Source organism: Herbinix hemicellulosilytica, assembly GCF_002904165.1.
Lineage (GTDB): Bacteria > Bacillota > Clostridia > Lachnospirales > Lachnospiraceae > Mobilitalea > Mobilitalea hemicellulosilytica.
Genome location: NZ_CVTD020000008.1, coordinates 346,029 through 403,699 on the forward strand (window position 1 = coordinate 346,029; position 57,671 = coordinate 403,699).

General features: G+C 35.3%; 47 protein-coding genes (1 of these 47 only partly in view). 42 read left to right on the forward strand and 5 right to left on the reverse strand.

Features of this window, described 5'->3' with window-relative positions; translation table 11 throughout:
* The first annotated feature begins 230 nt into the window (after nt 1-230).
* The 19 genes from HHT355_RS02585 to HHT355_RS02675 all read left to right on the forward strand — a co-directional run bounded on the left by HHT355_RS02585 (nt 231) and on the right by HHT355_RS02675 (nt 26,621).
* Nucleotides 231-1,373, forward strand: a complete 1,143-nt coding sequence (locus HHT355_RS02585) for an SAF domain-containing protein (protein WP_103201885.1) — start codon at nt 231-233, stop codon at nt 1,371-1,373.
* Between the two features lie 2 nt (nt 1,374-1,375).
* Nucleotides 1,376-2,050, forward strand: a complete 675-nt coding sequence (locus HHT355_RS02590; protein ID WP_103201886.1) for a hypothetical protein — start codon at nt 1,376-1,378, stop codon at nt 2,048-2,050.
* A complete protein-coding gene (locus tag HHT355_RS02595; protein WP_103201887.1) occupies nt 2,047-2,958 on the forward strand; it encodes a hypothetical protein in 912 nt (303 codons plus the stop codon). The genes HHT355_RS02590 and HHT355_RS02595 overlap by 4 nt, the downstream gene beginning before the upstream one ends.
* A complete protein-coding gene (locus HHT355_RS02600; RefSeq protein ID WP_103201888.1) occupies nt 2,955-4,796 on the forward strand; it encodes a P-loop NTPase family protein in 1,842 nt (613 codons plus the stop codon). The genes HHT355_RS02595 and HHT355_RS02600 overlap by 4 nt, the downstream gene beginning before the upstream one ends.
* Nucleotides 4,793-6,829: a hypothetical protein gene (locus HHT355_RS02605; RefSeq protein WP_103201889.1), complete on the forward strand. Its 2,037-nt coding sequence runs from the start codon at nt 4,793-4,795 to the stop codon at nt 6,827-6,829. Before HHT355_RS02600 ends, HHT355_RS02605 begins: the two co-directional genes overlap by 4 nt.
* A complete protein-coding gene (locus HHT355_RS02610; RefSeq protein WP_103201890.1) occupies nt 6,823-7,326 on the forward strand; it encodes a hypothetical protein in 504 nt (167 codons plus the stop codon). Before HHT355_RS02605 ends, HHT355_RS02610 begins: the two co-directional genes overlap by 7 nt.
* 14 nt (nt 7,327-7,340) lie before the next feature.
* Nucleotides 7,341-7,802: a hypothetical protein gene (locus HHT355_RS02615; RefSeq protein WP_103201891.1), complete on the forward strand. Its 462-nt coding sequence runs from the start codon at nt 7,341-7,343 to the stop codon at nt 7,800-7,802.
* Nucleotides 7,803-7,821: 19 nt separating this feature from the next.
* Complete coding sequence (locus tag HHT355_RS02620; protein ID WP_103201892.1) at nt 7,822-8,202, forward strand: hypothetical protein; 381 nt, start codon at nt 7,822-7,824, stop codon at nt 8,200-8,202.
* A gap of 10 nt (nt 8,203-8,212) precedes the next feature.
* Entirely contained in the window at nt 8,213-10,957 is a 2,745-nt protein-coding gene (locus tag HHT355_RS02625; RefSeq protein ID WP_103201893.1) for a bacterial Ig-like domain-containing protein, read from the forward strand.
* A 3-nt stretch (nt 10,958-10,960) separates the two neighbouring features.
* Nucleotides 10,961-13,294 carry a hypothetical protein gene (locus HHT355_RS02630; protein WP_103201894.1) on the forward strand — a complete coding sequence of 778 codons (2,334 nt, stop codon included), beginning with the start codon at nt 10,961-10,963 and terminating at the stop codon, nt 13,292-13,294.
* Nucleotides 13,295-13,338: 44 nt separating this feature from the next.
* Complete coding sequence (locus HHT355_RS02635) at nt 13,339-14,373, forward strand: hypothetical protein (protein ID WP_103201895.1); 1,035 nt, start codon at nt 13,339-13,341, stop codon at nt 14,371-14,373.
* Between the two features lie 27 nt (nt 14,374-14,400).
* Nucleotides 14,401-15,402: a hypothetical protein gene (locus HHT355_RS02640; protein WP_103201896.1), complete on the forward strand. Its 1,002-nt coding sequence runs from the start codon at nt 14,401-14,403 to the stop codon at nt 15,400-15,402.
* Between the two features lie 168 nt (nt 15,403-15,570).
* Entirely contained in the window at nt 15,571-17,172 is a 1,602-nt protein-coding gene (locus tag HHT355_RS02645; RefSeq protein ID WP_158245866.1) for an S-layer homology domain-containing protein, read from the forward strand.
* 10 nt (nt 17,173-17,182) lie between these two features.
* On the forward strand, nt 17,183-21,523 hold the full coding sequence (locus tag HHT355_RS02650; protein ID WP_103201898.1) for a DUF5704 domain-containing protein: 4,341 nt from the start codon (nt 17,183-17,185) through the stop codon (nt 21,521-21,523).
* A 528-nt stretch (nt 21,524-22,051) separates the two neighbouring features.
* Nucleotides 22,052-22,249: a DUF4177 domain-containing protein gene (locus tag HHT355_RS02655; protein ID WP_103201899.1), complete on the forward strand. Its 198-nt coding sequence runs from the start codon at nt 22,052-22,054 to the stop codon at nt 22,247-22,249.
* A gap of 481 nt (nt 22,250-22,730) precedes the next feature.
* Nucleotides 22,731-23,207 carry a chemotaxis protein CheW gene (locus HHT355_RS02660; protein ID WP_103201900.1) on the forward strand — a complete coding sequence of 159 codons (477 nt, stop codon included), beginning with the start codon at nt 22,731-22,733 and terminating at the stop codon, nt 23,205-23,207.
* Between the two features lie 42 nt (nt 23,208-23,249).
* A complete protein-coding gene (locus tag HHT355_RS13570) occupies nt 23,250-25,142 on the forward strand; it encodes a hypothetical protein (protein ID WP_158245867.1) in 1,893 nt (630 codons plus the stop codon).
* Between the two features lie 36 nt (nt 25,143-25,178).
* On the forward strand, nt 25,179-25,940 hold the full coding sequence (gene hisF, locus HHT355_RS02670; protein ID WP_103201901.1) for an imidazole glycerol phosphate synthase subunit HisF: 762 nt from the start codon (nt 25,179-25,181) through the stop codon (nt 25,938-25,940).
* Nucleotides 25,941-25,946: 6 nt separating this feature from the next.
* Complete coding sequence (locus tag HHT355_RS02675) at nt 25,947-26,621, forward strand: uracil-DNA glycosylase (protein ID WP_103201902.1); 675 nt, start codon at nt 25,947-25,949, stop codon at nt 26,619-26,621.
* Nucleotides 26,622-26,764: 143 nt separating this feature from the next.
* On the opposite strand, the gene HHT355_RS02680 is transcribed toward HHT355_RS02675, so the two are convergent.
* Nucleotides 26,765-30,997: a 2-hydroxyacyl-CoA dehydratase gene (locus HHT355_RS02680; RefSeq protein WP_103201903.1), complete on the reverse strand. Its 4,233-nt coding sequence runs from the start codon at nt 30,995-30,997 to the stop codon at nt 26,765-26,767.
* Nucleotides 30,998-31,405: 408 nt separating this feature from the next.
* Between HHT355_RS02680 and HHT355_RS02685 the strand changes: the two genes are divergently transcribed.
* The 11 genes from HHT355_RS02685 to HHT355_RS02735 all read left to right on the forward strand — a co-directional run bounded on the left by HHT355_RS02685 (nt 31,406) and on the right by HHT355_RS02735 (nt 40,169).
* On the forward strand, nt 31,406-31,672 hold the full coding sequence (locus HHT355_RS02685; RefSeq protein WP_242967497.1) for a LysM peptidoglycan-binding domain-containing protein: 267 nt from the start codon (nt 31,406-31,408) through the stop codon (nt 31,670-31,672).
* A 219-nt stretch (nt 31,673-31,891) separates the two neighbouring features.
* Complete coding sequence (locus HHT355_RS02690; protein WP_103201905.1) at nt 31,892-32,770, forward strand: hypothetical protein; 879 nt, start codon at nt 31,892-31,894, stop codon at nt 32,768-32,770.
* Nucleotides 32,771-32,833: 63 nt separating this feature from the next.
* Nucleotides 32,834-34,255, forward strand: coding sequence for a hypothetical protein (locus HHT355_RS02695; protein WP_103201906.1), 1,422 nt, complete (start codon nt 32,834-32,836; stop codon nt 34,253-34,255).
* 60 nt (nt 34,256-34,315) lie between these two features.
* Nucleotides 34,316-34,624, forward strand: a complete 309-nt coding sequence (locus HHT355_RS02700) for a hypothetical protein (protein ID WP_103201907.1) — start codon at nt 34,316-34,318, stop codon at nt 34,622-34,624.
* A 115-nt stretch (nt 34,625-34,739) separates the two neighbouring features.
* Nucleotides 34,740-35,843 carry a DUF2953 domain-containing protein gene (locus HHT355_RS02705; RefSeq protein ID WP_103201908.1) on the forward strand — a complete coding sequence of 368 codons (1,104 nt, stop codon included), beginning with the start codon at nt 34,740-34,742 and terminating at the stop codon, nt 35,841-35,843.
* The gene (locus tag HHT355_RS02710) at nt 35,843-36,253 is read left to right on the forward strand and encodes a GerW family sporulation protein (protein WP_103201909.1); all 411 of its coding nucleotides are present in this window, start codon (nt 35,843-35,845) and stop codon (nt 36,251-36,253) included. The genes HHT355_RS02705 and HHT355_RS02710 overlap by 1 nt, the downstream gene beginning before the upstream one ends.
* Nucleotides 36,246-36,695 (forward strand): DUF523 domain-containing protein, encoded by a 450-nt coding sequence (locus HHT355_RS02715; RefSeq protein ID WP_103201910.1) that lies wholly within the window; start codon nt 36,246-36,248, stop codon nt 36,693-36,695. The genes HHT355_RS02710 and HHT355_RS02715 overlap by 8 nt, the downstream gene beginning before the upstream one ends.
* A 133-nt stretch (nt 36,696-36,828) precedes the next feature.
* A complete protein-coding gene (rpmB, locus tag HHT355_RS02720) occupies nt 36,829-37,014 on the forward strand; it encodes a 50S ribosomal protein L28 (RefSeq protein ID WP_103201911.1) in 186 nt (61 codons plus the stop codon).
* A 379-nt stretch (nt 37,015-37,393) separates the two neighbouring features.
* Nucleotides 37,394-37,750, forward strand: coding sequence for an Asp23/Gls24 family envelope stress response protein (locus HHT355_RS02725; protein WP_103201912.1), 357 nt, complete (start codon nt 37,394-37,396; stop codon nt 37,748-37,750).
* 35 nt (nt 37,751-37,785) lie between these two features.
* On the forward strand, nt 37,786-39,459 hold the full coding sequence (locus HHT355_RS02730) for a DAK2 domain-containing protein (protein WP_103201913.1): 1,674 nt from the start codon (nt 37,786-37,788) through the stop codon (nt 39,457-39,459).
* A 149-nt stretch (nt 39,460-39,608) separates the two neighbouring features.
* Nucleotides 39,609-40,169 (forward strand): DUF1653 domain-containing protein, encoded by a 561-nt coding sequence (locus HHT355_RS02735; protein ID WP_103201914.1) that lies wholly within the window; start codon nt 39,609-39,611, stop codon nt 40,167-40,169.
* 98 nt (nt 40,170-40,267) lie between these two features.
* Here the strand turns inward: HHT355_RS02735 and HHT355_RS02740 are convergent, their stop codons facing one another.
* From HHT355_RS02740 to HHT355_RS02750, 3 genes are read right to left on the reverse strand one after another with little or no spacing between them, the layout of a single operon-like run.
* A complete protein-coding gene (locus HHT355_RS02740; protein WP_103201915.1) occupies nt 40,268-41,053 on the reverse strand; it encodes an ABC-2 transporter permease in 786 nt (261 codons plus the stop codon).
* A complete protein-coding gene (locus HHT355_RS02745; protein ID WP_103201916.1) occupies nt 41,047-41,745 on the reverse strand; it encodes an ABC transporter ATP-binding protein in 699 nt (232 codons plus the stop codon). Before HHT355_RS02745 ends, HHT355_RS02740 begins: the two co-directional genes overlap by 7 nt.
* 17 nt (nt 41,746-41,762) lie before the next feature.
* A complete protein-coding gene (locus HHT355_RS02750; protein ID WP_103201917.1) occupies nt 41,763-42,140 on the reverse strand; it encodes a GntR family transcriptional regulator in 378 nt (125 codons plus the stop codon).
* A 335-nt stretch (nt 42,141-42,475) separates the two neighbouring features.
* Between HHT355_RS02750 and recG the strand changes: the two genes are divergently transcribed.
* The 11 genes from recG to HHT355_RS02805 all read left to right on the forward strand — a co-directional run bounded on the left by recG (nt 42,476) and on the right by HHT355_RS02805 (nt 56,403).
* Nucleotides 42,476-44,515: an ATP-dependent DNA helicase RecG gene (recG, locus tag HHT355_RS02755; protein WP_103201918.1), complete on the forward strand. Its 2,040-nt coding sequence runs from the start codon at nt 42,476-42,478 to the stop codon at nt 44,513-44,515.
* A 180-nt stretch (nt 44,516-44,695) separates the two neighbouring features.
* Entirely contained in the window at nt 44,696-45,673 is a 978-nt protein-coding gene (locus HHT355_RS02760; protein ID WP_242967504.1) for a glycosyltransferase family 2 protein, read from the forward strand.
* Nucleotides 45,667-47,700, forward strand: coding sequence for a hypothetical protein (locus tag HHT355_RS02765; protein WP_103201919.1), 2,034 nt, complete (start codon nt 45,667-45,669; stop codon nt 47,698-47,700). Before HHT355_RS02760 ends, HHT355_RS02765 begins: the two co-directional genes overlap by 7 nt.
* A 283-nt stretch (nt 47,701-47,983) precedes the next feature.
* A complete protein-coding gene (gene glf, locus HHT355_RS02770) occupies nt 47,984-49,072 on the forward strand; it encodes a UDP-galactopyranose mutase (protein WP_103201920.1) in 1,089 nt (362 codons plus the stop codon).
* Between the two features lie 72 nt (nt 49,073-49,144).
* Nucleotides 49,145-49,864, forward strand: a complete 720-nt coding sequence (locus HHT355_RS02775; RefSeq protein ID WP_103201921.1) for a glycosyltransferase family 2 protein — start codon at nt 49,145-49,147, stop codon at nt 49,862-49,864.
* Nucleotides 49,865-50,087: 223 nt separating this feature from the next.
* Nucleotides 50,088-52,382 (forward strand): DUF2298 domain-containing protein, encoded by a 2,295-nt coding sequence (locus HHT355_RS02780; RefSeq protein WP_103201922.1) that lies wholly within the window; start codon nt 50,088-50,090, stop codon nt 52,380-52,382.
* A gap of 233 nt (nt 52,383-52,615) precedes the next feature.
* The gene (locus tag HHT355_RS02785; RefSeq protein WP_103201923.1) at nt 52,616-54,007 is read left to right on the forward strand and encodes a citrate/2-methylcitrate synthase; all 1,392 of its coding nucleotides are present in this window, start codon (nt 52,616-52,618) and stop codon (nt 54,005-54,007) included.
* A gap of 280 nt (nt 54,008-54,287) precedes the next feature.
* On the forward strand, nt 54,288-54,491 hold the full coding sequence (locus HHT355_RS02790) for an alpha/beta-type small acid-soluble spore protein (RefSeq protein ID WP_103201924.1): 204 nt from the start codon (nt 54,288-54,290) through the stop codon (nt 54,489-54,491).
* Nucleotides 54,492-54,677: 186 nt separating this feature from the next.
* Entirely contained in the window at nt 54,678-55,235 is a 558-nt protein-coding gene (gene rsmD / locus HHT355_RS02795; protein ID WP_103201925.1) for a 16S rRNA (guanine(966)-N(2))-methyltransferase RsmD, read from the forward strand.
* 20 nt (nt 55,236-55,255) lie between these two features.
* Nucleotides 55,256-55,756, forward strand: a complete 501-nt coding sequence (gene coaD, locus HHT355_RS02800; RefSeq protein WP_103201926.1) for a pantetheine-phosphate adenylyltransferase — start codon at nt 55,256-55,258, stop codon at nt 55,754-55,756.
* Nucleotides 55,757-55,758: 2 nt separating this feature from the next.
* Nucleotides 55,759-56,403 carry an ATP synthase subunit B family protein gene (locus tag HHT355_RS02805; RefSeq protein ID WP_103201927.1) on the forward strand — a complete coding sequence of 215 codons (645 nt, stop codon included), beginning with the start codon at nt 55,759-55,761 and terminating at the stop codon, nt 56,401-56,403.
* On the opposite strand, the gene HHT355_RS02810 is transcribed toward HHT355_RS02805, so the two are convergent.
* Nucleotides 56,400-57,383, reverse strand: coding sequence for a transporter (locus HHT355_RS02810; RefSeq protein ID WP_103201928.1), 984 nt, complete (start codon nt 57,381-57,383; stop codon nt 56,400-56,402). The genes HHT355_RS02805 and HHT355_RS02810 overlap by 4 nt on opposite strands.
* A gap of 100 nt (nt 57,384-57,483) precedes the next feature.
* Between HHT355_RS02810 and pepF the strand changes: the two genes are divergently transcribed.
* Nucleotides 57,484-57,671: the beginning of an oligoendopeptidase F gene (gene pepF / locus HHT355_RS02815; RefSeq protein ID WP_103201929.1), read on the forward strand. 1,621 nt of this gene lie beyond the right edge of the window; 188 of the gene's 1,809 nt are visible here — the first part of the coding sequence; it begins with the start codon at nt 57,484-57,486; its stop codon lies off the right edge, out of view.

Genomic DNA, 57,671 nt, shown 5'->3' on the forward strand with positions numbered 1-57,671 from the left:
TTAACTGTCATAAGATATATGATTATTGCGCTTGTAGGAATTATATCTTATGGGATTTTGCTATGGAGTATCGGGCGTAAAATACCGGGCCGGTTAAGAAAGCATAAAGTTACAGCTAATTATAAAACAGAGAGAAATAAAAGTTTGGTGGTTTTAATTTATAATTTTCTTTTGGCTTTACTCATAATAATTGTTTTCTTATTAATAAAAAGCTTCATACGGGGTGAGCTATGAGATTCATAAAGAGATTAAGACGAACTACAAGACAATATATTACTGTAGCTTTTATATGTATTGCAGTAATAGGAACTTCCGCTATTGTAACTTCTGTCACTATGATAGGACAAATCAGGCAGGAATATGAGCAAATGCTTAACGAAACAAGGCAGGAACTGGAGAAAAGTAAAAAAACCGTATTGGTAGCTTTAACGGATATAGAAACAGGGGAAATCATAACCGAAGAGATGATTGAAGAAAAGTTAGTATATTCATCGCAGCCTGCCGAAAGTTATATATCAAAGAATGATCTTGGTAAAGCTGCAATAATAGATATTCCGGAAGGCACCCATATAATAAAGAGTATGGTGGCACAAAATGAAGTTTCGTCAATTCAAAGAGAAGTGGAATATGACGTTATCCATATCAGCTCAAATATACAGGCGAACGATTTTGTGGATGTGAGGATTCTTTATCCCAACGGAGAAACATATGTGGTACTTACCAAAAAACAGTTGAAAGGGTATCAACCTGATATGCCCATATGCTACTTATGGGTAGATGAGGAAGAATTACTGCGGATGTCTGCAGCCATAGTGGATGCCGGATTATATAGCGGTTCAAAATTATACATGACCAAATACATAGAACCTAATATACAGGACGCGTCCATAATTACATATACGCCCAGCATATCGGTACTTAACCTGATAGAAAACGATCCGAATATCGTTGACAGATGTTCTCAGCTTTTGAACATAGAAGTAAGAAAAGCTCTGGAAAACAGGCTGGCAAAAAGTCTGGATATGGATGTAAAAGATATCAACTGGGAGCTAAAAGGTACAATAAGGTATATGCCCGAATCAGGTAATGGACAGTTAAGTGCAAATACAAAAGAAGATACTGATACAAATATTGAAGATATAAATGAAAATATAAAAGATGATAATGTTATATCGTTAGGCAATAATAAAGAAGATATTTATCCTGAAGAAAATTTTAATTCAACCGACTTTCATAAACAGGATTACATGAATGATAACAATGAATCCACTGAAAAAGAGGATACTGATAATAATACCCGGTCTGATATATTTTATTTTCCCGAATTGGGACAAATATATGATGAAGAATATTTTATACCCGTGGAGGGATAAGAATGGTATGTGTCGGTTTTTTAGGAACGGAAGCATTTGACATAATACTTTATATAGGACATACTTTGGCCAAACTAAAGTATCCTGTGCTTATTGTGGATTTGTCAGATTCGGGGGCATTGAAAAATGTAATATATCACGGGATGGATTTAGACAGCATGAATGAAATTGTCCATTACCGTAACTTAAACTACATAAGGAAAGTACCGGGTTGTTACGAACTAAATGAATATAAAGACGGTGCTGTACTTATATCATTTGGATATTCTTATAGGGATATCAGGCCTTTGAAACTTGATTATATGAATATTGTTGTAAATCCATTTACACATGTTATGAATAAGGTTGCCGGAATAATGAATGACACTCTTCCTAATGATATAAAACTAAAGCTGATAGTAAGAGATATATTAAGTCCCGACGACCTAGAAACTGTTAAGAACAGTATAAATATGGAATCAGACCCGGACAGTATAAGTTATCTGTACCTTGATTTTAAAGATTATGAAAATGCATTAAGATGCCAACAACTTCAGACTGTTAACATAAGAAAAGTTTCAAAAAGAATGAAAAAGTTAGTAACCGGCGAAGTCAAATATATTGTATCAAAATTAAACGGCAACGGTAATAAAGTACATATGGCATCAGATGCTTTGGAAGGAGAAGGGGTAGGATGAGTAAAATAGTTTTTTGGTCTCCTTTACACGGCCAGGGGCAGACCAGCAATATGCATATTTTGGCTCTAATTTTGAGCTTGTTATATAAAAAGAAAATACTTTTGATGCAGACCCATATTTCCATGAACAATCTGGAAGGCCCCCTGGTAGGCAAAAATGTTGGTATAGACGGTTCAATTGATGACAATATATTTCAGGACATAGGCCTTGATGCGGCAGTAATGTACAGCAGAATAAATATGTTAAATAAAAACACGCTGGAAAGTTGCTGTATAACATTTCCCGAAACATCTTTACTTTTGCTTCCGGGTACCGAGATAAAAAACGGGGAAATTTTTGAACAGGATATAGGAAGAAATGTATTTAAGGTAATTGAAGATATCGAAAAGTATGTTGATATTGTAATGATTGATGCAAATAGCGGAAATAATGACCTGTCTTTTAAGATGATTTCATCGGCTGATTTAACCGTTATTAATCTTACCCAGCGCAGATATGTACTGGATACATTTTTTCAGGAGTATGCAGGCAGATTCGATTTTGGCAAGGTGTTCTTTTTGATCGGGAATTATGATAAAAACTCCGGTTATAATATAAGCAACTTTCAAAAAAAATACCGAAAATATTTAGGGAAAAATAATTCCGGTGTTATACCTTACTCCACCAGATATTTGGATGCCTTAAATGAATGTGAGTTATTGAAAATGGTAAGAAACGTCCTTAATATCAAAAGATTTGCAGAAATAAGTAGTTTTGGCAGGATGTTTATAAAAAAAATAAAACCGGGAAGATTTCAAAATGATGAAACAGAATACTTTTTCTATCAGGCTTGCCAAAGTGCCGAAAAAATTGTAACAAAGCTTAATTTAGCTGAGAACAAATCCTTTATGAAAAGGAGAGGGGCATGAAACCGATAGATATAATTCTGTCAGTTCTTATATTAACCGTAACGTCAGTAACTATTTATTACATTTTTAAAAGCAAGGTTGAGCCTGACAATGATGAAAATATATATTCACTTAGTAATTTATGTGACCGATTTAGAGAAATTATAAGTGAAATAATAAATACTGACCTGAATACCTTAAATCTGAACCGAAGGGACCTCGAGAACAGGAGAGCCATAAAAAGAACATTAAGTAAGGCTATCCGTAAATGTTCCCAGGGAGATATAAATGCAAAATTGATTGTTTTAAACAGGGTAAAGCATTCAATCTTAAATATATTTAAGATAACGGAAGATATCATTGACAACATAATACCTTTTGACAATAAAGACCTTTTAACCGCAAAGGAAAAGTTTGATATATTATTGTATCTGCAAAAAAGAAGCGGAAATTACAGAATGTTTCAAGGAATTTGCGAAATGGCTAATCTGGACAGGCTTTGGCATGACGGTGAAGGATATTATTATTGTATAACCGAAGAAGATATTAATTATGCATATGACAGTATGCATATTAAGTTGACCTTTGATGATAAAGTAAATATTCTTGCACAGAGGATTTATGAGGAAACGTATGGCCTATCTGTTGTTGACCAGTTGATTATGGAGGATATATCGTTAGACAGCATATCCGGCGGTGTATCGGGAGTTACATCATATGATTTCAGGTTTATGGAAGATGATATTTTGACCGGAAGTTACAGTAAGCCAAGGACCTGCGACAGTATATGGGTGGTATACCAGGGAAAACCCATACATCTGAAATTCTTATCTTTTAAATCCGATGAACAAATAAGGCGGATATGCAAGAACCTGGCGGAACACGGAAAAGCAGGCCACTTAACCAAATCAGAAGGAGGGGCCAAAACCCATCTTGCAGATGGCAGCAGGGTTACCGTATTTAGGCCGGACAATTCTATGCAGTGGGCATTTTTTGTCCGTAAATTTGCCAATACATCTTCACTGGAACTTAAAGATTTAATAACAGATAAGGGATGTCAATATCCTATAGAAGTAATAAAATGGGCAATTTACGGATGTGTAAATATCTTTTTTTCCGGAGATCAAAATTCCGGTAAAACTACATATACAAGGGCAGCAATAAAGGAAATAGACAGAAGGCAGGCCGTAAGGACTTTGGAAGCCGATTTTGAACTGAATTTAAACAATGCATATGCGGATAAAAATATATTGGGGACAAAGCCAAGCGAAAGGCTTCCGTTTCCTAAATTAATAGAACTGCTTAAAAGCTCGGATGCCCATACGATTCTGTTTGGGGAAACAGCCAGCCTGGAACATGCAAAGCATTTAATAGACCTTTTGCTTGCCGGAACGAAACGTGTTATAACCACCGGTCATTGGCCGACTACAGACGAATTGGTATCATATTTTGTACATGCCTTGGGTGGTTACGGTACATCAAACACAGACGATATACAGGCCATGGTAGCAAACCTTATTCATCTTGATGTGCATTGTGTCAAGGATAATGACGGTCACAGGTATATAGACCGGATTACGGAAGTAATTCCATATGAACATGATGAATATTTATCTTTAAATAATAACGGCATTGAAGGACGGCTTGAAGAAATATCCCATTATCTAAAATTGCTGACCCGAAGAAAAACATATTATACCAGAGATATTGTTGTATATGAAGACGGTATGTATAAGATGATTAATCCCATAAGTGAGAGATTGTCTGAAATTATTCTTAAGAATCTACCGCCGGATATGCGGCATGCTTTTAAGGATTTTAACAAGGTACAAAACGGAGGTGTGGCAGCAGCGGTTTGAATGAAAAAGTTGTCTTGTATTTAATATATATTCTTTCACTGATATTTTTAATTACCCTCATATATCTGATATACCGAAACAGGAAAGATAAAAAGTTATGGGGTATGCCAAAAAAGTCACATTTCGGAATTCAAAATTCAAGTCAATTTATTACGGACATTTATAAGTTTCTTAGCAATTTTCCCATTACCAGAAACTATATCAGAAAACTGTCATATCGCTATCGCCTTATTAGCCCATGCGACAGAAAAACCATAGCAGAAAAGACTGTATGTTCTGTTCTTCTTTCCTGGGTAATCAGTATACTTGCATTTTTTCTTATATTTCTGTCAAACAGGTCTTTAATAAATATAATCACTGCGGGTATTGCCATATTTATTATAAATTCCGAAGTAGTAAGCCGTATGGCAAAAAAGCACGAAATTAAAGTTCTTACTGAGATGCAGAAAATGCTGGCTGAAGTACTCCACTATTACTATGTTGAGTATCGGATTGACGATGCAATTTACATGGCAAGAGAAAACTTAAGCAAGGACATGAAAGTGGCTGCTGATCAGATTTACCAATTACTTTTGTCAGCCGACAGGGAAGAAAGTTTAAGGCAGTACTGTGACAATATACCCAATAAATTCTTACGGGCATTTGCAAGTCTTTGTATAGGGCTGATGGAACAGGGTGACAGGGTTATTGACGGAAAAATGCTTTTTGTAAGAAACCTGGAAAATCTTCAGCGTGAAATTGATATTGAAATAGAAAAACAGCAAAGGCTAAGTATGGAATTTATGGGAGTAATTTTGTGTGTAGTATCACCAATATTCTGCATTGAAATAGTAAAGCAATTTGCCATCAGTTTAAAGGAAAATATGGCTGAGTTTTACTACGGCAAACAGGGATTTTTGCTGGATATAGGCCTTATGGCCGTAATAACGGGTATATATGTTATTATGCGTAAAAGTGCGGAATATCCGGAATTTCATCAAAGCAGCCATAGGTGGTTATTTATTATTGACAGGATAAAGTTAATAAGGAAAGCCTTAGACAATTATTGTGACAAGTATGCCTCAAAGCAGGAGAAATTGCAGCGGGAACTTAGAAATAACGGCAGCAATATTCGGGCAAGACATTTTGTATTGCGAAGTTTCCTGATAGCATTGTCTGTGTTCATAGCATCTACGGGATTAGCCTTTTATCTTCATAAAAGCAGCAGAAAAAAATTGCTTGAGGTAAATTCGTATGAGATGCAATTTCTGACCCCTGCAGCCAAGGAAATTCAATACGAATCCATGGCAAGGACCATAGAAGCATATACAAGAAAATATATAGAAAAAACAACTATAATGCCGCAAAATACCGAAGAACTTACAGAAATATTTATAAAAGACGGTTTGGTCTTTCAGCCACCGATAGCGGAAGCTATAGCCGGGGATGTTTTAAACAGGGTTAAAAAATATCAAAATGAACACATTTCTTTTATAGATCTGTTTATCTGCCTGTGCTTAAGCATCATAGCATATTATCTTCCTTATATTTTCCTTAAATACATTAGCACCGTATCCAAAGATGCGATGGAAGATGAGGTTAATCAGTTTAATGCCCTTATTGGTATGCTCATGTTTAACGAAAATATTACGGTTAAGCAAATTCTGGAAGAGATGGAATCGTTTTCTGTTGTATTCCGACAGTCACTTCGGATGTGTATAGATGATTACGGTTCCGGTGATATTGAGGCTTTAAATAAATTAAAGGAAAGAGAGCCTTATGAACCCTTTAGACGAATTGTGGATAATCTGATCCGTTGTGATGATATGCCCATAAGTCAGGCTTTTGCAGAGTTGCAAGCCGATTACGAAGGATACATTTCAAAAAGAAAGCTTGCCAATGAAAAGTCAATAAAAAAACGGGTTTTTCGGGCCTATGTTCTGGCTGTAGTTCCCTTTATGCTGTTGTTTTCTTATGGCTTAATGCCGGCTTTGGTTTCTTCTGTTAAGGAAATAAATGAACTTCTTGCAGATCTGGAGAATATGACATGGTAATAATAAAGGACAATCAGATTTCAGAATATCAAAGGAGGATGGATATAATGAAGACAAAAAACAGTGATATTGCCGTAAAAATCTTTCTGGTTGTAGTTGGTGTAATCTTAACCGGACTTATAATTGCATGGTCCACAGGGGTATTTAAAGATAAGAAGAATGATTTAAGCAGGAGTACGGAAAAAATTAATAATGCAATAGGCTCCCTTGCAGAATTTGATCTACTTGTTTATGAGGGTGAGAGCATAAGAGGGGATACGATTATTGATTTAATTAATGAAGTTTATGAAAAAGATTTAGGAATTTCTATAACAGTAAAAACCAATAAGAATTCACAAAAGGGAAAAACATATAGTGGTGAAAAATATAAAGAGCCGGCAAGTAAAAATGATGAAGATTATATAAATCCTAACGGAATATTCAAAGGTGAAGTAATAAAAGATGAAAATGGTATGGTAATTGAAATAGTTTTTGATCAAAAGTACAGATATAAATAACAGGTGAGTTAAAAATGAAACATAAAAACAATGATTTTGTCCCGCAAATTTTCTTAACCGTTGTCGGAGTAATCCTGGTCGGAATAATTGTATATTATATCATGCATTCGGTAAAAAGTACCGCAAAAATAGCCGACAGTGTCATAGCTGGAACTGAAAAAACAGCAGTTGACTTTGAAGAATATGATATCGTTAAGTATGACGGGGAAGAAATCAGGGGCTCTGAAGTAATTAATTTTATAAAAAAATATTTAGGAGATTACTCGGAAACAGAAGAAGCCCCTATTTATGCCGAAGTAATAACAAAAATATCCGGATCAACATATCAAAACAAATACATAAACAAAAAGCACATATATGATATAAAAAATTTCTCAGACCAGGAACATTATATTAAGCCTACTGCTATTTTTATCGGGGAAGTCATAAGAAATGAAAATGAAGTAATTATCGGGATAAAATTTACTCAAAAATAATTTAAACCGGAGGAATAACATGCGCGAAGCGGTATCAAATATTGTTGAAATGATAACAGGATCGGTAATAATAAGTCTTGGCTTAATATATCTGATATTTCAATATAATACCATATCAAGCTTAACCGAGAATATTATAAAAAATGTTACGGAAGACAAGAAATTTTTTCAGCAATATAACACTGTTGATATCAATACAGTATCCGAAGAGGAAATATATGCAGCCATAATGGGATATAGGGAATATCCCATTATGGTTAACGGCAGTTTAATTCCGCCAGACGGTCAGGATTATAACGTGTATTTCTCTAATATTAAAAAGGGTTTATACAACAAAGAATACAGGTATGATGATAACAGAAATATTACAATGATTATATATTCGTTGAAAGGTTCATAAGGAGCAGGATATGGATTTTCCGGGAAGATTAATATCTGGTATATTAGCTGTACTTTTAATTTTAATATTTCCTTTGCAATATATTGCTCATTCTCACAGTGAAAATATAGATTCTCTTGTTGATGAAAAAACTCACAGGCTTACAGATGATATAAGAAGTAAGGGTTATCTTGATATACAAATGTATGAAGATTATATAAATTTTCTTGATACTACAGGAGAAAGATACGACCTAAATATTCAAGATATAAGGCCGGTTAAAGGCGAGGAAATTACAAATATAAACAAAAATAATCTGTCATTAGTACCTGTATCATATATAAAGCCGTTTTCTGCTGGTAAAGAAACAGAAATACTAATAAACGTGAAAGCGCGGTACCGAAAATCATATGATGAATTTGAATATTATAACTATTTATATATATCAAAAGATAATGGAGAAACCTGGAGCAAAATAATGAATTTAAGTGGAGAGTATTTTACCGACCAAAGATTTACATTTGGTCCTGATGGCCACTATTATTTTTTAAAAGTATATTCATGGAATTATGTAGATTATTATACACATGTAGTACGATATGATTCCCAAAATAATACTCAAAATACATTGTGTACATTATATTACAACATATCAAAATATAAAGAAATAATATTTGTAAATGATAAATTTTTCATAACACCAAATAGTGGCTCTTATATTATGTACAGTAATAACGCACAATCATTTAGTAACGGAACATATTTAGGAAGTAACATAACAATAAATAACATAGTTTATGGCAATAATGTATATGTAGCAGCCGGAAGCGAATGGAAATCATCTTCAGGATCAAATACAGCAGTCATATATTATTCGAGTAATGGAATAGACTGGACAAAAAGCCAATTAAGCATAAGTGCAAATGCAAATGTTATTTTTACTGGAGACATGTTTATTGCAGGTTTAAGTAATGGATATTTATATTACAGCTATAACGGGATAAATTGGACAAGTATGGGGCAACCAACAGTTGCTTCAAATAAATGTACTAACGCCACAAAACTTGCATACGGCAAAAACACTCTAATAATTAGTGATGGTAATAAAATATACATAACTAAAAATAACGGAAAATCATATGAATTAACAAACTTAAATGTAAAAAATGTGTATTTTTATAATGGTTATTTTTACGGAGCAGGATCACAAACCAATTATAATCCAATGAATGGATTTAAAAAATCTAGAGATGGAATTACCTGGGAAGAGATAACTCTTCCACTATCATTTGACAAAGAATACTTAATTGAAATAACTAACATATCATTCAATAATATAGAAAATTCCGCCAAACAGCTCGTATCAATAACAGTATCACCGACATTTCAGACAATACAGAAATATAGTAATCCATTATTTACTGTCAAAGTAATTTACAGTGACGAAACAAGCAGAATACTTAGCTCCGATGAATATTCAATTGAAGGTTTTGATGCATCAAAAATCGGCACACAAAATATAAACATAACTTATTCGGAAAACGGTATTACTAGAAATACCTCGGTAAGTGTAACAGTAACACCGTTACAAAGAGAATGTCCGATCTGTCATAACACATATGAGTTAAATCCTGACGATACAGATCCGGGATGCCCTTATTGCAAAGAACTAATTACCGGAATAGAAGTTACTCCAGATTATATTGAGGTGACTCAAGGGGATGCTTTACCTGTTATAGTAACTGCCAAATATAAAGACGGCTCAAGGGAAATTATAACCGATTGGATCAGCAATTATAATCCTGAAAAAGTCGGCCTTCAAATTGTAACTATTGAATATGGCGGTTACGCAAAAGAAGTAACCGTTTGGGTTTATCCAGGACTTATCCGGTGTCCGGTTTGTGATACAGAATATCCGGCTACAGAAGATAATTGCCCTGTATGTGCCGCAAAAGTAGTAAGTATAAGTGTGGAACCTAAGGAGCTTACGGTAATGCAGTATGATCCCATATCCTTAGAAGTTACTGCTTATTTTGCAAACGGCGATAGCCGGATAGTAGATGATTGGAGTATTGATGTAAATACCGACAGAGCCGGTACATATATTGCAACAGTAAGCTATAAAGGGGTATCTGCAAACATTAAGTTAAATGTACTATCAATTTTTTCAATAGAATGTCCTATATGCGGACTAAGATATAATATTTCGGATAGTCCCAAAGGCTGTCCGGTATGTTCGGAAGAATTGGTAGGAATAGAAGCATATCTTACAAGCGGATCAAATATAGTTCAACTTGGGGCAATACCATCGATTGCAGTTATTCTTATCTATCGTGATAATCACAGAGAGTTTGCTTATGAGGGTTTTACACTGGAAAATTTTAATCCAAATATACTTGGAGTACAGACAGCAACAGTTAGATATAAAGAATTTTCAACCACAATCATAATAAATGTAGTTAATACATTAGATACAATAACTTGTCCAAACGGTCATGTTTATTACAAAAATGCAGACGGAACTGATCCGGGTTGCCCTTACTGTAAAACAGCAGAAGATATAAGCACAGTAGTATATTTTGATATAACTTATACATCAGAGATATTAAAAGAGATTTATGCAAACGGAAAATACTATTTTAAAAAAGGGAATTATTTAACGCTTATATTAATTAAAAAAGATAAATCTTTATTTTATAAAATTCAAAATACATTTTTTAAAACCTCTTTAATAGGACGAAAGAAAAAATTCGTTTACGGAGGGAATATATACTAAACAATGAATAAAATATGGGAAATAGTTACTGATATTTTTATCGGCATAATAATTATATTTATCTCTGTAATGTTGTATTTCGGTTTAAAGACAGAAACAGTTTTGAGATCATTTTACAATAAAAATGTAGATGAATTCTTGGACAATGTCAAAAGAAACGGTGTTATTACTATAAGTGATTATGAGAAATTTTTAAGTAAAATGGATATTGGGGGAAATATATTCGATATCAATTTAGAACACAGATTTAAGATATTGGAACCGGAGTACCGTTTTAGGACGCTGGAAGAAATAATAGATGAGCAAAAAAGAAATTATACCGGCCCTAATGAATACCATTACAGAGAAGTGATAACAGAAAGGCCTCATGTAGATGATCCGATAAATGATGGAAATTTAAATACTGAAACCAACGAGAGTGTACTTGAAAAAGCCATAAACGGACCGGCAGACCCAAACCATGTTCATGATGAAAATTGCTATAGCGGACATAAACATAAAGGAAATCTTGTTTTTATCCATGAGCATGCTCATACCGGGGCGTGCAAAGAATTTATATCCTACATAATGATACCTTCCACATGTAATACTTGTAAAAGAGAATATATAGGAGGATACGTTGACTATTACTGGGATAGCAATTTAAACACAAGAGTATTTAATTTTTCAGATACTACCGGTACAGGAAGATGTCCATACTGTAAAAGTACATCTATTAAAAATGGAGAGCTTGAAAATTATTATCAATGGTCATGCGGATATGATCTTGAACCGGGTGTGGTAGGTTCAAAAGAAAGAGTTCCCCTAAATGTAGTATATTATTATGAAAAAACATATCCTCAAAGCAAGGAAAGAATGACATATAATACCGGATGTTATATATATCATAAAGAAAAACGTATGGAATTTAGTTTATATGACGACACCAGCATATCAAGAGCATTTAGTGAGTTATTATATAATAATTTTCAAGGATATTGTGTAATACCGGAATATATAAGTTTAGGGATATCAACAGATAGATACCTGGATGAAGCAAAAATAAGTGATAGTCAAAATTTATGCCGCGTTACATATAGAGCATATGTAAACAGTAGCGGTACTATTAGATTTAAGTATGCCGGTTATTGGTATTATGATTTACCGGCAGCAAGAAGTTATAGCGGTACTGATAATCCTGGTTTCCCTTCTGATATATCAGTATCGCAACTTAGATCATATATGAATAAGCCAACAGTTAATAACTGGTTTTATGAATTTTTTAGACGTAATTATAATAACGTAAATAACGGAGATGTATCTTTTCATCTGCACTGGTTTACCAGAAGATGGAATTCAAACGGTTATTCAAGTTGGTATGAAGATACAACAACATACCTGAATGTGTGTGACTTTGATCATACTCTTGGCGTAAATAGATGGATAAATACATGTGGTTTTGAGGAAGATAAAACAGTGGATTGTAACCATATTATAGTTTCGTTAACTCCTACCCATGAAAATCAAACTGTTTATGTAAATGATCCCTTAATAACTACAGCAGTTGCCACATACAAAGACGGATCAACAAAGACAGTAGTATGTACAACGGATTTTTCAACATCAAGTTTAGTAAAAGACCAGGATGTTACCTTAATCTATAACTATACAATAGACGGTAAATATTACAGTATATCTTGCAAAATAAAAGTAAGCGTTATCCCACGCAACAAAACTTGTTCAAAAGGGCATACATATAATTTAAATAGTGACGGAACAGATCCGGGATGTCCTTATTGCAAAGCCTGGATAGAAAGCCTGCGGGTTATAAGGCCGGAAACATCACCTATAGTCATTACCATTGGGACAACCTTGCAGGATAATGGTGTTGTTCTACTTGCTACTTACATGGACGGCCATACTGAAGAAGTAACAAGCGGATATACAGATAATCTGGATAAAAATTATCTTGGTACTATGCAGGTAACAATAGGATATAAAGGAGCGTCTATAACTGTTCTTGTAACTACCGTATGTAAAAAGATTGTATGTGATATATGCGGATACGAATATGACTTATATCCAGACGGGACAAATCCCGGTTGCCCAAACTGCATTCGTAAGATTCCCGTTTTTACAGGAAACATAATGGAATATGAACATATTAACCATAGTGAAGAGATTTTGGAAACTTTGTATGACAGAGGGGATTATATTTTAAATATTGATGATATCTTTACCGTAACAGTTAAAAATAAAACTTCAATTATCGCTCGTATGCTTTTAAGAAAAATATATCCATCATTATCAGAACGGTGGTGCTTAATAAATAAAAGCGAATACATTCTGAAAAGATAGTTTTTACTTCAATCATAAAAACCAATTAGATAAAAGGGATAAATATGAAGATATATCATTTTGCGTTAATTTTCTTAATATTTTTTCTGAGTGCAATAATAAAAACCGATATGCAAACAGGAAAACTAATAGAAATCAAAAACGAAAAAGAAGAACTGGAAAACAGTCTTGTTACTGCCGTATCCGATGCAGTAGCTTATCTTGCGGAAACCGGGTCCTATGGCTCGGGAACTATCAATAAAGATGAAATACTTGCAGCATTCTTCGCATCCTTATATTCATCTATGGGAATTATTTCAGATAAATCCGCCCAATCGGAAGTTGAAATATATATACCCGTAATACTTTTTTGTGATACTGACGGATTCTATGTTTATTATTATGATGAATATGTAACTTATGATGGACTGACATACATAGACCGTGTTTGGTCGGAAAAAATGCCGTATAGTTATGAAGATGAATATTTTATATATCGTTTTACCCTGACAGATTTGGTTTATATATATGATAAACATGACATGCTGAAACTGGAAGATAAATTTTTATACGTTGATTACAAAGAATTTGTAAATGAATCTTCATATGAAGACCTGAGGTTAAAATATAAAGATTGCATTCTTTTTAATGAAAGTGATTTCAATACAGTAAAAAAAGCATCAATTATAAATAAGCTGGAAGATGTGTTGGCATATTATACAAGCAGACATAATCATATAGCAAGCAAGAATGGAATTACATATTCATTTTCATTCCCTTACGGAAGAAGAGATGAATGGGCTGATTTTATTAATGATGTTAGCCTTCTTGTGGTATTTCAGGGATATCCTTATGGGCCTGAAAGGGATTACAGATATAATAAGATAATATCATCCGGCGCAAACGTTATAAAAAAATACAGATATTTTGTGGAAGAAAAGAGCTGGTACAAGCTTGCCCATAAAGAGGGGTGCAAAAAGATAAAAGATACCGATATGCTGCTTGAAGAGACTTTTGACAGTTTAGAGGAATGCGTAAAATTAGGAGCATTCTGTTGTGAATGCATTGAGCATGGTGCCAGGGTTCCTGATATTAGATAATTAGTATATAAGGTACGGAGGACAAATGTGGAAAGTATTTTTACACATTTTATATTTTCAATATTTTTAGGTTTTTTCCTGCAACTAATTCTTCATGAAATCGGACACTTAATTTTTGGATTATTAACAGGTTGGGATTTCCTTATTTTTCAGCTCAATAGATTTGCATTGTTACATCTAAAAAATAAAAATAGACTGGCTGTAGTTAGAAGCAAAAATTATCAGTGTATCATGTCTCCCAAATCTATAAATTCAAATCCCATGCTTTATACCATAGGTGGATGTATAGTAAATCTATTTTCCGCTGTAACCGGATTTTTAATTATACTTATAAATCGAATGACGCCTTCATTATGGCTGTATATATGGAGTTTTACCGTTTTTGGAATAGGCTTTTATGTAATGAACGGGACGTTCAGAATAAACCGGATATGTAACGATAAAGCCTGTTACGATTTATTAAAATATAACCCCTATACCCGCCTGTGCCATAATGCACAGTTAATAATCGCAAAGTATTTGGCAAACGGCTTCACATATAGGCAGATAGGGAAAGAACTAATATGTATATGCCCCGACACAGCCGGTAATGACATAGAGGCATACCAGGATATACTTGAATATTACTATTATCTTGATATGAACCAATTTAATATGGCGGAGCAGGCTCTTAATAAAATAAATACTACAGCAAGTTTTAGCAGGGAAATAACAGATACGTTACAAATGGAGCAAATATATATAAAATTACTGCAACGGCTTATTTCCAATGACAAAAATGAGATAGATTTTCCTTACTTTGATGTTAGGAAGCATACCAAAAAAGGGGATGTTCATGCATTAAGGGTTATAACAGTAACCAAGGCATACGCCAAATTTAAAGAAGGTGATTTAAACAGTGTATGGGAAATTATTGATAAGGCAATAAGCGAAATTGAAAGATCATTTTGTGTATATGAAGGCGAGAAGCTGTTTTGTATAGGACAATTAAAAAATTTGAAAAGCATCATAGAAGATAAGATAGATTAAGGATAAATTTATGGATTATGTAGAATGGCGGAATTTTTAATAAATAAATGGAAAAATATTGAACAAATAGTAAATATATACTATTATAAGATTAGTTTTATTTTAGTTGTGTCAAAAATAAATTTTGTATTTATATATATATGAAATTTTTTAGGGAGGAAAATGTATATGAAAAAATATAAAGGATTTATATTTGTTGTAGTATTAGTAATTACTTTAGTTTTTTCAGTTTTTAGGACTAATCAAAAAGCAATTGCTGCAGACAAATATATAAAAGTAAAGGATTATATTGAATATATAGTAAAACAAATGAATTGGCCGATAGATAGAATATCCGATCAGCCCTATATAGATGCTGCCATGGAAAAAGGAATTATAAAGAAAGGCGAATTTAAGGATTATTCAGAATATCTGACAAGGACTGATGCTGCGGTTATAGCAAACAGACTTGATGAAAAAAACCTATCTTATCTATTTACTGAAAATGCTATTATCTTCTTAAGAGAATGTGATTTATTTGAAGGCCGACTGTATTATAATGTAAGCGGAAATTTTTTCCCTAAAGGAGAAACTATTGAAACCTATGATGCAAAAAAATTCGGTCAGGATGTGGTATATCCCATATTAAAAAGTGCATTTCCAACAGAAAATTGGATTGATCAAGGAGTAAGAACAAGATATACAGATGTTTATGATAAAAACGGAAATTTGATAAAAACAGTAATCATGATAGGAAAAGCTTCACCGGATAAAAATAATGTAGTAGAGATAAAACCTATTGATGAAAAATCAAAGGTAATAGACATGTGGAATTATATAAAAGACCTTGATAGAAAAATAAATACTGTATTGGAAAAAAGAATATCAGATATAAAAAACATTCCAAAAAGTAAACGTGAAGCTGTAGCAGCTGTTATAGCAAAAGGGATTATGAAAGGATATTCAAACGGCTTATACGCTACAAGTAGAGAATTTAGAGGAAACAATAAAATTACGGCCAATGGTGCAAAAGAAGTAATTCAAAAAGTTCTTAATCCAGAAAAAAGGGCATTAGTAAGTCCTGACGGCCAGCTGATAAGAACAACAAATCTACCTAAAAATGCAAATGATTATCCTTATATCCTGGAATGTTTTCCGAATGAATATTATGAGATGAAATATAGTTTTATGTATCTAACAGATTACTTAACAGGTAAAATAAAAAAAGATGAATACGCTTATCCAAAAGAAGTTAATTATGAGTATTTATATAATAAATATTATTATAATCAATTAAGCCTTGAAACCGGCAAATATGGTCTATATGATGAAATGCTAACAAATGTAGAAAATTACATTAAACATATATTTAATGTAAATTATCGTACTGTTGATAAAATATGGAAAGTTGGACTTGCATCATCTTTATGTTTCTACAGTTGGGACAATAAGGTTTATGAAATGATAGAAAACTATATAGAAAATATTAAAAAAAATCATGTAGTAGTAGAACTTGATAAAATAGCAATAGATCCAGGATCTATTTATGAAAGCAGAGATTATTTGTATGTAAGAGTATATGTAAAATATCGTGTTACGGCAAATGAAATAAATGTACCTTCAAATCAATTAATATTTAACACCAATATAGAAAATCTTAAAATAAATGCATGGAAAGAATCAATTTTTGATGTAATGGTTGAATATAGAAGTGAGAATAGTGTTTATAAATGGGCCCCTACATCATCTATTAAATTAAGTGATTGGGCATATAGAGAAAGCTTTAAATAGGAGGAATTTAATGATCTTTAAGAAAATATTTTTAAATAAAAAAGGATTTATAATAGCTGGAATAATCTTTTTTATAACAATAGTTTTGAGCAATATAACAAAAGCAGAAAATAATTATGACAATAATACGCCAGAAGTAATTATGGAAGATGGTAAAATTATTTTTCGTGTAACAACAAAAGCCGCTTCAAGTGGTATAAGATATAGAACAACTGGTTTTACAATATCTATGATACCGCAAACGAAAACGGTTACAACAAAGGGGTTAACAGGTCCAGATGCACCACCTACACCTAATAAAGTAATAGTTTTATTGGATAGTGAAAAAAAAGAAATTAGTAGAACAGAAAAAGAGGTAGTAACAGAATTTAGAATTTCTGAAGATAGAGTTAAATCTACATTAAAAGACATTGTAAATTTAGATGATTTGAGTGAAGATACTATAATTTATTTACATGCAATATTCCAAACATATAAAATAGAAAACGGAAAAGAAATACTTCTTAGGTCTGGAATTTCTACATGGAAAGATATAGTGAACGCAGAAGCTTGGGAAAAACCATCAGATTTTGAAAAATACTTTAATATACCTGTAAAATTTGAGCCAGGTTTACAGCCTAATGATCTTTATTATGTTGTGGAAGGTAAAGAATTTTATCAAGGATCTCTTGAAAGTAAAAAAATAAATCAATATGTAAATTGGAAAAATGAAGTAAGCGAAGAGTATAATCTTAATGGATCTAATGATCAAAAATATAATTTAATTGGATATTATATTAAAAGCAAATTAACGGGAAAAGAAATTAAAGGCTCACGAAAAATGGTGGGCGATATAATTAATGGTAAAACAATAACTGTTAAAGATATTATAAATGGCACAGCAAAAGTAATATATGGCGGTTTAGATATATGCATGATCTATAAAAAAACAGATATATCTATCAGAATTCATGCAGCAGATATAGATACAGATAAAATAATAAAAGAAAATATATATGTAGGAAAAATAAAACCGGGAGAAAATTTTAGCCAATCCATTGATAAAGCTATTACAATCGGAAAAGATACATATACAAAAACTAAACATTTTTACTATTATCTAAAAAATAATCCTGCCAAGATGAGGGTAAGAGAAACGGCAAAAGACGAGGATCCCATAGAGTTTACAGCATTTAGTGATATTGATTCCAATGATGAAATAATTGTAATAGCATATTATAAGAAAGCTTCCCAGGGAACAATAGCAATAACAGTTAATGCGGTAAATAAAGAAACAGGAGCAAAAATTACTACTTTAGCAACAGAAACGGCTAAATCAGGAGATACATACAAGTACACCGCACAAGAAACACTTTCAGCCGGTGGAAAATCGTATGATTTCACCGGAGAATGGAAGTGGGAATATAGGAAAAATACGTCATCTTCTCCGATTGTATCAAATTCAGGAAAAGGGGAAAACATAAGCTTTACAGTGCCGTCTGCAAATGATATATCCGGAGGAATTACCGTTACCGTTTATTATACTTTAGGAGAAGCATCAGCAGACCAGATTGACTTACGGGTTATTATGGTAACAATGTCAGGGTCCTTAATAGAAGAAGTATCAAAGGAAACGGTTACAAGAGGGCAGAGTATAAGTAAATCAATTCAAAATCAAAGATTAGTCGGAAATATTACATATCAGTACCAAAATAAATGGGATTATACATATAAGACTTCTTCCGGTGATCAAACAAAGACAGGAACCGGAAATACCGTATCATTTAAAGTTCCAAATGAAACACAACTTGGAACGGTTATAACTGTAAAAATATATTATGATGCATCACAAAACGTAGATGTTCCCGATCCTTTACAGCCTATTATCTTACCGATTGACACCCCGGACCCCTATGCAATAATTGACGGTGATAAGTACGGATCACAATATTTTATATCCAGGGAAGGAATAGCCACAACGGAAAGCCAGCATGTGTATGTTAAAACAAAAGATTATCTGTTAGGTTACAGGCTTGTTAATAAAACAGGAAAATTAAAATTATCGGTACCGGTTACTATGACGTATACTTTGATTTATAATACAGCAACTCCGGAAGAATTTGGCGGACCCAAAGAAGTTACGGAAACCGTAACAGATACACAATATATATCTGTAGAAAGAGCCTATTCTTATTGGGAAATAGAATATCTCGAATATTACACCCCAAGTTCTGCAACTGTATATAATTATTCCCTTCCAAATGAAAGAGCAAATCTAGTTATCAATTCTGCATATCTTTTTGTTCCGGCACTTTCAACCAGACACAGCAGCAATTTATACGATCATATAATTCTGCCAAGACAGGTGACTGAAGGCATACACCTGAATTATGATACACCAATTACTTCGGATGACGGTTACAGACCGACAGTAAATTTTATTGACCTTACTCCGTATGCCTTGGAAATGACGGAAGAACTTAAAGTCAAAAATGATTTTATTATGTTTGACGGGGTTGTTGTAATGTCAGATGAAATATCGGAAAAGATAGCACCGGTACCGTATACAGGAGTAATGGTACATTCAAACAGCTTAACCCATGATAAAGCCTTATTTAAAGATGGTCTTGTAATAGATGCTTTAAAGAAAAATGGAGTTTATACATCATCGGGAAATGTAATATATCAAAAACATCCTATGAGTGTAAACGCTTATTCATCAAAAACATTCAACATTAAAGTAAATGACGTTACTATTCATACCCCTGTCATATGTGATCCAATAATTTATGCCGATAACGATAAATGGGTACAACTTATTGAACCTCAAGAGGAAGCATATCATTTGGTGCTGGACCCGGATTCAGAACTTAATGATTTTACGGTAAGAATATCGAATAAATTGCATCATACTCCTAGACTTGGTTACTATGAGAGGGATTTTTCAAGGTCTTTTATCGATCCCGAAAATATATCTTATATTGCTAAAAAGAACGGCAAGCTAAGAAATGAGATGAGGCTTCCTTTCGATGTTTTTATTGATATAAACAATGACAATAAAACAGAAAACGATGAACTGATTAAGGCAGGTACATGGATAATTCTTGATAGGGAAACCTACCGCTTTTATGTGCCAATGTGGGTACAGGAAGGAATATATACTGCCGAATTTCGAACCATAGCCGTTAACGGTGAAGACAAGCTAAGCAATACGGAAAATGTAAGAAACACCAATATAAGCAACTATGTTGCTACCGCAACCAGGACATTTCAGATTTCAGGCAGGATATACGGGTTTACTGTATATGACATATCGGATGAAGGAAGATGGAAAGATATATTCAGAAAGAAAGATACAATGCTGATTAAATTATTTGAAGGAGCTATAGACGGTACAAAAAGACCGGGTTTTAACAAAGATTATGCTTATTATTATACGGTCGGTACCAAAAACCAATATGGTATGGAGACCGGAAGGTACAGCAAATATACTTTACCTTTGATAAACGGAAGCCACCCCAAATATAAAAACGTTGGTGCAATAAAAACAGGGTATGCTTTTAGATTTATGATTGATACTACAGGTGAAATGTATTCAAGCGGTTGCAGAATAAGAATAATACCGACATTTTATCATGTGGATGAAAACGGTAAAAACAGACAGCTTGTTGATATTTATTATGATGAAGAAATCAACGGAAAGCTGCATCAGCTTATTAAAATCGGAGAAGGAATAGATTTGGTAAACTTAAAACAAGGCCAGGTAGGAAATCCTTACAGCAGAATACCGGAAGATGAATTAAAGCATACGGCTAAAGTGATGGATACTACATATTCAAAAATAAAAAATCAGTATGGTTTTATGTATTCATACAGCGAAATACGCTTAACAAACCAGTTCAGAACCTTTATTGGCCTTGATTATGCAAATCATATTACAGGGCTTCCGTCTTACAATAAAGTTAAAGAAGTGACTAAAGAAACCGAACTTAGCCTGTCAAAGTATATGCAGAGATGGTATGGAACTTATAAGCTACCTACCAATATCCATGTTGCTCCGGCAGGATTTGACGTATACGGATATTTAAAAAAGTATGGTATAGATTATAGAGAGGATTTTTGGCTGAAAGAGGGTTATATAATAGTAAATTTTAGTATTGAGACTATAAACAAGAATGGCAACAGACATTTGTCATATATAAACTCAAGCAATTATCTGAACAAGGGACATTGTTCCATGTGGGTTACCGAAGGGGCTGTAATACAAAAGAAGGATGATAAGGGAGCAGCCTTTGATTTTAAAGCCGGTGATGTTATCCTTTATTATGTAAATAAGAATTACAAGGAAGACTTTATAGGTGTTTTATACTAAAGATACAGTTTCTTATCCTAATATGATATTGAGGTATGTTTTTCATAAAAAATATAACCTGCTGTAATCTGTTATGCCACATATATTAATTTACAGTAATCATTTAAACTTTTCACCATGACAGATTACAGCATGGAGGTTAACCCTTCCTATGTCTTTTGCCTTTTGTTAATAGTTCTAATTAAAATTTAATCATGTTAATATTGAGGGCAAATAAAATTATGTTATTATAGAATAAAGTTTTAGAGAGTTAAAGTTAATCATGTGGTTTTGAAGTGATACTATAATTATAACAGTTTCAGGCGAAATCAGTATTCTTGGTTATAGATTACATATATGAAATTGTAACTACCTATTAATTTAGTCGGGAATTTTTATATTTTTAATTACATGTTACCTTTAAGAATTGATGAAAATGTCTTTGATGTCTTTTTAATTATAATTTTGCCATGAAAAAGGAATAAAAGGTTGCTCTGTAAGTATTTTTTTAGATATTAATTTAAAAATGCAAAGGGGTGAGAAAACATTATGACTTACTGGGAGTACAAAACAGTAAAGTTTGCTACTAGTGGATTTAGCGGCGGCAAAATTGACATAAATAAATTTAACAGTATTCTTAACGAACACGGAAGAGACGGGTGGGAACTGGTAAGTTGTTTTGATACTAATCAGTCATATGGTGCCAGCAGATTTGTAATAGCTGTATTTAAAAGGCCTATTAACTAAAACCGTTTGATATAATACCATTTTATCTTTAAAACTAACCGGTTTTACATCATATGATACCGGATTAGGGGCGCAATTGGTTTAGGTTTCAGGTATTATACTTGTACTTAGTTCTAAATCAAAATGGAACTTCTTTCTGAGTGACTTTTGTAAAAAATATTCCAGAAAGCAGTTCCATTTTTATATACTTTCTTTTATGTCAAGTCGTTGTTGGTATTGTATATTTATGTTATTATATTTGTAAATTTAGAATTTCATTAGGATAATAGCTTGATTTTATAAATTACAACTTTAATAATAGTGCATTTTATTCCAAAATGATTGCTGTTTTTGCAAGGAATTATGATAATTTTAAACTGACACGAAAAATGTTTGATTATATTTGTTTTTTTAGCATAGTTATACTATAATTAAATCGTAATTTTGGCGATATATAATATAGAACTTATAATTCATTTTGGTACTAAGGCGGAGGGATACCATGGAGAAGGAACTAATGCTTGACGAAGAAATAAGGAATATTGAAATATTGGAGTTCCATGCCGGAGGACATTCCTATGGATTCGATATAAGCGATGTAAGAGAAATACTTCCTTATGACAAAAAAATAAGAAAGATACCAAATTCCAATCCATATATTGAGGGTATCGTAAAACCCAGGGATTTTATTATTCCGATTATAAATCTTGTATCATATCTTTTGCTGGAAGATGTGGCTGATAAAGAACTTGAGATGCTCATTGTAACCAAAGTAAATAATATGAACGTCGGTTTTCATGTTGATTCGGTTGACAAAATCCATAGAACTACAACTGCCAATATAACAAAACCGGATAAAAATCTAAGTACTAAATTAAAAGATGTCGTTACAGGGATTTTAAATATTGACAACAGAAAAATTGAGATTTTGGAGATACGCAATATTATTTCGGATATTAATCCGAATATTAAGTTTTGATTATATATTTTTGGGATTGTATATATAATAGGCGGGTGACTTATGAATAAATGTAAGTTATGTAAAAAAGAAATTCCCGACGGAACAGAATATTGTATTGAGTGTATGAATAAGAAGGACTTTGCAACGGATGAATCATATCTTGATAATTTGCTTAATTCTATTCTGGAAGAAACCATAACCGCTCGAGATGTATACAAAACTCAGGCTGTTCATGAGGAAGATTCTTTAAATGGGGATAAAACAGCAGATACTGTTGATTTGGCGGATTTATATGACTTTGAACAGTTTGATTTTACAAAAGATTTGGACGAGCCTGTCGGTATTAAAGACGATATCAGTAATGAAGACTTATTAAGTTCAGATAAAATGACAGAAGATGATTTGGTTACATATGAAAATGATGAAGTAAGTGGCGATGTAACAGAGGATACAGATATTACTTTTAATAAAGGGGATTATGAGGATAAATCTGATATGATAAATAGGGATAATTTTTTAGACCTTTATAATAATATCGATTCTGAATTTTTGCAGGCCGAAAATCAAAGTGAAGAGCTAAACAGTGATGAGAATGGTTACGAATATAGTGAAGGCGAAGACGAAGCAATTGACTTGTCGATAGATGAATTGATGAAGCAAATTGACCTGGCTGACGAAAAAAATTCTTCCCAAGATACCGATAAGAATAGTAATTTTTCCGAAGCAAACATTAATGAAATGAACGTAAGTATGACTAACGATCTAGAAAAGAAAGGAACAGATGATTTGCAGGACAATAATTTAACACCGGAGGACGAACTTTTAAGCCTTTTAAATCAATTTGATCCGGAGGATCCGGTTGCCAGTGATATTCAATCCATTACCGAGCTTCTTGGAGGACTTGAACTGGATCTTAGAAATGATAAAAATAACTCCTTTTTTACTGAAACTAAAGAAACTGAAACTAAAGAACCAGTATCGGCGAATATTCCGACTGAAGTACAGGATGATAAAAAAGAAGACGATAATGGTATACGCTATATAACACAGGATTTTGAAGATGATGAAAAAAACCATAAGGAATCAAAGAAAAAAGTCGGAAAGGCAAAAAAGAAGAATGGTGAACCGAAGGAAAAGAAGGGAATCTTTCAGAGGATATTCGGAAATATAAAAGATGATAATGACGATAACTCTTCTGAAAATCAATCGCCATTCTTTGAGATGACGGATGAAACAGATATTAAAGAAGAAAAAAAAGACAAGAAAAAGAAGAAAAAGACAGGCAAAAAAGCAGCAAAGACAAATTATAATGACGAAGATGATTTAAATTCAGTTAAAGACGACACAGAGTCTGTAGAAAGAAAGAAAGCAAAAAAAGCGAAAAAGGAAAAGAAGAAAAAAGAAAAGGCCGTAATATTCGAAGAAGAGATAGATGAAGGACGCATAAATAAAGTCGGAGCTTCTATTGTATTTTTGTTCTTTGGAATTATTGTAGCTATACTTATTACAAGCACAAATACTTTTTCATATAGGCAAAGTATCGGGAATGCATCCAAATATTTTGACAGGAAGGATTATGCACAGGCATATAATGAGATTATTGGGCTGGATTTAAAAGACGAGGACATTGAACTTTACAATAAAATAAAAACTGTATCTATTGTATACAAACAACTGGAATCATATTATAATTATTACAACTTGAGAAAATTCCCTGAAGCTTTGGATTCATTGCTTAAGGGACTAAAGAGATATGATAAATATATTGAGCTTGCAACAATGCTGGGTATAAAAGAAGACATGGATTATATTAGAAGCCAGATCGTCGATGAATTGTATCATGTATTTAGTCTGACAGAAAAAGAAGCCTTAGATATTATTAGCTTAGAAAATAAAGAAGATTATTCTGTAGCAGTCTATGAGGCTGTAAATGATATTATTGCCTATTATTAATTCTATATGCTTTATTCGATGATGGGAGAGTGATTTATGAGGCCGGTAAGAGTTATACCTTGCCTTGACATACATAACGGTCGGGTAGTCAAGGGAGTAAAATTTACGGATTTGAAAGATGCAGGGGACCCGGTAGAAATAGCTGCGGCATATGACAAGGCCGGTGCCGATGAGCTGGTATTTTTGGATATATCGGCAACCGTCGAAGAAAGAAGCACCAATATGAGTGTTATGAGTAAAGTTGCCAAAGCGGTTTCAATTCCCTTTGCGGTAGGGGGAGGAATCCGTACTATTGAAGATATTGAAAGAATTTTGGATGTCGGGGCAGCCAAGGTAGGCATTAATTCCGCTGCCATTGAAAATCCCGATTTAATCAAAACAGCAGCCGATAAATTCGGAAGCAGCCGGATTGTTCTTGCCCTTGATGCCAAGAAGAAGGCGGACGGATCAGGCTGGACTGTTCTGAAAAACGGTGGCATGGTAGATACGGGAATAGATGCTGTAAAATGGGCAATACAAGCTGTAGAGCTTGGAGCCGGTGAAATTCTTTTAACCAGTTTGGACTGTGATGGAACTAAAGACGGTTATGATCTTGAACTTACTAAGGCCATTTCCGAGAGTGTATCTGTTCCTGTTATTGCATCCGGAGGAGCAGGCAAACTGGAACATTTTTATGATGCTGTAACTATAGGAAAAGCGGATGCTGTATTGGCAGCATCTTTGTTCCATTTTAAAGAAGTTGAAATTATGGAAGTAAAACGCTATTTGAGCCAAAAAGGAATAAACGTAAGGTTGTGAACATAAATGGGCGCTATTACAAACGACTGGCTGTATGCTATAGGAGATGAATTTAAGAAACCATATTATAAAGAATTATATAATTTTGTAGTTAACGAATACAGAAAATATATCATATATCCTAAGGCGGACGATATATTCAATGCTTTTCATTTGACCCCGCTTAGTAAAGTCAAAGTGGTCATATTAGGACAGGACCCTTATCATAATGAAAATCAGGCCCACGGCTTATGTTTTTCGGTTAAACCGCATGTAGATATACCACCATCCTTAATGAATATCTTTAAGGAACTTAGAGATGATTTGGGATGTTATATTCCCAATAACGGATGCCTTGAAAAATGGGCTAAGCAGGGCGTACTCCTTTTGAATACGGTATTAACGGTCCGGGCCCATAGTCCTTTATCCCATCAGGGAAGAGGATGGGAGTATTTTACCGATGCGGTAATCAGGGCGGTAAATGATCTTGACAGGCCGGTAGTTTTTATACTGTGGGGCAAGCCTGCACAAAGCAAAAAGAAAATGCTTACTAACAGCAAGCATTTGATTTTGGAAGCGCCTCATCCCAGTCCTTTATCGGCCTCAAGAGGATTTTTCGGAAGCAGGCCTTTCAGTAAAACCAACGAATTTTTAATCAAAAACAACATAGAGCCGATTGATTGGCAGATTGAAAATATATAGTGACGTAAAAAATAGATAATATATCAGCAATGCCAAAGTATAAGATATTTCCCAATAATGTCTCTTGCAAAAAAAGCGTCAGAAGACAAACATATTATGTTAGCTTCTGACGCTTATATTTTAGTGCTTTTCGCCTAAGAGGGCTATTGAGCCTTATTCATGTTCTGTACTGCCGTTGACAGCATAAGTTTCAGGCGGTTTAACTGGTTAACTTCGCTGGCGCCGGGGTCATAATCGATTGCTACTATATTTGCCTCGGGATGACGACGCCTTATTTCTTTTATTACGCCCTTGCCCACAATATGATTAGGCAGGCAGGCAAAGGGCTGGGTGCATACTATATTGTAAACTCCGGAATGGATAAGTTCCATCATTTCTCCCGTTAAAAACCAGCCTTCCCCGGTCTGGTTACCGACAGAGACGATGTCCTCGGCGTACTTTGCCAGCTTCTTTATGTGTACGGGAGGATCAAAGCGTTTGCTCTTTTTAAATGCTTTTACGGCTTCTTTGCGCATTTGCTCCAGCGCCCATATGACTATATTTGAAATATGGGCGGAAACTTTTCTTTTTCCGAGATATCTGGCTTTAAAATTATTGTTGTATGCGCAATATAACAAGAAGTCCATTAAGTCGGGGACAACCGCTTCGGCTCCGTCCGCTTCCAAAAGCTCTACCAGATAGTTGTTGGCGGCGGGAGAAAATTTTACAAGAATTTCACCTACAACACCCACTTTGGGTTTCTTCATATCTTCGTAAATAGGAAGGTTATCAAAATCGCGTATAATGCCTCTTACGTTCTTCTTAAATTCTCTCCATTTGCCTTTCTTAAGGCTTTCTATACAGATATCCCGCCATTTTGCATGCAGGGCATTGGCTGACCCGGGAACTTTTTCATAAGGCCTGGTTTTATATAGTACCCTCATGAAAATGTCACCGTATACCAAAGCCTGCATAGCTGTAATAAGCAGTTTAGGGGTTATTTTTAATCCCGGATTCTTTTCAAGGCCTGCGGCACTTAATGATATAACAGGTATATGGGACATTCCGGCCTTATTTAAGGCACGGCGGATAAATCCGATATAGTTGGTTGCACGGCACCCGCCGCCGGTCTGGGTGATAATTATGGCAACCTTGTTTAAATCATATTTGCCTGAAAGCAATGCATCCATAATCTGGCCTACAACAATAAGAGACGGATAACAAGCATCATTGTTGACATACTGAAGGCCGACATTTACAGCACGGCGGTTGTCGTTGGGAAGGACCACTATATTGTAGCCGCCGCTTCTTAAGGCAGGTTCAAGCAGTTCAAAATGAATAGGAGACATCTGCGGTGCCAATATAGTGTAACTGTCTTTCATATCTTCGGTAAATATTACCCGGTGATAAGCGGAAGAAGCAACTTCCGATTTATAACCCATTCTTTCTCTTTCTTTGACCGCCGCAAGTAAAGACCTAATACGGATTCTTGCCGCTCCCAGATTGCTTACTTCGTCTATTTTTAGTACCGTATATATTTTACCTGCTGAAGCCAGGATATCATGTACCTGATCGGTTGTTATGGCATCAAGACCGCAGCCGAAGGAATTAAGCTGAACCAGTTCAAGATTAGGCTGGGTGCGGACAAAGGAAGCCGCAGCATACAATCTTGAATGATACATCCATTGGTCGACCACAAGGGTAGGGCGGTCTACCTTGGCAAGATGAGATACGGAATCTTCGGTTAGAACGGCTATTCCGAATGAGTTTATCATTTCGGGGATTCCGTGATTGATTTCAGGGTCTATATGATAAGGCCTTCCTGCCAGTACTATGCCTTTTTTCCCTGAGGCCAGAAGATAAGCCAGGGTTTCTTCTCCTTTTTTTCTTATATCGTCTCTTGCTTTGCCTAATTCTTCCCAGGCTGCATTACATGCATCTTTAATTTCAGACTTGGATATACCTTTTTTAGTAAAAATTTCAATCAGTCTGTCTGTAAGTATTTTTTTACTTTCAAATGATAGAAAATGATTGGCAAATTCAATGGAAGGGTCTCTCAATTCTTCAACGTTATTCTTTATATTTTCCGGGTAAGAAGTTACAATCGGACAGTTATAATGGTTGTTGGCTTCCGGAAATTCAATTCTTTCATATGGAATACTCGGGTAGAAGATAAATTTTATACCCTGATCAATCAGCCATTTTACATGGCCATGAGCCAGTTTTGCCGGATAGCATTCGGATTCGCTGGGTATTGATTCTATTCCAAGTTCATATATCTTTCTGGTTGAAGGAGGGGATAAAACAACATGATATCCCAACTTCGTAAAGAATGTATGCCAGAAAGGATAATTCTCATAAATGTTTAAAACTCTGGGTATACCGACCGTACCCCGTACCGCCTGCTCTTTCGGAAGCGGTTCATATCCGAAGTAACGTTTCAATTTATAGTCAAATAAGTTGGGTACGTTTTCAGAGCTTTTTTCCTTACCGAGGCCTTTTTCACACCTGTTGCCGGTTATAAAACGTCTGCCACCGGTGAATTTATTGATGGTAAGCATACAGTTGTTGGTGCATCTGCCGCAGCGGGCAAGGGTGGTTTCAAACTTCAGCTCATTGATTTGGTCGATAGTGAGCATGGTGCTTTCGCCGCCGTCATAATTCTTTCTTGCAATTAATGCTGCACCGAAAGCGCCCATGATACCGGCAATATCCGGCCTTACGGCTTCACAGCCTGAGATAATCTCAAAGCTTCTAAGCACTGCGTCATTATAAAACGTTCCGCCCTGGACTACTATTTTATTACCCAGGTCTTTGGGGCTTGTAACCTTAATAACTTTATACAAGGCATTTTTTATTACGGAATATGCAAGCCCCGCTGATATATCAGCTACACTTGCACCTTCTTTTTGTGCCTGTTTTACTTTAGAGTTCATAAATACCGTACATCTGGTCCCCAGATCTATAGGATTTTTGGCAAAGAGAGCCACTTTTGCAAAATCAGCTACTTCATAATTCAAGGATTTTGCAAAAGTCTCTATAAAGGAGCCACATCCTGACGAACAGGCTTCGTTAAGAAGAACGTTATCAACAGTGTTATTTTTTATTTTTATGCATTTCATATCCTGACCGCCTATGTCAAGGATGCAGTCTACATCAGGCTCAAAAAAGGCGGCGGCATAATAATGGGCAACGGTTTCAACCTCACCGTCATCAAGCATAAGGGCGGCTTTGATCAAGGCTTCCCCGTACCCAGTAGAACAGGCACGGACTATTTTTGCATCCGGCGGAAGTATCTCATAAATTTCCTTTATGGCTTTTATAGTGGTTTTTAAAGGACTTCCGTTGTTATTGCTGTAGAAAGAGTAGAGTAAGGTACCGTCTTCGCCGACTACAGCCACTTTTGTGGTAGTGGAACCGGCATCTATACCAAGGAAGCAGTTTCCTTTATACTCGCTTAAGTTCCCTTTCTTTATTGTATGTACTGCGTGTCTTTTTCGGAATTCCTCGTATTCGGCTTCGTCCTTGAACAAAGGTTCAAGCCGCTGTACTTCAAATTCCATCTTTATTCCTTCGGACAGTTTAGTATAAAGATCAGAAAGCTTGGTTGTTTTTTCTTCCTTGCTGTTCATGGCTGCACCGATGGCTGCAAACAGGTGGGAATTTTCGGGCGATATAATCTGCTCATCGGTCAGTTTAAGGGTACGGATAAATGCATTTCTAAGTTCCGAAAGGAAATGTAAAGGGCCTCCAAGAAATGCTATATTTCCACGGATTGGTTTACCGCAGGCAAGGCCGCTGATTGTCTGATTTACCACCGCCTGGAATATGGATGCGGCTAGATCAGGTTTTGTTGCGCCTTCGTTTATAAGAGGTTGTACGTCAGATTTTGCAAAAACTCCGCATCTGGCTGCAATCTGATATATGGCCTTATAGTCTTTGGCATATTCATTAAGGCCGGCTGCATCGGTTTTAAGTAAGCTTGCCATCTGATCGATAAAGGCTCCCGTTCCTCCGGCACAGATACCGTTCATTCTCTGCTCAACACCGTTTGTAAAATACAAGATTTTGGCATCCTCACCGCCAAGCTCAATGGCAACGTCCGTATGAGGGGCATAATACTGAAGGGATGTCGCTACAGCTACAACTTCCTGGACAAAGGGAACGTCCAGATGTTTAGAAATAGCCAGACCTCCGGAACCTGTTATGACAGGTTGTATAGTAAAATCCCCCAGAGTATCCTGAGCCTTTTTTATAAGGGCAGCGAGGGTTTCCTGTATATTGGCAAAATGGCGCTCATAAGCGGAAAAAAGGATTTCATTTTCTTTATTTAAAATCACAATTTTCACTGTGGTTGAGCCTATATCAATACCCAAAGAATACTTAATACTGATCATGACGTACTCCTTATCAATAACTAAAATTTAGCAGATAAAATTAACTTTATTAATTATACGACACATAATTTTTAAGTTCAACATCATAAATATTATAAAAAAATAAGAACCGCTTAAGGAATTCTAAATCTTTTTTTAAATTTTACGGTCATAAACTTTTATAAATATGATATGCAAATGTCGTAATTTTGCTAATATTTAATGTATTTGCGATTAATTTATCCTGTAAAATAAAATACTTTTGTAACAAATTATATGGTAAACGTAACCATTTATGTTAACAAATGAATATAATAGAAGTAATCAAAACAGTAAGTTGCTTAAAGTGGGGATGAGGCTGAATTGTTCTGCATATATTATGAAATAAAAAAAGGAGATACTTTATACTCAATTAGCCGAAGATACAACGTGGATCTGAATGCTATTATTATGGCAAATCCCTTCGTTAATGTATATAACCTTAAAATAGGGGATATAATCTGTTTGCCTTGCGTTCCGCACAATAGATATACTAATTATACCACGTATATAGTGGAAGAGGGGGATACCTTAGGAAGCATAGTTGAAAAAAATGGGATAAATCTGGCTGACTTAATGGAAGCAAACGATATAAATTCCATCGTTTTGATGCCCGGAACAACCATTAATGTGCCTGTTTGGGAAGATAGTGAATAATTAATAGACTTATATTAAAATATATTCATAATCCTTATATACAGAGGTGCCAATTCAGAGCACCTCTTTTATAATCCCTTTTTTGTTTGACAAAGGATATAGAAAAACATATAATAAAAATTGATATTCTAAATCGGAAGATACGTATTTTTATTAAGTTTATATTAGATTTTAGTATATAAAAGTTCTTGTAATTAATTGAAAGGCACAGGTGTTAATATGAGATTTTTACAGCGGCTTGAAAGAAAATTTGGAAGATACGCAGTTCCGAATCTTATGAAATATGTCATTTTACTATATGCAGTCGGAATTTTGATATTCTCAGCAAGCCCATATGCATATTTATTTCTGGGGCTGGAAGTGGATCAGGTATTAAAAGGACAAGTCTGGAGACTGGTAACATTTTTAATACCCTACAATAGGTTCGGAGATATTTTCTTTGTATTTTTAAAGGCTTATGTCTTCTATATGATAGGTAATGCCTTGGAAAATGCATGGGGAACATTTAAATTAAACTTATATTTCTTTAGTGCGGTTATTTTTAATATATTGGCAGCTTTTATAGTTTACGGAATATTCAGGTTAAACATTCTTGGGAATTTTTTGATGGTTGTTTATTCACCCCTTGATATTATATACAGCTCCATGTTTTTCGCTTTTGCCGCTACTTATCCGAATATGCAGTTTTTACTGTATTTTATCATACCGATAAAGGCAAAGTATCTGGCATGGTTTAACGGAGCATTTTATATTTATGAAATATACAAGTTAATAAGGGTCGGATTCTACCTGGGGATAATTCCGATTGTTGTATCCCTGTTAAACTTTATTATTTTCTTTTTAGGAACCAGAAATTACAGAAGAATATCGCCTCGGGAGCTGGAGCGTAAAGCTAATTTCCGCAGACAGGTTAAAGAAGGACTACGATATAATTCTACAGGCCGTCAGACTGTAATAACCAGGCATAAATGTGCTGTTTGCGGAAGGACTGAACTTGATGACGATGATCTGGAATTCAGATTTTGCTCAAAGTGTGACGGTAATTATGAATATTGCATGGAGCATTTGTTTACTCATGAGCATGTGAAAAAACAATAGTATAATTTTGATTTATAAAGGCTTTAGCAAATCAGACTAAAATCTTATGTCAGGAAGGTATATATGAATAAAAGACTTAAAAGCATGTATAAAGAGATAATTAACAATAAAAATTTAAAGGAAAATATTCCGGTATTTTTAGATTTAACAGCAGATAAGTATTATACGTCGGCATTATTCAGGCTGGCTTTGCATTATTTTACCTTCTATGAAATGTATTGTGATGATAGCCGGTTATGGGACAGTCAGCTTAAAGAGTATTTTGAGAAAGTTAACAGGATTATTTCACAGCTTGTAAATGACAGTCAAAGAAGTGAAAATAAAGACTTTATACAGGAGACTGATGAAATCAGGAGCGGTATTATAGCCAGGATGAACTGCCTAACCTATTACACAGACTTGTTTGAGATATATGAATATGCTTTAAACCGGGTAGAATACAGATTCAAGGATGTAAAAGAACTGGAAGATGACGAAGAATTGGCAAGAAAGATTTTACGATTTATTTTCGAATCTAATGATAGTGTTATGGTCAATGAATTGATAAAAGAAGTAATAGGTCAGCTTCCGGTTCGTATCACAAAGCAAAAATACTTTGAATATCTGAAAGACGGCTTTAAGGAACTTATCGGTGCTTCACAGGACAGTTTTGAAATATATCTTTATATGATAAGAAGTTCAGCTTTACTTGATAGTGTAAAGGATATTGAAAATATTTATCCGGATTTGTGGGAAAAGAAAGAAAATTTAGAAAAGATTGATTTTAAAAACATTACAAAAGAGGAATATGAAAGAGCTATTAATCTTATATCTGAAGCGGTAAAATTCCTTGAAACAGCAACTACGGCATACTATAGTTTAACAGAATTGGTAAACGACCTGTATGCCCTTTTGGTCTGCGATCCTTTTAAAGGGGATACCTCTGAGGAAAAGGAGCTTAAAGAGGCAGCATTTTATATAATAAGGGAAATCAACACGGAATATTATAAAAATACTCAGGACGAGATATCACAGGAAGTTGTAGACAAATTTAAAATTTTGGAAGGTTTTCAGGAAGAAACCGAATTTGATTTATTAAGTCTGGAAGACGCCCTCTTTCATTTAAGTGAACATCACAAAAAACGGGTGGAAGATACAGCGGATTATGAACTTTTTAATTCCCTGCTTCTAAGCAAAGACCTGCTTTCAGACAGCCTGTTTATAGATCTTCACAAGAGCAAAAGTACTGATAAAATCGGAAAAGAAAGATGTCAAAAGGAAGTCGACAGGCTGATAGAAGATTTGTCAGGTAAATTTCAGACCTGTGACCGAATGATTATGAGAGCCATAATGGCAAACACAATAAACAAACTTCCGGTATTTTTCAATAACCATACCGAAGTTATGAATTATGTTATTTATTCGTTAAGTAAGTGTACCGATATGGCAGAAAAGTATGCCTGTATCGAAATATTAAATGAGATTATGGATTATCAGCTGATTTAAAGCCTAAATTGTTTACCGGTGGTAATTTGTGGAATAATATATAGCTGGAGGGTTATCCCAATGGTACAATGGGCATCAAAATTATATATCGGCGATAGACTTTTGAAAAAAAAGGACAAAACTATTGCTTCTATAAATAATAGAAGGATAACTTACGATGTCTTTTGCATAGCTTTGGCATCACACCCCGGTAATCTTTTTGATATCATGAATGCCAATGAGCTTTTATTTCCTCATTATCAGAAAACTGAAATTAAAATTGTAGGTTTAGCCAAAGGCAGGGATGAGGCAATAAGCCTTGTGCAGGACATGATTATGGAAATATATAACAATACCGGTTCTTTTAACGTAAGAGATTATTTTGTCTAAATGTTTATTTGCTTGGTAATTGGCTTTATTAACCAAGCCTTTTACATAAGAAGTATTCCTAATGTATAATGAGAATGCAAATGCAGTTATAAGATAGGCGGTTGATGGATAAACTATGATATCCGTTCTTTTATTTATACTCAAATTAATCGGGTTTGTTATTTTAGCGGTAATAGGTATACTTCTTATTGTTTTTTTGGCTGTACTTTTTGTTCCTGTCAGGTATAAGATTAATGCAAACCACGGTGAAAGCGTGGAATTAAATGCGGTTATAAGCTGGTTTTTTCATATAATCCATGCAAGAATAAAGCACACGGAAAATAATTGGAGGATACTTGTAAAGATATTCGGAATATTGGTATTTGACAGTCATAAATCTTTAGGATTTAAGAAAGATAATATAATAAAAAATGATGAAACAGAACATCATAAGGATGCTGACATGAATGACGACTCTTATAAAGAATTTTATAAGACCGGGCATATAAGTTCACCAAAAGAAAATACAGCAGAGAATAAAGTACCGTTCAAAGACAATGATATGCCGTATAAAAATGAGCACTCAGCTAACAAGGATACGGGCGATACAGACAGGGATTCGAATGATGTATGTAACTTCCGGGATAGAGATGAAGCATCTCTGATAAAAATTGAATCTGATTATAAAGATGGTTCCTATGAAAAATATGAATCAGAAACTAAAGCTGATACGAAAAATAAATATAGAAAAATTTCCATAGAGAAGTTTAAAAGGCTGTTTATAAAGATTAAATCCCGGATTGTTGAAATTTATGAGCGTATTATCGACAGGATAAAGACTTTAATAGAAAAGCTAAGAAGCATAAAACATAAAATCAGCCTGATATATGATTTTCTCACTGATGAAGTGAACAAAGAAGGTTTTCGTTTTACTTATGACTGTATCAAAAAATTATTAAGGCACATAAAACCGACAAAACTGAAATCAAGGCTGGTATTTGGTACGGGTGACCCCTGCAGTACAGGGCAAATTTTAGGTTTGTTCGGTATTTTATACGGTTTTTATGGAAATGATTTAAATATCACACCTGATTTTGAAAACAAGGTTTTTGAAGGAACTCATTATGCAAAAGGAAGAATTAGGCTGGGGACGGTTGCGTTTATAGTCATTAAATTCTTGTTAGACAAGAGATTCAAGGAATTAAAGAGGAACTATCAACTATTAAAGGAGGCGTTATAATGGCTGATAACAATTTCAATGCAACGGTAGAATCATTATTTAAAGGTATGGACAGCTTTTTAACCACAAAAACAGTAGTAGGGGATGCGGTCAGATTTGATGACGGAACAATTATCTTGCCTCTGATCGAAGTGACTTTTGGTGTGGGTGCAGGAGCATTTGCCGGGGACAAGAAAAACAACGCGGGCGGAGGTTTAGGAGGTAAAATAACGCCCAGCGCCGTCCTTGTAATACAAAACGGATCATCCAAAGTGGTTAATGTTAGAGAAAAGGACAGTGTAAGCAAGCTGCTTGATATGGTTCCGGATGTTATTAATAAATTTGTCGGTCCAAAGAAAAAGAATGACAATATGGATGAGAAAATAAAAGAAGCCGTAAGTAATTGTACCGAAGAGACCGAAAATGAATAAAAAAGAAAATGTATTAATCAGTGCCTGCTTTATGGGGGCAGGCTGCAGATATGACGGTAAAAGCATTCACCTGGACCGTTTGGACGAGCTGAAGGAAAAATATAATTTAATCCCAATATGCCCGGAATTACTCGGAGGACTGGGTACGCCAAGAAGCCCTGCAGAAAAAGTGGGAGATAAGGTTATAAATAAAGAAGGACAGGATGTTACCGCATATTTTCAAAGAGGGGCAGAAAAAGCCTTAAAGATAGCCAAAATGTATGATTGCAAATATGCAATATTAAAGGAGAAAAGCCCTTCCTGTGGCATTGGTAAGATTTATGACGGAACTTTTTCGGGGACTTTGGTTGAAGGCAACGGTATAACGGCAGAATTGCTTATGAAAAACGGTATAAGTGTTATAGGGGAATCTCAAATAGGAAAACTTTTGAATTGCAAGTAAAATTATGGTGATAAATGGCGGATGAAAATTTATACAAGAAAAATTTACTTGCAATATAAGGTATATTCTGATAGAATAAATGTGTTTGTAAGTCCATAACGGTTCTAAATTTACCTTAAGGAGGTGCTTTCATATGGCAAAATGTGCGATTTGCGATAAAGGTGCTCACTTTGGAATCGCTGTGAGTCATTCTCATAGAAGAACTAATAGGATGTGGAAAGCCAACATTAGATCTGTTAGGGTTAAAGTTAACGGGGCAGTAAGAAAAATGTATGTTTGTACTTCCTGTCTTAAATCCGGAAAAGTTGAGCGCGCATAAATAAAGAATGGGTGTCAGGGGGTCTTGGCACCCGCTTTTTAGTTTGAAGAATTTGTTAATTACAAAACAAATTATACCCAAGCAGCAAGCAAAGTATTATAATACATATAGCCAATATACCGTTGGTAATAAAAAGCATGATTGTCATACCGATGGCAATCCAAAATAGGATAAATCCTATCATTCTCTTCATATTATGCACTTCCGAATTGTTTTATAGTAATATATAATATGCAGAGAACCGTTAGGATATCTCATTTTTAAATATATGAAATGTACAGTTTTGTCATGATTGAATAAAATTTGGCTATACTATCGATAAATGGAGATAATTGATAAAATAAACATAGAAAAACGCAGCGCAGAAAAGGAGGTTAATATGAAAGGACATTTGAATACCGGAATCGGGGAAATTACGATTGATAATGAAGTGTTGGCGAAATATGCCGGGGCTGCAGCCATAGAATGCTTTGGCGTTGTCGGAATGGCTTCAATTAACATGAAGGACGGCATAGTAAAGTTACTGAAAAAGGATAATTTGAGTCATGGAGTGAATGTAACAGTCGAAGATAACAAAATCACGATTGACCTGCATATTATCGTCTCCTATGGTGTTAGTATTTCTGCGGTTGCCGATAATTTGATCAGTAATGTCAAGTATAATGTAGAAGAATTCTCGGGGCTTGAGGTCAAGAAGATCAACATTTTTGTCGAAGGAGTCAGAGTAATTGACTGACGCTGGGAATTACGGTGATTAAGGAGGAAAAATCTGTGATTGTTAAAACTATAGATGCAAAAACATTTAAGAAAATGTTTCTTGCCGGAGCTGCGAGTATAGAAGCCAAAAAAGAATTTATTAATGAGCTTAACGTGTTCCCGGTACCTGACGGAGATACCGGTACAAATATGACCCTGACTATCATGTCCGCAGTGAAGGAAGTAAACAGTCTTAATGATCCCTCAATCGAAGAACTGGCAAAGGCCATCTCAAGCGGTTCTCTTCGCGGTGCCAGAGGAAATTCCGGCGTAATTCTGTCTCAATTATTCCGAGGATTTACCAAAGAGATTAAAGACTATAATGAACTTAATGTCACCATAATGGCCAACGCCTTTAATAAAGCGGTAGAAACAGCATACAGGGCAGTTATGAAACCCAAAGAAGGAACTATATTGACGGTTGCCAGATGTGCGGCTGAAAAAGCAGCCCAATTAGCTCTTGAAACGGATGATTTGGTTTATTTCGGTAAAGAAATAATTTCCCATATGGAGGAAGTTTTGGCACAGACTCCGGAGATGCTTCCTGTGCTAAAAGAAGCCGGTGTAGTAGATTCCGGTGGACAGGGACTTGTTGAAATTGTAAAGGGAGCTTATGATGCTTTACTTGGAAAAGAAATATCACCGGTGTCTGTAAAACAGGATGGAGCTTCTCTTTCTTCCGCAAAGATGGAAGGAATATCAACCGAAGATATAAAATTCGGATATTGTACCGAATTTATTGTAAAGCTTGAAAAGGAATACTCATTAAGTACTGAAATAGAATTCAAAAATTATCTTGAATCTATCGGGGATTCTATTGTTGTCGTGTCTGATGATGACATCATTAAGGTACACGTACATACGAACGACCCCGGGTTGGCTATACAGAAGGGTCTGACGTATGGATCGCTGACAAATATTAAGATTGATAATATGCGTGAGCAGCATAATGAGATAGTTATAAAAGATGCCCAAAATATAGCGGCATCCGGTGATAAACCCAAGAAACCTGCAAATAATCAGCCCAGAAAGGAAGCTGGCTTTATTGCAGTTTCTATGGGTGAAGGACTGGGTGAAATCTTTACCGGACTTGGGGTAGATTACATCATAGAAGGCGGTCAGACCATGAACCCCAGCACCGAAGATATGCTCAATGCCATTGATGAAGTGAATGCGGATACTATTTTTATATTACCTAATAACAGCAACATAATTCTTGCTGCGGAACAGGCTAAGCAATTGACGGAAGATAAAAATATTATTGTAATTCCTTCCAAGACTGTACCTCAAGGAATTACTGCGATAATTAATTATGTATATGACAAATCTCCTGAAGAAAATGCCGAAAGAATGATTGCGGAAATGAATAAAGTAAAATCAGGCCAGGTTACTTATGCAATCAGAGATACGGTTATTGACGGCAAGGAAATTAAGCAGGGCAACATTATGGGACTTGGTGACAAGACCATACTGGCCGTTAGCGATGACATAAAGACAACTACCATTGAACTGGTAAAAAATCTCGTAGATGAAGACTCGGAGCTTATCAGCCTCTATTATGGTGAAGAAGTTTCCGAGGAGGATGCCAACAGTGTCGGTGACGAGTTGATGAACCTATATCCTGATTTGGATGTGGAAGTTCATTATGGCGGACAACCGATTTACTATTACATCCTTTCGGTAGAGTAATAATTTAAATAAAATCACTAAATTTTTAAGGATTCCGACGAAAAATATACAGATGAGAAAGCTTAAAAAGTGGTCGCATAAGGACCACTTTTATATCTATCTGTGTATTTTTTATATGATTTGAGATTAAAGGCAAAAGGAGGGGCAGGATGAGCAAATTACCAGGACCGGGAGAGATTTTTTATCTGACAAAGGACAAGCCTTATCAGGTTATAACAATCGGAATACATAAAGAGACATGTGAAAGTATGGTGATTTATCAGGCTTTATTTGGCGATTTTAAAACTTATGTACTTCCGGTTTCGAAATTTTTAAGTGAATTTCAGCAGGAGTCTAAAGAAAAAAGTACCGGTATAAAAGAGCCTGAAAAAGTATCTTTATGCAACGTAGACGATGAAGATCCGTTAAAAACCGGTAAGAATGAAAATGCTTTGGAAATAAATAATGAAAAAATTAATGAAACGGAAACCATTGAATATACTGATGAAAAAATGAATGAAGTTTTACTGAGTTTTCTTGATGCCAAGTCATATTCTAAGAAGCTGGAGATTGTAACTACCCACATAAAAGCTATGGATGACAGGCTTATAAATAATATGGCAGCATCTTTGGATTGCACAGTTAATGAAGGGCCTCTGGAGCAAAGGTTACAGGAACTGATTTATTGCCTTAAGCAATTGAGCCGTTTTGAAGACAGAAGATTAAGATAGGAAATAATAAAGTAATCTATAATTATATAATCTAAAAAACTGCTGCATCGCATCCGACCTAAGGCCGTATATATGCAAGGCAGCAGATTTTTTATAAGCTATTCAAGATTAAGTTTTTTGCTGAATATATAATTGGTTATAATATAATAAAATATGCTGTAAACTGCTCCTAAAACAATTATTATAAGGCATATTGCATGGGGCAGATTTTCAAATTCTTCAATAGGTATCCTTGAAAAATAAGATAGGCTAAACACAACAAACAGTGAAATAGTTTGAATAACTGTATTAATGACAATATAGGATGCAAAAGCTCCCATTACTTTATGTCCGGTGAATAAGTGGCCTATTGCAACAGATACATATATAAGCAGAATTTGTTGTATCAGGCTTATTATCGTTGCCAATATGATTTCAATAATCAGTAAAATGTATTTTCCGCCAAAAAATGATTTCAAGCTTGTGATAATACCAATCCACGTATCTTTTAACATAAGGGCCCGCTCGGCATTAAGCAAAAGAATTAACAAAGAAGCTATTACAACTATTACGCTTACAATCATCCATAAAACTGATGATATTAACTTTGAGTTTATCAGCTGATATGGCTTTACAGGCAAGGTAAACATCAGATAACCTTCGTCAGACATAAGGTTCTTATAAAACCGCAAAATTATAAGTACAAAGGTTACAAAAAAGGTTGCTGTTATGGCAAAAATATAAGAAATCCTCATTATAGTGCCTATTATTCTAAAGGCAGTATTATCCCAGTTGACATTAATTAACAAACGGTTTACAAAGGAGAGGATAATAGTAATTCCATATATGGGCAATAAAACTCTTCCTGTTGCGACTAATTCATGTTTGATTAATTTTTTTAGCATCTAAATACCTCCCTGAACAGTGCATCTATGGATTTGCCTTCTTTTTCCCTGATTTCATCAACAGACGAATGCAGGTGCAAATTACCTTCCTTGATAAATATTGCTTCATCAAGAACATTCTCTATATCCGATATCAAATGAGTGGATATAATAACCGTGGCATTTTCGTTATAATTGGTAATAATGGTATTTAAAATATAATCTCTGGCAGCAGGGTCCACACCGCCTATCGGTTCGTCAAGACAATATAAATCGGCATTTCGGCTCATTACCAGAATGAGCTGTATTTTTTCTTTTGTTCCTTTGGATAAGGATTTTAATGTCTTACTCGGGTCAAGGTTAAGTCTTTTTAACATATCGTAAGCCTTATTCACATCAAAATCCTCATAAAAATCTTTGAAAAAATCGATTGCCTGAGAAACTTTTAACCAATCCGGCAAATATGTTCTTTCAGGAAGGTAAGATACGATTTTTTTGCTTTCCACTCCGGGGGCTTTACCTGCTATCCTGATGGTTCCTGATGTAGGGACCAAAAGTCCGTTAATCAGCTTAATCAAAGTAGTTTTGCCGCTGCCGTTGGGGCCCAGTAAACCGATGATTTTGCCCCGTTCCAGATTGAGATTAATATTATTCAAGGCAGTGACAGAACCGAATTTTTTTGTTAAAGAATTGCATTCCAATATAACGCTCATGTCTTACTCCTTTCCCGTTATACGCCTTTATTTTTATTCTTTGCTATTTCATTAATCAACGAAATTATTTCGTCAGTGTCCAAACCCAGTTGGCCGGTTTTTTCCAAAAAATCATTTATAATTTGTGTAATATAACGTTTTTTTAATTGCCTTATTAGTTCTTCATCTGAGGTTATGAACCTGCCGGCAGTACGGTTAGCATAAACAAGTCCTTCCCGTTCCAGTTCCGACATGGCTCTTTGCATGGTATTGGGATTAACCATAGCCTGGGCTGCCATTTCTCTGACCGAGGGAAGCTTATCTCCGGGTCGGTATTTGCCGGATATGATTCCTGCCTGGATTTGTTCCACCAATTGGAGATAAACAGGTTTATCACTGTTTAAGTCCCATTGCATCCTTACAGCTCCTTTCATAACTGACCGACTGTTATCGGGTATGTTTTGTACTATTGTATTAGTGTATTATTGTATTAATATCTTAATACAATAATACGCAATCATTATAAAATTGTCAATACTTATTTGATATAATTTTAATTTTTATTATAGGAGATATAGTCTTAACAAAGCATATTTGTGTTTGGAATGCCTACTTATGAGGATATTTTGCATAATTTAATAATTATCATAAATCAATAGAGTAGGATTATCAGCCGCTGTTGTAATCCCTTTTATAAATCGTCATAATGGATTATAATAAATAAAAGTAAATTAATTTTCGGAGTGAAAAAATGAGGTACAACGACAGTATAGATGTTTTAAAAGGAATAGGAGAAAAAACCAAAAAGGCTTTCCAAAGAATCGGTATCGAAACCATACAGGACCTACTTGAGCATTATCCCAGAGGGTATGAAGAATTTGGAATGCCTGTTTGTATATCTCAAATTACGGAAGGAGATACGGTTACGATAGAGGCATCATTGGTAAAAAGCCCAAGCAGTAAAAAGGTACGTAACCTGCAGATATTGAATGCCGAAGTTAGGGATCATACAGGGACCTTGTCTGTGACTTGGTTTAATATGCCTTATTTGATGAATAAACTTCGTATGGGAAGCCGTTATTTGTTTCGGGGGAAGGTAAAAGTAAAATACGGCAGACTGGTAATGGAACAGCCTAAGATATATTTTAATAAGGATGAGTATTATAGGCTTTTAAAAGTGCTTCAGCCAATTTACCCGTTAACCGAAGGCATCACAAACAATCTTATTATAAAGGCTGTCCGCCAGATACATAATGAGCTTCAGTTTGCCAAAGATTATATTCCGAAGAAAATAGCCAGAGAATATTCATTAATGGATAGGACAAAAGCTTTGAAAGAGATACATTTTCCAAAGGACAGGGCTAGCATGATAAAAGCCAGAGAACGCTTGGTTTTTGACGAATTTTTCTTATATTCGCTGGCTTTACGGAGATTAAAAAGCAGTAAAGATTTTTCCAAAACCGAATATCCTATGCGTATAAAGCCCGAATGTGATGATTTGATAAAGAATTTACCCTATAGTTTGACTTCGGCTCAGTTATCTGCGTGGGAGGATGTAAAAAAAGACTTGACTTCAGACCGTATTATGAACCGCCTTATACAGGGAGATGTGGGTTCAGGAAAGACCATACTTGCTGTTTTGGCCCTGCTTATGGCGGCTAAAAACGGCTATCAGGCCTGTTTAATGGTTCCTACGGAAGTGCTGGCAAAACAGCATTATAAATCTCTTTGTGGACTTCTGACAAACTATGGGGTTTCGATTTGCCTGCTTACCGGTTCTATGACCGCCAAAGAAAAACGGGATGCTTATGATCTTATAAAAAATCATATGGTTGATGTGGTTGTCGGTACCCATGCTCTTATTCAGGAGAAGGTGGTTTATGACAATCTGGCTCTGGTTATAACCGACGAACAGCACCGTTTTGGGGTAAGGCAAAGGGAAGAGTTAATGACTAAGGGAGGCAAACCCCATGTACTGGTTATGAGTGCGACTCCTATTCCCAGAACTTTGGCCCTAATTTTATACGGTGACCTGGATATTTCCGTCATAGATGAACTTCCGGCACAAAGGCTTCCGATAAAAAACTGTGTTGTCGGTACCGATTATAGGCCTGCGGCTTACCGCTTTATAGAAAAGCAGGTAGCCATGGGCAGACAGGCTTATGTAATATGCCCCATGGTAGAGGAAAATGAGCTTATAGAAGCGGAAAATGTAATTGACTATACCCAACAGCTTAAAGAAGCTCTTCCTGCCCATATAAAGGTTGAGTATCTCCATGGCAAGATGAAAGCAAAAGAAAAGAATGATATTATGGAAAGATTTGCGCAAGGAGATATACAGGTTTTAGTATCTACTACGGTAGTAGAAGTTGGGGTAAATGTACCCAATGCCACTGTTATGATGGTGGAAAATGCCGAACGGTTTGGTCTTGCCCAGCTTCATCAGCTGCGGGGAAGAGTAGGCCGCGGCGAACATCAGTCTTATTGCATATTCGTGTGCGGTACCCAAAGCCGGGAAGCGAAAGAACGGTTGGAAATACTTAATAAATCCAATGACGGTTTTTATATAGCCGAAGAAGATTTAAAACTTAGAGGGCCCGGGGACCTGTTCGGTATACGCCAAAGCGGAGATCTGGAATTTAAGCTGGGAAATATATATACGGATGCCGCTATTTTAAAGATTGCGGCTGAGGCAGCAAGAAAAATAACTGATGAGGAAGCACAGGAAATATTCGAGGAAAATCCCTTTTTAGAAGACAAGATACTGTATCAGAGAAGTTCGACATTGTAATCAAAGTTGCTACCTTTATATTCCATAAATTTTATGGTATACTTATTATTATAAATATTATTCGGTTCATGTCACATCATATGCCTGCTACAATAAAAATCTAATGCAGTGTGGCATTTTTAAAATTTTGGTTTGAAATATATCTGTTGTTTTAGTGTTGAAAATGAAAAGAGGTATCCGATGGTTACAGTAGATAAACCGGCCGTCCTGACAAGAAGCAAAAAGGCATTGCTGTCGGTTGTTATTCCCGTTTATCAGGAAGGAAACCATATAAAAAGCTCTGTCAAAGTTATTGAACAAGTCCTGCTTGAACATGGGATATTTTATGAGTTTATTTTGGTTGATGACGGCTCAAAGGACAATACCTGGTCTGAACTGAAAAGTCTGGCAGGCAGTAGTGACTGTATGACCGCCATACGTCTTAGCAGAAATTTCGGTAAGGAATCGGCCATTTGTGCCGGCTTGGAATATGCCGGTGGTGATATGGTTTTGGTCATGGATGCTGATTTACAGCATCCGCCGGAACTTATACCAAAGATGGTCGATGCCTGGGCGGAAGGTTACGATGTGGTTGAAGGAATTAAACATTCCAGGGGAAAAGAAAACTTTGTTTATAAATTATGTGCCAGGTTTTTTTACTATATCATTTATAAATCGTCGGATATACATTTGGGACAGGCGTCCGACTTTAAACTTTTAGACAGAAAAGTAGTTGAAGCGTGGAAGAAACTGCCTGAGCGGGCTATTTTCTTTCGGGGTATGTCCGCCTGGCTTGGATTTGAAAGAAAAGAAATAGAATTTGATGTGGCTGAGAGAGTAAACGGTACCACAAAGTGGTCTTTACTTAGGCTTTTAAGACTGGCTCTTAATGCCATAACTTCATATACTTCGGTACCCCTTCATTGTATAACTTTGCTTGGAATTATTATGTTTATTGGTTCCGTTATCCTGGGGATTCAAACATTAATAGTGAAATTTACAGGAAAGGCAAGCGAAGGCTTTACCACCGTTATACTGCTTCAACTTATAATAGGCAGTGCCATTATGACCAGCCTGGGGATAATAGGCATATATATATCCAAAATATACAAGGAGGTTAAAGCAAGGCCCAGATATCTTATATCGGAGTTTTATAAGGGCGGTGACGATAAATGTTAGGCTTGTTATATCTTATTCTTTGCTTAGGCGTAGGCTGGGGCATCTGTTCATATGCCTTTCCCGATTTGGCTTCTTATGCCGAAAGTACGTATGACAATAAAAACTTAAGCTTAAGCCCTTATATACTTCTTCTTCCGGCCTGGTTTATAACAGGAGTGTTGGCAACAACCTGGTCCGTTTATATTGTTGCCTCATTTGCCTCCAAAGCAGAATCACCCATTACTGTGGCTAATGCCATAATTTTGCCGGCAGCTTTATGTTTTTTTTCGTTAGCTTATTACGATAAGAAAATAAGAAAGCAAGAAGAGAAAAAAGGCAGTTTTTTGTGCAAAAATTTTAAAATACAAATTGGTGAATTTGTTCTTTTTGGTTTTGTTTTTATTTTGGCCTTTATTTTAATGTGGTCCACTTTTTATGCAAAAGGCGGAAAGCTTAATATAGGGGTGACAGTGTTCAGTGATTTTTCACCCCATATAGGGATGATAAGATCCTTCTCCTATGGAAATAATTTTCCAACCTCTTATTCTCATTATGCCGGAGAAGATATAAAGTACCATTTTATGTTTCAGTTTTTGGCGGGCAATCTGGAGTTTTTGGGAATGAGGATAGATTATGCCTTTAACATTCCCAGTATGATAAGTTTTATATGTGCTTTTATGCTTTTATATGTGCTTGCCCTTAAGATTACTGGAAGAATATCGGCGGGTGTTCTTGCTTGTTTGTTTTTTGCTTTCAGAAGCTCCAAAGCCTTGTTTATTTTTCTTTCAAAAATCCCTGAGGATAAGAGTATTTTAAAAGCCTTGTGGGAAAATACGGAGTTTATAGGAGATACAACCCATGAGGACTGGGGTTTGTGGAATCTGAATGTATACTGTAATCAGCGGCATTTAGCATTTGGCCTTAGTGCCATGTTTTTTGTACTGATATTGTTTCTTCCCCGTCTGTATGATATGTATAATGACGGTAACAGGCTAACGATTAAAAGAATTTTTCTATCAAAAGAGGCATGGGAGATTAAAGACGCAAGATATCCTGCTGCTTTGGGAATTTTGCTCGGCAGCCTGTCTTTTTTCCATGGCTCTGTGGTTATAGGATGCCTATTGGTCCTGTTTGTGACTGCAATATTCTCAAAAAGACGACTGGAATTTTTAATAACGGCTGTGATTACCGTATTGCTTTCGGTACTGCAGACAAAATATTTTATTTCCGGCCCGGCTGTGGCTCCAAAACTGTTATTTGGCTTTATTTCTGAAAAAAGGACCTTGTTTGGAGTCTTATCCTATATTGACAGGCTTTTGGGCGTTCTGCCTTTTGTAATATTTGCCGCATTTTTATTTGCCAAATGGGTGGAAAGGTATATAATACTTGCTTTTTTAGCACCCTTTGTCTTTGCTTTTACCGTATCACTTACGGTTGACGTAACAGTTAACCATAAATATATAATGATGAGCTGCATTTTGGTTGGCATTTTTGCCGCTCATATTATTGTAAAAATGTTTGACAAAAAGGAAAATACATGGCGCATAGCTGCAGGATTGCTGATTTTTTTACTGACAATAACGGGCATCTATGATTTTATTACGGTTATACGAAAAAATTCGAATATGGATAAAATCATTCTGAATATGGATGATCCCCTAACAGAGTTTGTAAGGAGAAGCAGCAATTCCAAGGATATTTTTCTTACGGACCCCTATACCATAAACCAGCTGGTATTCGGGGGAGCAATGCTTTTTCAAGGGCATCAGTACTATGCCTGGTCTGCCGGATATGACACGGATTACCGTGATATCATGGTTAAGAGGATGTATGAAGCAAAGACTCCGGCAGAGCTTGATATGCTAGTTGAAGAAAATAATATTCGTTTTATAGTTGTGGAATATGCCAACAGGATTAGTGAAAAATACGATTTAAACGAAGATAATATCAGGAGAACTTACGAATGTGTATATGAAGCCGGTGACGGTGAATGGAAGTATTCTGTTTTTGACACAGAAAAAAAGATATTTGATAAAGCCGTTAATTGATATAAAACAAGTTTGCTTTTATAATATAAATTTGTGAATAAAAAAAGCAAACATGATCAAAAAATATAAAACCGGGTATATTTTAAGAAACCAAAACCGGAATCAAAACTTATCAAGGATAATAAAATCCTAAAACTCTTATAAATATCCGAAAGGATAATAGTTAAAAAGGTTTGCACAGATAATATTAAACAAAGAAAATAAGTTTTAAGGTCCAATAAATTTAAAGGATAAAAAACAGCGATTAGGCTAATAAAAAATATAAAGAAAAGAGGATGAATAGATGAAATTTAAGTATGTTATCGTAGGAGCGGGCCTGGCAGGGCTTACACTGGCTGAAAGAATTGCAAATGTACTTGGGGAAAAAGTACTTGTAATTGAAAAAAGAAACCATATTGGCGGGAATGTATATGACTCATACAACAAAGACGGAATCCTGATTCATAATTACGGGCCTCATATTTTCCATACCAATGACAGGGAAGTTTATATGTATTTGTCCCAGTTTACCGAATGGAATGATTTCTGGCACCGTGTACTTACCTATGTGGACGGAAACCTGATCCCCATGCCTATTTCGGTTGAAACCATCAATAAGCTGTATAACCTGAATTTAAATTGCTTCCAGGTGGAAGAGTTTTTAAAAGAACAAGCGGAAGATATAAAGGAAGTTAAAACCAGCAGGGATGTGGCTTTAAGTAAGGTAGGCCGGGACATTTATGAAAAGATATTTGAAAATTATACAAAGAAACAATGGGGTGTCGATCCGGCAGAACTGGATACGTCGGTAATTTCAAGAATACCGATTCGTCTGAACCGTGATACCAGATATTTTGCGGACAAGTATCAGGGAATGCCCAAACACGGTTATACCAAAATGTGTGAGAATATGGCGGCAAGCAAAAATATAAAAATTCTTTTGAATACCGATTACAAAGAGATTATAGACCAGATTGAGTACGAAACCCTTATTTATACCGGGGCTACGGATGAATTTTATAATTACAAATACGGTAAATTGGCTTACCGCAGTATCCGCTTCCAGTTTGAAACCTATGATATGGAGGAATTCCAGGAAGCTCCGGTCGTAAATTACCCCAACGATTATGATTATACCAGAATAACCGAATTTAAGAAGCTCACCTGGCAGAAGCACCATAAGACCACCATATGCAAGGAATTCCCCTGCTCGGAAGGAGAACCTTATTATCCTTTCCCTACAAAGGAAAACAAGGAGCAGTTTGCTCTTTATCAGGAAGAAATGAAGAAAGAAACCAATGTAATATTCCTCGGAAGGCTTGCTGAATATCGTTATTACAATATGGACGGAGTGGTAAGAAGGGCTTTGGACGTATTTAATCAGTTAAAATAATAAGGGGTTATTTTTAATTGGTTTGTCCGGTTATCCCTTTAAGGGATAACCTGTTACATAAGGAGGAGAAGGATGGGGAAGTTATATATAGTTATACCTGCCTACAATGAAGAAGAGAATATAGAGGCGGTAATAAAAGACTGGTATCCTATAGTCGAAAAAATAGGAAACGGCAGCAGGCTGGTTATTGTGGATGACGGAAGCAAGGATGCTACATATACACTAATTAAGCAGGCTGCGGAAAAACTGGAGGCCTTGGTACCGCTTACTAAACCGAACGGGGGACATGGATCAACGATATTATATGGATATAAATATGCATTGGAACAAGGGGCAGATTTTATATTTCAGACCGATTCCGACGGTCAGACATTATCTTCGGAATTCTGGCCTTTTTGGGATAAAAGAGAAATGGCCGATATGGTAATCGGTCACAGAAAAAACAGGCAGGACGGTATCTCAAGGATTTTTGTAACCAAAGTCCTTAAATTTATCTTGTTTGTATGTTTTGGTGTATGGATAAAGGATGCCAATACCCCTTTCAGGTTAATGAAAGCCCAGGCATTAAGCAGGTATATAAATCTTATACCAGACGGATATAACCTTACCAATGTCATAATTTCCGTAATATTTGCAAGAAAAAAACTGAAAGTTGAGTATATGCCCATAACCTTCAGGCCCAGACAGGGAGGAACCAACTCAATCAATATGAAAAAGATATTCCGGATAGGAAGACAGGCTATCCGTGATTTCAGGGAAATAAACCGGTTGCTTAAGGATGAAAATATCTGAAATAAAAGCCTGTATAAAAAAATAGTTATGAAACAATATGACAAATATTAGGGCGGATAAAAACACTATAAATTAATTGCATAATAAAATTGATTATGATAACTAATCGGAATAATAATTAACAGTAGATAATAAACGGATGATTTTTGACAGTTTTTTATAGTCCGGAAACAAAGATAGTTATGGATATGACGCAATAATTCTGAAAACCGGAGGTGTCAGTATGGGCAATTTATCTGAAATATTTCCGCTGGGAGAGGATATGTTGCCATTTTTGCAATGGTGGTTTACCGTGTTTTGCCTCGGTATAATTTATATACCCCTTTCCGGTTTGCTGTTTTCCCGCCTTAACGACAAAGGATATCTGTTTTCCAAGACAATCGGAATAGCATTTTCGGGTTATCTTATGTGGATGTTGTCGGCATTAAAAATAATGAAGTTTACGACGGCTTCCTGCATTGTAACTGCGGGTATAGGCCTGATTATAAACATTATTATATTTGTGTATGCCAGGGTAAAATCAAAGCAGGAAGAGAAATTCTTAAATGATTATCTTAAGAAAGAAAAGCTGGTAACCTTTCTTTTGGAGGAACTGCTGTTTTTATCGGTTTTTATGTTTTTTACCTACATACGGGGTTTTAAACCGGAGGCATACGGGACTGAAAAATTTATGGATTACGGTTTTATGACCACAATGATGCGAAGTGAGTATATGCCTCCTCAGGATTTTTGGTTTAGCGGTACTACTTTAAATTATTATTATGTCGGTCAGTTTATGGCAACCTATCTGACAAGGCTGTCGTTTGTTGAAGTATCGCACGGATACAATCTTATGTTAATGATGACCGGAGCTTTTTGCTTTGTCTTACCTTTCTCTCTGGCGTACAATCTTATGATAAAATACGGTTATTTGATAAATAAGAAATCTCAGATATCAGCGGTTATTTCCGGTTTACTGGCGGCTCTTGCGGTATGTGTTGCGGGCAATATGCATTATCCCATATACCGTTTCATAATACCGGCGATTAAGAAGATTTCAGGACAAAGTAATGTAAGTAACTTTTACTGGTTTCCTGATGCAACAAGATATATCGGATATAATCCCGAAACAAACGACAAGACAATACATGAATTTCCTTCTTATTCATTTGTGCTTGGAGATCTTCATGCCCATGTTATAAATATTATATTTGTGCTGACGGTACTTGCCTTGTTGTTATCCTGGCTTTTCGGTCAGACCAGACGAAGCAATGATAATAAAATAGCTGCAAAGGAAATTTTTAATCCGACTATTATAGCATTGGGCTTTTTTATAGGCTTATTTCATACCACAAACTTTTGGGATTACCCCATATATTACGTTGTTTCGGGTGCCATAATCCTGTTTTCCAACATGGTTATATGCAATTTTAAGAAAAAAGCCTATTTTCTTACAGGCTTTCAGGGGATAGCCGTAATAGTACTTGCCAAAATTTTTTCATTACCTTTCTCGCTGCAGTTTGATAAAATTTCCGCCTCAGTCCTGCCTTCGGAAAATCATACCCCGTTTTATCAGTTTATGGTTTTATGGGGGCTTCCGATTATAACCGTATCGGTTTTCTTTATAATAACCATACTGGATTATACTGAGGATAAGAAATTTTATAAAAAGGGAAAAAAGAAAGAAAAAACAAAGTTTGAAAGTATAGGAAATTTGCTTTCGACCTATATGGATTATCTTACAGCTACGGATCTGTATATCATAACCATAGGTCTATGTGCCATAGGACTTACTATTCTTCCCGAAGTTGTATATGTCAAAGATATATACTCCGGTGATTATAAAAGAGCCAATACCATGTTTAAGCTGACTTATCAGGCGTTTATTATGTTTGGTATTTGCTTCGGCTATATTTTTGTAAGGCTTATAAGGTACGGAAAGAAAACTGGCCAAAGAATTATAGCCACCGTATCCTTAATCGTATTTAGCCTTACCCTGCCGTATTGCGTAAATGCTGTAAAAGCCTGGTACGGAAATATATTTGACAGAAGCGGATATAAAGGAATTGACGCAACTATATTTATGAAAGACGCTTTTAAGGATGATTATCTTGCCACAAAGTGGCTGAATGAAAATGTAACCGGAACACCGGTTGTCCTTGAAGCTAACGGATACAGTTATACGGATTATCAAAGAGTTTCTGTGATAACAGGCCTTCCTACGGTTTTCGGCTGGTATACTCATGAGCAGCTTTGGAAATCCAGCCCCGACCGTACGAATGATTTTGTTGTAGAGCAGCTAAACAGCCGGGCGGCAGATATTGAAACGATTTATACTTCACAGGACGAAAGACTTGTAAAAGAGCTTATTCAAAAATACAATATCTCTTATATTTACGTTGGTCCGCTGGAAGAAGAAAAATATGGCTATATTAATCATGATTTAATAAAGAGCATGGGAGATATTGTTTTTGAAAATCCCGATTCGTATGAATATAATTACAAAACATATATTGTCAAGATAAATCTCAACCGTTAATTCATTATTATTTATTGACAATAGATTTATAAAAGTTTATTATATTAATGTAATAGAGTGATAGTAAATTACATAGGTAAAACAGTAAAATAAACGGGCAGCTGCCTAAACGACACCTGCCTGTTTTATTTTACATAAGCAGATAATTTACAACAAGGATAAGATTATGTGATAATTCTGTATACCTTTTATCTGCATTGCCCTATTATAATTTTTAGAAAGGAGAATAACGTATGAGCAGATACACTGAAATAACACCGGAACTTTATGAACTGGCAGAAAAGGTTAAGCGAAATTGCGTTATTGATCCGGAATTGTACCAGAAATATGATGTAAAAAGAGGATTGCGTGACATCAGCGGTAAAGGCGTTTTGGCCGGACTTACGGATATATGTGAGGTACATTCCTATACCATCGTGGACAGTGAATATGTACCCTGTGAAGGAAAGCTATATTACCGGGGTATTGACGTTGAAGAAATAATAGCCGGATTTACCGAAGATGATCGATACGGATTTGAAGAAGTTACATATCTGTTATTGTTTGGTGAGCTGCCAACCGAAAAGCAGCTGCAAGAATTTATACAACAATTGGAGCATTACCGCAGCCTTCCGCCGAGCTTTGTCAGAGACGTTATAATGAAGGCTCCGAGTAAAGATATGATGAATACTCTCGCAAGAAGTGTCCTTACCCTGTATTCCTATGATGAAAAAGCCGATGACATATCTATTGAAAATGTACTAAGACAAGGTCTTCAGCTTATAGCTCTGTTTCCCCTTTTAGCTGTTTACGGTTACAAGGCATATCGCCACTTCCATTTCGGCAAAAGTCTGGTTATACATCCTCCGAAAGCAGGACTTTCTACCGCGGAAAATCTTTTGTATATGCTTCGCTCTAACAAGCAATATTCCAAGCTGGAAGCTAAGATCCTTGATATTGCTTTAGTGCTCCATGCGGAACATGGCGGCGGTAACAACTCCACATTCACTACTCATGTGGTTACATCTTCAGGTACGGATACTTATTCAACCATAGCAGCTTCATTGGGTTCGTTAAAAGGTCCCAGACATGGCGGTGCAAATATTAAGGTTATGCAGATGTTTGACGATTTGAAAGAAAATATAAAAGATTGGACTGATGAGGAAGAGGTTGCTAGATACCTTTCGGACGTATTAAACAAGAAGGCATTTGACAAATCTGGATTAATATACGGTATGGGACACGCCGTATATTCCATATCGGACCCGAGAGCAAATGTTTTAAAGCAATATGTTAAGAGTTTGTCCGAAGAAAAGAATATGCAGGAAGAATTTGCCCTTTATGAAATGGTTGAGAGGCTTGCTCCAGAAATTATTGCAAGAGAAAGAAAGATCTACAAGGGTGTCAGTGCCAATGTGGATTTCTACAGCGGTTTTGTATACAGAATGCTTGGTCTTCCTGTTGAATTATATACGCCTATATTTGCCGTTGCCAGAATATCCGGCTGGATAGCTCACAGGCTGGAGGAACTTAACAACGGTGGCAAGATTATCCGTCCTGCATATAAGAGTATCTCAAAGCATAAACCTTATATAAAACTTAAAGACAGAGAGCAAAATGTGGAATTAAAGATTGCAGAAAGATAATTTATATAATATAAGCTCCTCCAAATTCTATATTGAACAGTTTAAATAAATATCAAAAAAATCAATAAAATAAATAATAATTTAATTTATAAACAAAAAATCCATTTTTCGTCATTTATCCAAAAAGTTCTAGTGTATTATTGCTTATTATGCATATACTAAGAACGTAACATCGTATGAAATAATTCGGCGAAATATAAAATTTCAAAGATTATTTCAGATGTTACAGGTTCATGTAAACAACACATTATCCTATCAGGATAAGATTGGAGGAGTTTATATGGCAAGAAGAAACAGAGTTGAGATTCCTGAGGCACGTGAAGCACTGGAACGCTTTAAGTTTGAGGTCGCCAATGAAATAGGTGTTCCTTTGAAGAAGGGTTACAACGGCGACTTAACCTCTTATCAGAACGGTTCTGTAGGAGGTTACATGGTTAAGAAAATGATCCAAGACGCTGAAAAGAGGATGGCAGGACAACAGTAACATCTTGCCGGTTAGCAGATAATATTTAGATAAAGCGGCTGTAAATCAGCCGCTTTATCTTTTTCTGAAGAATTTTGAAAACCATTATAGTATAAGCTAAACTAAGCTTAAAAGAAGTTGACAAAAATATATAATATTATAAAATATTTATTATAACCGTTGTTTTTCAACTAATGGGGTAAGTTTATGAGAGTTATAGCAGGTAAAGCAAAAAAAGCAATACTAAAAGCACCGGAAGGCTATGAAACAAGGCCTACTACGGACAAAATAAAAGAGACTCTTTTTAATATTTTAAACCCATATTTGGCAGATGTAGATTTTCTTGATCTTTTTTCCGGAAGCGGTGCTATCGGCATTGAAGCTTTATCGAGAGGAGCCAAATATGCCGCATTTGTTGAAAACAACAGGGCAGCATTGGAATGTATAAAATTAAATCTTAAAAATACAAAATTGGAAACTCAAGCCGAAATATTCCCTATGGATGCTCTGGAAGCAATCAGGGCTTTGGAAATTAAGGGTAAGGTATTTGATATAGTATTTATGGATCCGCCTTATAACAATAACTTTGAGCGGGATATAATATTTGCCCTGCAAAATTCAAATATTATTTATTGTGATACCATTATTGTTGTAGAAGCTTCCAGGCAAACCGATTTTGAATTTTTAAAAGATACAAAATTTCAAATATTTAAGAAAAAAGAGTATAAAACCAATATGCATGTATTTTTGGAACAGATAAAATAATTTTACGAATGGAGCAGACTATGAAAATCGGAATATATCCAGGCAGCTTTGACCCGATAACTTTAGGGCATCTGGATATTATTATGAGGGCTTCAAAGCTGGTCGATGAATTAGTGATTGGGGTGCTTAGAAACATATCCAAAAAAACGGTATTTACCGTTGAAGAACGGGTCGAGTTTGTTGAAAAAGTAATTAAAGAATATAAGTTGGAATCTAACGTAAAAGTTAAAGCATTTAACGGCTTATTGGTAGATTTCGCAAAAGAGTGCAATGCATCATTTATTGTCAGAGGCCTTCGGGCTGTAACCGACTTTGATTACGAACTGCAGCTGGCACAGACAAATCATAAATTATATGAAGATATAGATACTGTTTTCTTTACAACCAGACTGGAGTATTCATACTTAAGTTCCAGTACTGTCAGAGAGATAGCAAGTTTTGGCGGAGATATTAAACAGTTTGTACCGGAATGTATCGTACAGCCTGTATATGATAAATATAAAGCGATAAGGAGTGTTTGAATATGGGAGCAAGCAAGATTGAACAATTAATTGAGGATATATATGAGTTTGTTGAAAGTTGTAGGATGCAGCCGCTTTCAAGCACTAAGGTTATCGTACCTAAAGATGAATTGTATGACCTTTTGGACGAGCTGAGACTCAGAACTCCGGATGAAATAAAGCGTTATCAAAAAATCATTGCAAACAGAGATGCGATTATAGCCGATGCCGAAAAGAAAGCGGAAAAAATTCTTGCAGATACCAGGGAAAAAGCAAAAGAGCTTCTTAATGAGCATGAAATAATGCAGCAGGCTTATTATGAGGCCAATGAGATGATTATGCAAGCTTCCCAGGAAGCCGAAAGACTTCGCAGGGAAGCCAAAGAAGAAGCGGAACAGATTAGGACAGGAGTACTTATGTATTCCAACGAGGTATTAAGTAAGGTTGAAAGAGTATTGGCCGAAGCATATGAGGCAGCTGTATCCAGATATGAAGGTTTTATAAATGCCTTAGAAAACAACCTCAATATTATAAAGCAAAACAGGCAGGAATTAATGGAACAATTGTATCCTGAAAACAACACTCCTCAAGATGTAGAAGTTTCAAACGATCAGAATGATGACTATAACTTTGATGAGAACACTTTTCTAAATGATATAGAGCCTTAAAAATTCTTTATAAAAAATACATATAGCACCGACAAGACCATAGCAACAAGGGCACTTAAAAGTTTTACGCAAATATATGTTTTTATAGATAGTCTTGATTTGCCAAGTACGCTTTTGGTTTGTGCCAGGCCGGATAATCCGCCAAAAGAGGTGAGTACTGAAACCAAGACTATTTTTATATTAATGTCTATTGGAAGTTTGCATATTTGATCGATTCCGGTTGTTATTTCTAAAATTCCCATAACAATAGCTTTATATAAACCAAAACCGGAACCGATTTCATTTATAATTTGGGCGAGTATGGAAAAAAGTATAATGTAGCCTCCTATTTTGGTTATTACTTCAAAACCGTTCATTATTGATTTATCCAAAATATCGAAGGAAAATCGTACTGATACATATTCGCTGTTTATACCTTCATTTTTTTTGCTTAGCTCACTTATTCTTACTATTTTTTTATGTAAATTTCTATAAGTCCGATAAAGTAGAGCGCTGATAACCGACGAACCATAGATAATGAAAAAAAGTCTGGCACGCAGGTCGGGCATTTTCAGCTGATTTGCAGCAATATAATTCATGATAAATACAGGACTGGCATTGTTGCACATACTAAGCAGGAAGGTGCCTTCATCAGTATCGATTCTTTCGGCTTCTAATAAATCGGCAGTTGATTTTGCTCCCATCGGAAGACCGGATAAAAAACCTATCAGGATAGGGTAGCAACCGTTTGGACTTACCCGAAACAGCCTGCCAAGAAGCGGATATAGTATGCGGCTGATTTTGCCGGCAATATTTAACATAATCATCATGTTCGATACAATGATGAAAGGTAGCAATGTAGGAAGGACATTCAGAAACCATAACATAAGGCCTGAACTGGCTCCTTTATAGGATGCATGAGGATATGAAAACATAAGTATAAATAAAAGCAAGATAAATCCTTTAGACAGGATGTTTTTACATTTTATAAAAGAATTCATTTTGAATCTCCGATAAACTAAGGATGTTTAGTATAATCTATTGATGTGATATTTAGATTATTCAATGATTTAAAATTTATTTATTGGAAGGAGATCTTATATGGCACAAAGCAATACTTTACCCAAAAGAAGTGAGGTAGAAAAGCAGTATACCTGGGCAATTGAAGATTTATTTGCTACAGATGAATTGTGGGAAGAAGAATACAATCAGATTAAAGAGTTGTTGCCCAAAGCCGAAAGTTACAAGGGAAAACTTGCAGAATCGGCAAAAAATTTGCTGGAGTTTTT

Bases quoted from the DNA above. Each gene is read 5' to 3' on its own strand.
- HHT355_RS13570 (WP_158245867.1), top strand. From the start codon at position 23,250: ATGAATAAATGTAAGTTATGTAAAAAAGAAATTCCCGACGGAACAGAA.
- HHT355_RS02735 (WP_103201914.1), top strand. From the start codon at position 39,609: ATGAGCAAATTACCAGGACCGGGAGAGATTTTTTATCTGACAAAGGAC.
- HHT355_RS02620 (WP_103201892.1), top strand. From the start codon at position 7,822: ATGCGCGAAGCGGTATCAAATATTGTTGAAATGATAACAGGATCGGTA.
- HHT355_RS02600 (WP_103201888.1), top strand. From the start codon at position 2,955: ATGAAACCGATAGATATAATTCTGTCAGTTCTTATATTAACCGTAACG.
- HHT355_RS02725 (WP_103201912.1), top strand. From the start codon at position 37,394: ATGAAAGGACATTTGAATACCGGAATCGGGGAAATTACGATTGATAAT.
- rsmD (WP_103201925.1), top strand. From the start codon at position 54,678: ATGAGAGTTATAGCAGGTAAAGCAAAAAAAGCAATACTAAAAGCACCG.
- HHT355_RS02810 (WP_103201928.1), bottom strand. From the start codon at position 57,383: ATGAATTCTTTTATAAAATGTAAAAACATCCTGTCTAAAGGATTTATC.
- HHT355_RS02660 (WP_103201900.1), top strand. From the start codon at position 22,731: ATGGAGAAGGAACTAATGCTTGACGAAGAAATAAGGAATATTGAAATA.
- HHT355_RS02775 (WP_103201921.1), top strand. From the start codon at position 49,145: ATGGGGAAGTTATATATAGTTATACCTGCCTACAATGAAGAAGAGAAT.
- rpmB (WP_103201911.1), top strand. From the start codon at position 36,829: ATGGCAAAATGTGCGATTTGCGATAAAGGTGCTCACTTTGGAATCGCT.
- HHT355_RS02635 (WP_103201895.1), top strand. From the start codon at position 13,339: ATGAAGATATATCATTTTGCGTTAATTTTCTTAATATTTTTTCTGAGT.
- HHT355_RS02805 (WP_103201927.1), top strand. From the start codon at position 55,759: ATGGGAGCAAGCAAGATTGAACAATTAATTGAGGATATATATGAGTTT.
- HHT355_RS02695 (WP_103201906.1), top strand. From the start codon at position 32,834: ATGAATAAAAGACTTAAAAGCATGTATAAAGAGATAATTAACAATAAA.
- HHT355_RS02585 (WP_103201885.1), top strand. From the start codon at position 231: ATGAGATTCATAAAGAGATTAAGACGAACTACAAGACAATATATTACT.
- glf (WP_103201920.1), top strand. From the start codon at position 47,984: ATGAAATTTAAGTATGTTATCGTAGGAGCGGGCCTGGCAGGGCTTACA.
- HHT355_RS02615 (WP_103201891.1), top strand. From the start codon at position 7,341: ATGAAACATAAAAACAATGATTTTGTCCCGCAAATTTTCTTAACCGTT.
- HHT355_RS02675 (WP_103201902.1), top strand. From the start codon at position 25,947: ATGGGCGCTATTACAAACGACTGGCTGTATGCTATAGGAGATGAATTT.
- HHT355_RS02680 (WP_103201903.1), bottom strand. From the start codon at position 30,997: ATGATCAGTATTAAGTATTCTTTGGGTATTGATATAGGCTCAACCACA.
- HHT355_RS02590 (WP_103201886.1), top strand. From the start codon at position 1,376: ATGGTATGTGTCGGTTTTTTAGGAACGGAAGCATTTGACATAATACTT.
- HHT355_RS02745 (WP_103201916.1), bottom strand. From the start codon at position 41,745: ATGAGCGTTATATTGGAATGCAATTCTTTAACAAAAAAATTCGGTTCT.
- HHT355_RS02700 (WP_103201907.1), top strand. From the start codon at position 34,316: ATGGTACAATGGGCATCAAAATTATATATCGGCGATAGACTTTTGAAA.
- HHT355_RS02765 (WP_103201919.1), top strand. From the start codon at position 45,667: ATGTTAGGCTTGTTATATCTTATTCTTTGCTTAGGCGTAGGCTGGGGC.
- HHT355_RS02780 (WP_103201922.1), top strand. From the start codon at position 50,088: ATGGGCAATTTATCTGAAATATTTCCGCTGGGAGAGGATATGTTGCCA.
- HHT355_RS02650 (WP_103201898.1), top strand. From the start codon at position 17,183: ATGATCTTTAAGAAAATATTTTTAAATAAAAAAGGATTTATAATAGCT.
- HHT355_RS02715 (WP_103201910.1), top strand. From the start codon at position 36,246: ATGAATAAAAAAGAAAATGTATTAATCAGTGCCTGCTTTATGGGGGCA.
- HHT355_RS02710 (WP_103201909.1), top strand. From the start codon at position 35,843: ATGGCTGATAACAATTTCAATGCAACGGTAGAATCATTATTTAAAGGT.
- HHT355_RS02690 (WP_103201905.1), top strand. From the start codon at position 31,892: ATGAGATTTTTACAGCGGCTTGAAAGAAAATTTGGAAGATACGCAGTT.
- HHT355_RS02610 (WP_103201890.1), top strand. From the start codon at position 6,823: ATGGTAATAATAAAGGACAATCAGATTTCAGAATATCAAAGGAGGATG.
- HHT355_RS02595 (WP_103201887.1), top strand. From the start codon at position 2,047: ATGAGTAAAATAGTTTTTTGGTCTCCTTTACACGGCCAGGGGCAGACC.
- HHT355_RS02645 (WP_158245866.1), top strand. From the start codon at position 15,571: ATGAAAAAATATAAAGGATTTATATTTGTTGTAGTATTAGTAATTACT.
- HHT355_RS02760 (WP_242967504.1), top strand. From the start codon at position 44,696: ATGGTTACAGTAGATAAACCGGCCGTCCTGACAAGAAGCAAAAAGGCA.
- coaD (WP_103201926.1), top strand. From the start codon at position 55,256: ATGAAAATCGGAATATATCCAGGCAGCTTTGACCCGATAACTTTAGGG.
- HHT355_RS02740 (WP_103201915.1), bottom strand. From the start codon at position 41,053: ATGCTAAAAAAATTAATCAAACATGAATTAGTCGCAACAGGAAGAGTT.
- HHT355_RS02785 (WP_103201923.1), top strand. From the start codon at position 52,616: ATGAGCAGATACACTGAAATAACACCGGAACTTTATGAACTGGCAGAA.
- hisF (WP_103201901.1), top strand. From the start codon at position 25,179: ATGAGGCCGGTAAGAGTTATACCTTGCCTTGACATACATAACGGTCGG.
- HHT355_RS02655 (WP_103201899.1), top strand. From the start codon at position 22,052: ATGACTTACTGGGAGTACAAAACAGTAAAGTTTGCTACTAGTGGATTT.
- HHT355_RS02705 (WP_103201908.1), top strand. From the start codon at position 34,740: ATGATATCCGTTCTTTTATTTATACTCAAATTAATCGGGTTTGTTATT.
- recG (WP_103201918.1), top strand. From the start codon at position 42,476: ATGAGGTACAACGACAGTATAGATGTTTTAAAAGGAATAGGAGAAAAA.
- HHT355_RS02625 (WP_103201893.1), top strand. From the start codon at position 8,213: ATGGATTTTCCGGGAAGATTAATATCTGGTATATTAGCTGTACTTTTA.
- HHT355_RS02750 (WP_103201917.1), bottom strand. From the start codon at position 42,140: ATGCAATGGGACTTAAACAGTGATAAACCTGTTTATCTCCAATTGGTG.
- HHT355_RS02630 (WP_103201894.1), top strand. From the start codon at position 10,961: ATGAATAAAATATGGGAAATAGTTACTGATATTTTTATCGGCATAATA.
- HHT355_RS02790 (WP_103201924.1), top strand. From the start codon at position 54,288: ATGGCAAGAAGAAACAGAGTTGAGATTCCTGAGGCACGTGAAGCACTG.